Origin of the sequence: Larkinella fluvii (assembly GCF_051857545.1) — a bacterium.
Taxonomy (GTDB): domain Bacteria; phylum Bacteroidota; class Bacteroidia; order Cytophagales; family Spirosomataceae; genus Larkinella.
In genome coordinates this window covers 346030-402861 of sequence record NZ_JBPZHB010000007.1, presented here as the reverse complement: position 1 = coordinate 402861, position 56832 = coordinate 346030, and the positions used below count along the sequence as shown (strand labels likewise).

The following is a 56832-nucleotide window of genomic DNA, read 5'->3' as shown; positions in this document are numbered from 1 at the left end:
AACCAAAACGAGGAACAGAACCTGGTAGATTTGCTAAAACACCTCGATAATAAAAAAGCAAAATGATGATATACACACATTTATTCGCCTTTTTCGTTTTGGTTTTTTGCACTTCCTGTGTAGAACAAAAAAAAACAGACCTCCCAAAAGATACGATCAATTACACGATCAAAGACACAGTCACTTCCTACGGGCCTAACAGAATGGTTCGGAATGTAAAGCAAGATAGAAACGGAAACATTTTGTTTGCGGCATCACGGGGTGGTGTTTTTCGATATGATGGAAAATCGTTTACCAATATCGCCAGTAAAATAGGTCCGCGCAGATACTGGGATGTTCTGGAAGATCGACGCGGAAACCTTTGGTTCGCTACCAGTGATTCGGGAGTTTATCATTACAATGGGAAAATCTTTACGCATTTCACAATAAGGCAGGGACTTGTCAATAATAGGATTGGGAAAATTTATGAAGATAAAGCCGGTACTATTTGGTTCGGTACCGGTGGTGGAATAAGCCGTTTCGATCCCAGCCGGGCAGGTGGGAAATCTTTTCGAAATTTTACAATGAAAGACGGACTTTCCAACAATGATATCAATACTATTATGGAAGACAAAACCGGGAAAATATGGTTTGGCACAAGGGGCGAGGCTTGTTTTTATAATGGAAAAACATTTACGGTTTTCAGAAATAAAGACGGTAAAGCCTTCAACAACGTTTGGTCAATAATCGAAGATAAAAAAGGAAGCATTTGGCTCGGTAGCAATGATGGTCTTTGGCGCTATGATGGTAGAACTATTACTAAGGTATCGAATAGAGGTGCTTCAGCTATGATCGAAGATCAAAAAGGGAACATCTGGACTACCGGTGCAGTAAACCCTAATGGAGTCGGGACCTGGAAACTTTTACGTTATGATCAAAAGTCCTTGTACAATGAAAAGCCAACTGTAACCGAAATAATGTCAATAGAAGGACCGGGAATGCTTTGTGGGATTCTGGAAGCGAACGATGGAAGTATTTGGTTTGGCGCTTTGGGGTCTATAAGTGGCGTGTTTCGTTATGATGGAAAAACCATTACGGACTTTAGAAGGAAAGTGGATCAGAAATAATGTGTATGCCATCTCTTTAAACACCCGTTTTTTCGGCACCATTTATCTGACCAAATCGCTTTCATTATAAGTTGGAAATGGTCTCGAATTGCTATCTCACCAATCAATGTCTCCTTTTTGCCACTTCACCTGAGTTTGTGAGATTAAATTTTTAGATAACGAGCAATTCGGTGTCAGCCTGCTCCAACAACCTGGCGTACCAACTATTGACCACTTCCGCCGTCCTGACCCGCCGTCGATACCGGGCTGAATTGATCAGCCGCATCTTGGTGCTGTTGTACCAGGTGCCGCTGTATTGTTTTTTGACCACCGGCACCTTCCGACGGGAAAATAGAATGGCGGCCGCAATCCGGCGGGCGGCTTCGTTGATGCTGCTCACCGAGCGGCCCTGATACCCCGGAGCGCGGCCAAACTGACCCAGCCCCACATTTTGACGAAAGACTCGAGCGCTTCGAGGGGCGGTAACTTGTCGCCGTAGCGCACCTGGGACATATCTTTGAAGCGGCCGTATTCATTAAAGGAGATTTCCGCCACCAACTGCAGGGGTAATCGAAGTCAGAAAAGGAACGGGCGTAGTCCATGCCCTTTTCGACCCCGCCGTACAGAAAGAATTTCAGATCGGGGTGGGCGTTAGCCCACTGCCGGAAGTAATCCACGTAGGAAGTAAAATCGCCGGAAAGCATCGTATGTCAGATGGTTTCCGGCGAAATTGGGGTATTGGGGGGCTATACGACAGGACAGAATTAAAAGAGTAATTCCAAAAAGTCATTCAATCTTTCTTACATTGGATCATTAATTAAAATAGTTCCTGATTATACAACAGAGGAAATGTCTTTTCGAAGACTAAGTGACAAGCAAAACCAATTATACAACTACATAGACGAGCTACTATGGCGGGAATGGGATCCTATTGGAATCAATGATTGCTTTGAAGCAAGAGATGAATATTCGACTTATGCCGGCCAGATGTTTAGCTTGGTTGTACGTGGGGCAATTGCTGAGGAGTTAGCCCAAAAACTACTATCGATTGAGCAAGAGATGATGGGATTATCGGGCAACATGGCCAAGAATTTAGAACTGGCTAGAAAGCTGAAAAGAGCCTCTGAAGAGGTTGCTGATTAATATAATCTTCACTTATATAACAGGAATAATGGGTTCTAATCTTGTAGAATCTGCTTATCAAAAGGCCGTTCTAGGTATTGATCAAAACCTACTAATTGCAACGTATCCAGTTTGGTACAACTATGTAATGAACTTGCCTGTTCCACAGCGATTAACCTATGAAATTATTACATTTCATAACCAAGTCTTCAACGGGGGACTTCATCAATACTTTTTCAATTCTTATGGGCAGTTCGCTTTTGAAACGATTAACTGTTTACAAGTGATTAAGGCTTTTCCTCAGGCAGAGATCTTGAGCAGAGCGATTGAACGGTTAAGGTTAGAAGAGTCAAATAATAATCAGTTGATTAGTAAGATAGCTAATAGAGAATTGAGCTGTATAGTTGACTTTGAAGATGAGACTTTTGAGTACTTAAATAGATTAGACACTGAATATTATGCCTGTGAGAAAAACTTGGAGCAGTTATTAGACAGCTTTTCAGCCAGAAATATTTTATGAATCTGTATAATCTTTCTGGTTCATTTTATTTTTTATTAGAAGATTTGAATATTGAATATAATAATGGTAATTATACAACAGAATGAAGGCGCTAAAGCTTAATAACGATGCTTATGAAATCTTACTAATCGCGTTGAAGGATAACCCCAATTTCAACTTTATTTCTCAAAAGATTCACGCCCGCCCCGACAAAAGATATATTGATATACCGTTGACTGAGCATCAGCTTGAAACCTTAGGAGAAGGGTTAGTTGAAGTAATTAGAACTAGAGGAACAACCGATGGCCGAGTTAATAATTATGGATTGAAATTAGATTCTATTGTCCAAGAGATAATCAGCCAATTCTGGGGATAATCTCTTTTCATATGGTTAGTTGTCTAACGAGTCATAAAAAAATACAAAATCCTCACCTGACTTCTGATCGCAAATCGTCCAATTCCCGTTTGATCTTCAGGTTGTTATCTCTCAGAAAAATCCAGACCGTGTGCACGTTCTGTTTGCAGACCTGATCGAAATTGCCGAATACGCCCAGTTTGGCGATACCCATGAATGAGGTCAGGATGCCTTCGCCGTTTTTATACAGGGGCGGTTCGTCCGATGACTGAAAACTTTATTTATGAAAAAAGAGTGCTCAGGTTGATAAAATATAAGTTTTTTTCTGATGACCTCTTGCATTCAAGTATTTATTCACTTCAACTACATTAATCACTTTACTTGAAATGATATCTGACTCTCTAATTTGGTTGGTCTCAAAATCAAAGTATTGTGTACCTGTTGATCTATCTCATTCCAATTTTTCTAATATTTTTGCAACTTCCATATCAAGAGGGAATCCAGATTTTATCAGTGCTGTTTTAAGCTTGTTTAGTAGAACTTCATCAATAGGTTTTACTACCATTTGATTTTGGATTTACAATTCGGTACGAAATTAAAAAAAAATAATTTCTCTATTAAATTGGCAATTTTTGTGTTTTCTGATACAGATATTTCAATTTACTTATTCCGCCCACTTTTTTGTGACTAAATCCCCTCTAAATACCCGCTGCAAATACTCAAAATCTTTCTCTTCCGCATCCAAATTCCGAAACTCCGCCAATCCCCCCGCATGTACAAACGTATCCTTCTGATCTAAGTGAAACCGCGTGTCTTTCCAGATCCGCCGGTGTTCGTATTCATTCAGTCAACTGATCCAGTAATCCATGTTGCACCCAATCTTCGGGGAGTACCAGAGCCAGCTCCCGGCCAGCAGGCCAGTGCATCCAGATGCGGGGCGATCTTCAAGACTATTACCAACGCAAGTTGGGCGAGGGCAAGCACACGATGCTAGTCTTGGATGCAGCTCGTAACAAGATTCAACGTGTTTGCGCTGTGGTTTGTCGAGGTAAAAAATATGCCAAAAATTATGCGCCAGCTACTGCTTAATCCATAGAAATCGGTGCGATCGAATCAATGCCAAGTTCACGGGTGACTTCCTGCATAGAGCCTTTGGCATAGGAAAATTCGATGGTCATTCGCTTGAAGGCATCATCAAATACATGTCTTTTCTTCATGGGTACTTTTGGGTTTGTTCCAAAATGTGCCTAAAAATCGTCTCCAGTCAAATGTAGCAAGTCCATGAGCTACAGCAAAAATTTTAGCAGGTCATCGTGAGTACAATAATTTATGACCCATTGAAGTCAAATTTTAGGGCTTTACACCGTGTTTCTAGCTTCGAGGGCTTGTTCTGTAGCGAAACATAAAACATTTGGTATTCTAAATCAATTATGGTATTTACAGCAGACCGATTATGCGGAAAGCAACCTACACATAACGATTTCGACGATGAACTTATCCAGCATCTCCTCCCACATACCCTCAACCCAGCCTCAATGGGTAAAGCGTTTTGCCAAGTTTGGCCTGGTGGCCAAAGGAGTTGTTTACTGCCTGGTTGGTATACTGGCATTTATGGCTGCTTTTGAAATCGGCGGCAGTTCAGAACGTAATCTCAACAAACAGGGAGTTTTTCGATTTATACTGGATCAACCGTTTGGGCAGTTTTTGCTGGCACTGGTGGCTGCGGGTCTGGTCTGCTACGCCCTCTGGCGGCTCACGCAGGCTTTTCTCGATAACGAGCACAAGGGGAACGACGCCAAAGGCATCGGTCGTCGGTTTGGGTATGCCTTCAGCGGGTTGGTCTATGGATTCCTGGCGTATGGTTCTTTCCGGATGGTACTGGGTAGCCGGGGTAATCAGGGCGGGGACAATTCGCGGCAGACCCTTGTTTGGGAACTCCTGGAGAAACCGTATGGTCAATGGCTTGTTGGCCTGATTGGCCTCAGTATCATTGGTATCGGGTTGTACCAGATCTACCGGGCCATGTCTGGTAAATACCTGAAAAATGTCCGGACCTCTTCCATCAAAACGGAGCTAAAGGAGATGATCATCCGGTCCGGGAAAATTGGTTACATCGCGCGGGGAATTGTCTGGGGGCTGATCGGGTATTTGTTTATAAAAGCGGCTATGGAGTCCAATGCCCGCGAAGTCGGAGGCAGTAGCAGTGCTTTTGCCTTTCTGGAGAAAGCCAGTTACGGTTCGTTTCTGCTTGGGGCCGTAGCACTGGGCTTGTTTTGCTACGGTATATTCATGTTTGTACGCGCCCGGTACGAAGTGATCAACACGAATAGCTAAGTCTCTCTTTGGGGAAGGGAGCAGTGCGGTTCACCGGTTGAAAAACCGGCTCCACTTTACTGCGCTCTCGTGCTTTTAAAGCCAGGGCTGAGTGAAATGGAGCCGGTTCTGATCGGTGAACAGGTTATTTTTTCAGGAACTTAATGCTTTGACCCTGTTGACCTGTCGTGGCCTGTAGGATAAAGAACCCGGTCGGCAACTGATCAACCCCAAACACCGGATTGTCTTTTCGTTGGTCAGGATTGATGGTTTGGGTTTGGAGGACATGGCCTTGTAAGTCAGTAATCCGTAACTGGATTGGTGCCTGAGCGGGCCCAGCCAGTTGAACACGGAGTTGGTGACGTACGGGGTTTTCGAGGATTCGGACCGTCAGCTTTTGGCCAGATTCGCTTTCTCCAAGACGGGCATTCGGATTGGGGCTGCAGTAAGCCGGTAAATCAAACAAATAGCTAACCGTGACGCCATTTTGAGTGGCCTGAATCGGGATGGGTTTGGGGTCAAACCGTAAACCGGCTTCCACCATTCCCGTATTACTCGTGGAACCCGTTCTTGCGATACCCGGAGCCACGTAAGAAATGGTTGTTCCATCCCCGCCCGTCGTATTAAACGTAATGGCACCGGTGGCACAATCATAGGTGGGCTGCGTCAGCGACAGGCTACCTCCACCCGGAGAAGGCTGCCCGCCGTTGCAGTAAGCCGGTAAATCAAACAGATAGCTTACCGTAACACCACTTTGGTTGGCCTGAATGGGGATGGGCTTGGGGTCAAACCGTAAACCAGCTTCCACCGTTCCTGTAGCGCTCGTGACACTGGACCGGGCGATACCCGGTGCCACAAAGGTAATGGTTGTTCCATCTCCGCCCGTCGTGTTGAATGTGATGGCCCCGGTATTACAATCGTAGGTGGGCTGGGTCAGCGACAGGCTACCTCCTGGAGCGGGTTCTCCACCATTGCAATGGGCTTTGAGGTCAAACGTAAGGCTAACCGTGACGCCATTTTGAGTAGCCTGAATGGGGATGGGTTTGGGGTCAAACCGTAAACCGTCTTCTACAACCCCTGAGCTACTGGCCGGTGTAGCCCTGCTAATGCCTGGAGCCATAAACGTAATGGGACTACCATCACCCCCTACGGTATTGAAGGTAATGGCCCCGGTGTTGCAATCATAGGTCGGAGCCCTGAGCTGCAAAGCATTAACGGAAGCCGCCTGCCGACGGACCCAAAGGGCTACTTTTCCTCCGTCATCGACCCCGCCAAATGTCCGGGGTGATGTCGTAGTTCCTGCTATCAGGTAGGTTCCGTCGGGATTGACAATGACACGACGGGCTTCATCATTTCCCGGACCTCCCCCTAGTTCCTGCCATTCGATTTCCAAATTGGGAGAGTACTTCGTGATCCGGTAGTCCGAATCAGGTCCATTGGGATAGCGGTCTATTAATTTATCAACGGCAATACATCCTCCATCGGGTGTTGTAGCTACTGAAATGGAATATTGGCTGTTGTTATCATCCACATCAGGCAGTGGCACACCCTGGATTACATTGAGTTGTTCGTCGAGTTTAAAAATCGCTCTGGTTGTAATCCAACCGTAATTTCCGATGGCATAATAACCGCCATTCCGCGGAGAAAGTGCGCGCAGGACGCCGTTCTGGCGGCCTACACTTTGCCAGACAATCGTGCCGGTTTCATCAATTTTAAAATCGAATGAAAGTCCATAGGTCATATCCGGATTGCCAGTGATCTTTGGATCACTGGACGTAGCATGAATCAGATAACCTCCGCCCTCAGAGGCCCGAACCGCTTTAAATAAAAACGTTACTCCGCTTCCGCCTATCGTTTTATACCAGCTTAAAGTAAGATTTTGGTCAACTTTCGCTAACACAATGTCCAGACGCTGGGTAGGGCTATTCAGAGGGGTATCATAACCAATCAACAGAAAACCACCATCCGGAGCGGGAACCATATCGCCCAGATTACGCTGAATGGTGAATTTATTGGGCAGGTCTAGGGCGCTGTTATAATTTATGTAGCCAGCCGGGTTAAGACGAATAAATCCAATACTGATCGGAGCAAAATTCGATGAAAAATTTCCTGCTATCACAATGTTCCCATTTGGCTGGGTTTGGATTCCAGTGGGGAAAAAAAAGTTAGGCAGAGCGGTTGTCCAGGCGACTTTGCCGCTTGGATCCAGTTTGGTAACGAACGGTGTACTCGCATTGAAAAAAAAGGGGCTTGCCATGATGACACTACCACCGTCTGGCGTTCGGGCTATTTCGACAGAACTAAAAAGTTCGCCCCGGCTAAAATCCGGCGTATTGGTTTTATCGAAAACCGTTTGCCAGTAAACAGGCGGAATAGGGGACTGGGCCAACAGGGAGGAAATACTTCCCCACAGCGCGACGAAAAGTAATAAACCCTGGCGTGTCAGGGTTAAACAGTAGTTGTTTTTCATAAGAAATGAAAGGGAAATAGGGGATGTGAACTTGTTTAAACAGCCAGCTCCTGCACAATTAGAAGCGGTATGCGGCTTAAAGTTAAAAAAGAATACAACTATGTTAATATTAATTTTGTGTGTGGACATAAACTGACACATTTACGCTATAAACCGTATTGATAGATAGCATAACCGGATTTATAAGATGGTTTAAATTCGGATGATTTGTGAGGTGTTTTAATTACCTGAAGCCAGAATGGCTGGGGCGATCAGGCTGAATAATAAAGAGAAGTGGACGCGGATGTTTTGACGTCTGTTCTGATGGTCTGTTTAAATGTCAAAAAAGACGTTTATTTTGACGTTAAAACTGCCGTCGAAATGCCAGGTAATTCAGTAAGGCATGTGAGCCCGCTTCCGTTAGTTTTCAGGTAATTCACCAGGCCGAAGCGTTATTCGTTTCCACGCTTCAGGGCATAAAAAGCCGCTTCGAGCTTCCGGGTCGTCTCCTTCGATGGCGTAATCGACCCTTTAGATTGTCGCGTTTACCCCCGTCTTTCCAGCGGTAATGGTGATACATTTGTTGAAAAGAATTACCCTTTTCTACGACTCCGATGACACGCCAGCCAAAAGTTACCCCGTTCCGGTGGTTCGATAACCAGGCCGAAGAGGCCATGAATTTTTACGTTTCAATCTTTAAAAATTCCGAGATTCTGAGTCTCAACCGAATGGGTGCCGATGGCCTGGATTCATGAATTAGACAATGAACTGGTGTTTTCTTGTGGAATTGCGGCTAATCCTGTACTTTTGGACTCGATTTCGGTCCCGTAGCTCAGTTGGATAGAGCATCTGATTTCTAATCAGACGGTCTTTGGTTCGAATCCAAACGGGATCACCGGATGTCAAGTCACGTAGCCGCTCTTTTGGAAGGGTGGCTATTTTCTTTTATACACAATCTGATCAGGACGAATTTATCCGATTGAGCCATGAGCCCGGAGGAAGAGAAAGAATTTAATGACGCCTACCGGCAAATGGTCCATTGGCTTAACCTGCACCTGGAATCAAAGCGGGCGGATATGCTGGCTTTGGCCAAAACCAAAGGGAAGCAGGGCTATACCGCTACCCAATACGCCATTATGTCGTTTTCGGGATCGACAGGCCTCTTTCTGAAAGAAGTGTATGAAGGCAAGCACCCCGCTTCCGACGAAGAGTGAGTCAGTGTGATTTTTATCACTGAATAACCCGATAGATTTGGCGTCATTTGTTAAAAATACGGCCCCGGTATCGGTTAAAAACCGGCGGCCTTTTAAACACCATAACGATGATGAATCTTAAAAACTGGGGAGTCTTGCGGATTGTCCGTCTTTCTGTCGGCCTGCTTATTCTGTGGCGTTCTTTTGTCGATCATCAGCCGCTCATGGGTATCATCGGGGGCTTGCTGGTCATTCAGGCGATGCTGAATCTGGGTTGCGCGGGCGGTCAGTGTGGCATACCGGCAGCGCGAAAAAAAATCGATGAACCGGTAAAAGAAATTGATTATGAAGAAATACACTAATGGATGGAAAGGAGCCGGAGCCATCCTGGGTGCATTGGGCGGTTTTCTGTATTGGCATGAAGTGGGTTGTTTAACCGGTCACTGTCCGATTCAATCCCATTGGCAGACCATGACACTCTGGGGAGGAGCAATGGGTTTTTTGATGACTGATTTACTGCAGCAATTGCTGAAAAACGGGTTGAATCGGCCGGAAAAATCCGAAAAATGATCCGTTTGCTATTGGAGAAAACCGGCGTCCAAAGTACCCACTACTGCACCAGTTGCTCAAAAAGTTGTTGTAGCTTTTCTCCGGCATCGTCGCACAAACCGGTATGCGTCGGCGACGTTTGCACGATGGTGCTGCGGTTGGCGGTGAGCCAACGAAACCGGGACGCAATGGGTAATTGCCCGATGGCTCCGCCTTCCCGCCGACCGGCGCAAATGCGTTCAAAAGCACGCAGCCGTTCGTGGAGTTCCGGAATGTCGATCTCGCGGCAAAACGCACTCAGCCGTGCGACATTCAGCTCAAATACGGTTTTCAAAAAGCCCTGCGCCGGGCAATACAGAATGACGCCGACGTTGAGAAATTCTTCCCGTTCGACGCGCGGTACGACCCGGATGACGGCGTACTCAAACAAGTGTTTTGGCATGTTGCGCTTCCTTGACAAAAATTTCTGAATGGGCGAGCCGGGTTTCCAAAAACCGGGTGTAAACCTGCCGCTGCTCCTCTGCTGAATCGGTAGAGCCTTCCTGAACCAGCCACTCGTCGGGAACGAGCGCCACGATGGACGCGATGCGTTCGGGCGTTAAGATCCGGCGAAATTCCGCATCGACGGTTTCGAGTTCAGTTGCCTTCGACAGCAGCACGTGGTCTTTCACGGCCCCGAACGGTTTGACGGCCTGTTCGGCCCAGTTCTGCCCCGAATGGTGAAAATAAAGCGCGGCACCGTGATCGATCAGCCACAATTCCTTGTGCCAGATCAGCATATTGGTGTTGCGGGCGGTGCGGTCTACGTTGGTGATAAAGCAGTCGAGCCAGACGATTTGGGAAGCCAACCGGGCGTCGACGTCGTTTACAATGGCGTCGAAGGTGATGGCGCGGGAGAGGTAGTGAAGACCCAGATTCAGCCCTCCGCTGGCCCGCAGCAAATCCTGAATTTCCTCGTCCGGTTCAGTGCGGGCCATCACCGGGTCAAGCAGAGCGAACACAATTTCGGGAATCCGGAAACCGAGTGCGCGGGCGATTTCTCCGGCGATCAGTTCCGCGATTAGCGCTTTAACGCCCTGCCCGGCCCCCCGAAACTTCAACACGTATAGAAAATCATCGTCGGCTTCCACAATGGCGGGCAGCGAACCACCTTCGCGCAGGGGCGTCACATACCGGGTTACCTGGACGGTTCGGAGTTCAGGTTCGCGGTTGTTCATAGGCATCGTTCATAAACAGGTTTACCCGACAGAACCGGTCGATTCCGGTGTTCAGTGCGAGTTTGCGGGAAATTTAGGCCAATTTTTTGAGAAAACCGGGTCGAATTCCCGATTCGTTTGGTGTGGACTTCGGCAGGATAGCCGAAAAGCCTTACCTTTGCCGGAACGAACATTCTGCTCAATCCGCATGTCTGCCGAAACGACCGATCAATTACCAACCCTCGAAACGGCCCGCAAACTGGGTCTGCTTCCCGACGAATACGACCGTATTATTGCCATTTTGGGCCGTAAACCCAATTTTACAGAGTTGAGTATCTTCTCCGTCATGTGGTCGGAGCACTGCTCGTATAAAAACTCGATCATCTGGCTCAAAACCCTGCCCCGCGACACGACGGGCGATGCGCCGAGCCGGATGCTGGCCAAAGCGGGTGAAGAAAACGCCGGACTGGTCGACATTGGCGACGGGCTAGCCTGTAGTTTCAAGATCGAGTCGCACAACCACCCGTCGGCCATCGAACCGTATCAGGGCGCGGCAACAGGCGTCGGCGGTATTAACCGCGATATTTTCACGATGGGTGCGCGACCCATTGCCCAGTTGAACTCCCTGCGGTTTGGTAACCTGTCGCTGCCCAAAACCCGGCGCTTGCTGAAAGGCGTCGTCAAAGGCATCGGCGATTACGGCAACGCGTTCGGTATTCCGACGGTAGGCGGGGAAGTGTATTTCGATGATTGTTACAACGTCAATCCGCTGGTAAACGCGTTTTCGGCCGGGATTGTCGAAACCGATAAAGTGGCCAAGGCGACTTCGTATGGTGTCGGGAACCCGGTTTTTATCGTCGGTTCGGCCACGGGCAAAGACGGTATTCACGGCGCGACGTTCGCATCGGAAGATATTTCGGATAAATCGACTGAAAAACTCCCGGCGGTGCAGGTGGGCGATCCGTTCATGGAAAAACTGCTGCTCGAAGCCACGCTGGAGATTATTGCAACAGGCTATGTCGTTGGTATTCAGGACATGGGGGCGGCCGGTATCATCTGCTCGACCTCCGAAATGAGTGCCAAAGGCGAACATGGCATGTACATCGACCTGGACAAAGTGCCGACGCGCCAGCTCAACATGGAACCGTTCGAAATTTTGCTGTCGGAGTCGCAGGAGCGGATGCTGGTCGTGATTGAAAAAGGAAAAGAAGACGTCATCCGTCAGATTTTTGATAAATGGGATTTGAATTGCGAACAGATTGGGGTCGTCACCGATACCGGTCGTTTGCATTTTCACCGCTACGGCCAACTGGTTGCCGATGTACCGGCCGATGACCTGGTGCTGGGTGGTGGAGCGCCACAATACGAACGCGAATACCGCGAACCGGCTTATTTCCAGGAGTTTAAAAAGTTCTCCATCGATAGCATTCCGGATGTGGAAACCGGCGAAATCCGGACCGTAGCCGAACACCTGCTTTCGCACCCCAATATTTGCTCACGTCGTTGGGTTTATGAGCAATATGACTCGATGGTGGGAACCGCCAACCGCGGCACGAACGCGCCCTCGGATGCCGCCGTCGTCAGCGTCAAAGGCACCGATAAATCCATCGTCATTACGGTCGATTGCAACAGCCGCTACGTGAACGCCGACCCCGAAGAGGGTTGCGCCATTGCCGTGGCCGAAGCCGCCCGCAACATTGTTTGCTCGGGAGGTGAGCCGCTGGCCATCACGAACTGCCTGAATTTCGGAAATCCCTACGTGCCTGAAGTTTACTGGCAATTTGTGGGCGCTATCAAAGGCATGAAAAAGGCCTGCGAGCGGTTCAACACGCCGGTGACGGGTGGTAACGTCAGTTTCTATAACCAAAGCTCCGACGAAGGCCCGGTTTTCCCGACACCAACGATCGGCATGTTGGGCCTGATGGAAAGCCCGGACAACCGCATGACGCTCGGATTCCAGAAACCGGGTGATCTGATTTACCTGCTGGGTGAGTCGAAAAATGACGTCGGTTCTTCGGAATACCTGTATTCGTACCGGAATGTAAAAGGGTCTCCGGCCCCGGTTTTCGATCTGGAGGAAGAATTCACCCTGCAAGCGGTTGTAAAAGGAATTATTCTTGAAAAACTGATTGTGTCCGCGCACGACATTTCAGACGGCGGTTTGTTCGTCACGCTGGCAGAATCGGCCATGGCGGGGCAAACCGGTTTTACGATCCAGACCAACGGCAGTTTCCGGAAAGATGCCTTCCTGTTTGGTGAGAGCCAGAGCCGGGTGGTGGTGTCGGTTTCACCGGACAAACAGGCTCAATTCGAAGGATCACTGGAAAAATCGGGTGTCGCCATTACACGGTTAGGAACGGTTTCGGAAGGCGGTTTTGTAATCGACGGTGAGACGGTTTTAACAGTTGTCGAAGCGAAGGAGTTGTATGACAATGCGTTGGGTAAGAAGATGCAATAAAGAACCTTTGACAATATGGATGCTCTTCCGGTAGGAAAACCGATTTTAACGGCAGAAGAATATTTCAAGCTGGAAGAAGCCAGTGAAATTCGTCATGAGTTTTACAAAGGACAAATCTATGATATGGCGGGGAGCACACTCCGCCATAACTTGCTGGTTGATAGCGTAAAAGATTTATTGAAAAGTCATTTTCGCCCAAAAGGATGTCGGGTTTATTCCGAAACCGTCAAAGTAGAAGTAGTCAAAAATGAGTACTATCCGTATCCTGACATCGTTCTGACCTGTCATCCTTTCGATTTACAAAGCCAGTATATCATCCGACAGCCGAGCCTGATCGTTGAAGTTTTATCCAAATCATCGGTGGCTACCGATCGGGATTATAAATGGGAGGAATACCAGAAAATGCCATCCCTATTATATTACCTATTGATTAACCAGTATAAGCTGGGAGTTGAGTTATATGCCCGGGTGGAAAATACGGATCAGTGGACTTACCAGCGGTATGTCCAACCGGGAGATCTCGTGGTCTTTCCGCGCTTTAATTTTGAATTATCTGTCGGGGCCATCTACGAAGGCATCGATTTTACAGTGATCGACGAAGAACCTGCTCGGTCTTAAAAGACGGTTTTGCGCATTGGAGCGTTATTTTTGCATTTTATGCGCTACTTTATTCAACTTTCCTACCGCGGAACAACCTACCACGGCTGGCAATTTCAACCCAACGGCATTAGTGTTCAGGAGGTTTTGGAGCAGAAGCTGAGCCTGATTCTGAAAGAGCGCATTGCCATTGTGGGGAGCGGTCGGACGGATGCCGGGGTGCACGCCGAACAGCAGTTTGCGCATTTTGACATCGAAAAACCCATCGCCCTGACGGATTTGATGATCCATGCCCTGAACTGCATGTTGCCGCCCGACATTGCGATTCAGTCCATTTTTCCGGTCGATCCGACCGCTCACGCCCGGTTTTCGGCCACAACCCGCTATTACCAATACCGCATTCGAAAGCAGAAAAGTCCGTTCCTGGATTTCCTGGTCTACGTCTTTCGCCCGGAGCTGAATATCGACCTGATGAACGAAGCCGCCAATCTTGTTTTGCAACACACTGATTTTGAGAGTTTCAGCAAGGTACGAACGAACGTTTCGCACTTCCGCTGCGTGATTCACCGGGCAGAGTGGCTGATCGAGAATGATCAACTGGTTTTTCACATCAAGGCCAACCGGTTTCTCTACGGCATGGTCCGAACCCTGGTCGGAACCATGCTGGAAGTAGGGCAGGGGCGGATGACCGTTGCCGAATTTCAGGAGATTTTGCTGGCGAATGACCGCCGGAAAGCTGGTCGTTCGGCCCCGGCCAGCGGGCTGTTTCTGGTCGAAGTGGGCTATCCGGCGGAAGTATTTAGTAAGAAAATGATGAATGATGAACGATGAACGATGAATGTTTCTAAATTAGCCTTAATTCATCATCCATCGTTCATCATCGCACCGGCGACCCGGTCATCATCATTTAAGAACGTGATCAACGAATTTCAACAAATTATCCGGGCCTACCGAAAAACCGACTTCAGCCAGCGTAAAGCCGCCCTGGCGACTGTTGTGGGGCTGAGCGGTTCGGGCTATCGCCGACCGGGTGCCCGCATGTACATCACCGACGATGGGCAGTGGATCGGGGCCATCAGTGGCGGCTGTCTGGAGGGCGACGCTCTTCGGAAAGCCCGTGAGGTGATGCAGACCCGGCAAGCCCGTCTGGTGACCTACGATACGTCCGACCCGGAGGGTGAAAATTTCGGCATCGGGCTGGGTTGCAACGGGGTGCTGGACGTCCTGATTCAGTCCATCGACCCCAACGATTCGGAAAATCCGCTCGAAACCCTCGACCGCGTCATGCAGGAACGGCGGCCCTTGACCGTCGAAACTGCCTTGCCGGACGGGGCGGGTGTTTTTGTGGAGGAACTCAAACCGGACATTCAGTTGCTGGTTTTTGGGGGCGGCTACGATGCCGTTCCGCTCGTAAAACTGGCAAAACAGATTGGCTGGCGCGTGGTGATCACCGACGATTGTGTGGCGCACCTGCAACCCCGGCGGTTTGGCGAAGCCGACGACATGCTGGCGGTTCAACGACATGAAATCCGGCAGCAGATTCCGATCGACGCGTACTCTGCAGCGGTGTTGATTTCCCATAACTTCAAATACGACAAGGCGGTTTTACAGGAATTGCTGCAAACCGAGATTCCCTACATTGGTCTGCTGGGCCCCAAAAAACGGGGCGATGCCTTGCTGGACGACGTTCGTGAATTTGTCGCTCCGACGGATGAACAGCGGCTTTTCTGGCCCGTTGGTCTGGACGTCGGCGCCGATAATCCACAGGAAATTGCGCTGTCGATTTTGGCCGAAATTCAGGCGGTTTTCCGCAAGTCTTCCGCGCAACCGCTGAAATTCAAGAATGCACCTATCCACCAGCCGGTACAGTCCATCAGCAATTCGGTAGATCTCACTTAATTTTACTCCGATCCCTAAAGGGGCTTTAAGTATCGGCAAAAGCCTCTTTAGGGTTTGGGGCATTTCCTTATGAACATTGCCATCATCATATTAGCCGCCGGAACCTCCTCCCGGCTGAATCACCAGCCCAAGCAATTGATTGAGTGGGAAGGACGTACGCTGCTCCGGCGGGTGGTCGATACCGCCCTGGCAACAACGTTTCGGCCCGTCGTAGTAGTCGTTGGTGCGAATAAAAACCGCATCGCACCCGAATTGGAAGGGTTGCCCGTGACCATTATCGACAACCAGCACTGGCCGCAGGGCCTGTCGTCGTCGGTAAAAACCGGTCTGGCGGCCGTATATCTGACCCAGAAAGAGATCGACGCCGTGGTGTTTCTGCTCACCGATCAGCCCCACGTCGACAGGGGTTTATTGTTGCAACTGGTGCAGGTTTACGAGGAATCCGGGAAAGGCATCGTGGCATCCGGCTACGCCAACAGCCTCGGCGTTCCGGCGTTGTTCGACCGCAAATACATCAGTGAACTGCTCAGTCTGGAAGGAGATCAGGGCGCGAAATGGATCATCAAAAACCATCCGGACGACTGTGCCGAAGTACCCTTTGAACCGGGAAGCATCGACCTGGATACAAGCCAGGATGTCGAGCGGTTTTTAGGGTTGTGAGACAGCTTTTGCCAGAAGAAAACCGTCTTTGTCGCAATTGCCCCGCTTTAAAGCCGCACCAGCAACCCTCCACTTTCCATTGCACACCGTATTTTTGTGAATAACCTTACAAAAAGATGAGAAAACTAAAACTTCAGGTGCAAATGACCGTCGATGGGTTCATTGCGGGACCAACGGGCGAAATGGACTGGATGACGTTCGACTGGGACGATGAATTGAAAACGTATGTGGGGGCATTAACCGACCCGATTGACTGCATCGTACTGGGACGCAAACTGGCAGAGGGGTTCATTCCCTACTGGGGTTCTGTGGCCGAAAATCCTGACAATCCGGAGGTTTCGGCCGGCATAAAATTTACGGAAACCCCCAAAGTCGTGTTCACCAAAACCCTCGAAAAGTCCGAATGGGAAAATACCGTGTTAGCCAAAAACGACCTGGTTGACGAGATCAATGCCCTGAAAAATCAGGACGGCCAGGACATCATTGCCTATGGCGGAGCAACTTTTGTATCGGCGCTCATCCAACACGATCTGATTGACGAATACCATTTGTTGATCAATCCCGCGGCCATTGGGAACGGGATGCCGATTTTCAACAAAGTTAACGGCCTTCAAAATCTAAAACTGGTCAAATCGGTCGCTTTCGACTGTGGGATAGTTGTCCTTCACTACGAACCCAAACGCGGCTAGTACACGCGTCTTTGCTCTCTATTCTATTGTCTAACTTCCCTAAAAGTCAACCCGGTAATAGAAAACCGGCAGGAAGCCCAGTTGGTATTCCCGCTTGATGAATGTGCCGTCGGGTTGGGGGGCGTAGCTCAGGCTCAGGATGTTTTGAATGCCCAGCACATTGACGAAATCAACGGCGATGGTGTGCGTCAATCGGTTGCGGTTTAGCTTGTAGTCGACTTTCAAATCGAACCGTCGGTAGTCCGGAAACTGGAGCGTGTTGCGGTTGGCTGTCTGGTAAATGATGTCCTGAGCAGCTTTCGATTTGGCTTCGTCGACCGGTCCATACCAGCGTCCACCGATGGCCGTGAATTTGGCTCCCACACTCAATGTGTTTCGGCCCAGCGTAAATTCCTTTGCAAAAACCGCGTTGTACGCATATTTTCCGTTAAAATCCGTATTTCGCAACACGCCGTCGGAACCTTTGTATTTGGCATCGAAGAGTGAACCCGTTATCAGAAAATAGTAGCCGTCGCTGAAAAACTTCTCCAGGGTCAGTTCCGCCCCGTAGTTGCGGCCAGTGCCTTTATTAACCATACGACCCGGAAAAACACGGGAGAAACTCGCTCCGGTATTCAAAATAGAAAACGAGCTACTCTGCTCTTCAACCGGTACGTTGAACAGTTTCTGGTAATACGCTTCCACTTTTAACCGCAGGTTCCGACCCGGAAGCCAATCGTACGAAGTCACATAGTGCCAGCTTTTGGTTAGCCCCAGATCCCGGCTGAATTGTCCGCCCGAGGGAGAACTCTGTTGATCGAATCGATAAAAATAGATGTAAGTAGGTTGAATCTGACTGTGCAGTCCAACCGCAACGCTGAGTTTTTGGCGGTTTGGTAAATCCCAGGCCAGACCGGCGCGGGGTTCGATGGGTGAAAAACTGTTTTGGTTGAGTGAAAAATACAGGCTCGTCAAACCGGCGCTCAGGGTCAGCCGGTCGGCCAGATTGACGCGCCATTGCACGTAAGGCTGCACCAGCAGCGCCGACTGCCGTGAATTCCAGCGGATTTGCCAGGGCTCTAACTGGGTCGGCAGATTGGGCAAAATCGTGACGTTCCGGGCACTATCGACAAAGTTGAAGTGATATACATCGGCGTTCAAACCGACTTTCAGCGTGCTGCGCGGGCTAAATTTGTGGTTAACCGACGCAGCCAGGGAGGTTTTGGTGTCGGCAAAACGGTATTCCAGCACCTTGGCCTGGCTCGTTATTTTGTACCGGTCGTTTTCGACCACCGGCCGGCCGTCGGCGTCGTTCTCAAAGAACAGATAGTTGTGGTGCGTAAACTGCACATAACCCGATTGGGCCAGTGTAGCGCGCAGAAATGTCCGACGGTTGAGCGGTTTTTCGTAGGTCGCGCCCACAACGCCCATGCGGGAGGTGTAATATTGATCGCGGTCGTTTTGGCCGTAAATATTTCGGTCCGAAACTTTCTGTTCACTGATCAGCACGTCGATGGTGCTGGTGCCGCCGAATCCCCAAAAAGCCAGCCGGGCGTTGTTTTTGAGCGGGAAATTAAACCGGAACGAAGCATCCTGGTAGGTGGGAACGGCCTGGGTTCCAATGTCGATACCGGCTTTGTTGAACAGCCAGAGGTTGGCGTAGCGATAGGTCACAAAATAAGACGAGCCGGTTTTTTTGGAAAGCGGTCCTTCCAGCGCGGCTTCGGTACCGAGAAAACCAAACTGGAGCGTCCGCTGGTGTTTTTCGTTGTTGCCGTTGCGCAGGCGGAGGTCGAAAACACCGGCAATTCCGTTGCCAAATTCCGCCGGAAAGGCCCCCGTAAAAAAGTCGGAATTGGCCAGCATTTTGTTGCTGATGATGCTCACCGGTCCGCCCGTGGTTCCCGAAACCGCAAAGTGGTTCGGGTTCGGAATGCTGACGCCCTCGACTCGCCAGAGAACCCCGCCCGGTGAGTTTCCCCGGATAACAATGTCGTTGCGCGAATCATCAGCCCCCTGCACCCCGGCGAAATTAGACGCCATCCGGGCGGGTTCGCCCCGGCTTCCGGCGTAGCGGTCGGCCTCATCGACGGTAAATTGCCGGGCCGAAACCACCGCCATTTCGTTGCGGGCGTCGCCGGTTCGCTGCGCCTTGACGGTGACGCTGGCCAGTTCCGTAATGGCTTCTTCCAGATCGACGTCCAGAATGGTCTCACGCCCCGCATCGACAATGATGTTGTTTAGCAGAGCCTCTTTGTAACCAATTCGGGTAATTCGAATGGTTCGTCGGCCAACCGGGACATTCGGGATGCGGTAGTGCCCGGATGAATCCGTGAGGGCTCCGGCCGTGATCCCGGTAGAATTCGTAGTCAGAATCTGAATGGTAACGTCGGATAAGGGGTATTTGGATTCCTTGTCGGAAATTCGGCCCCGGACGGTTTGAGTGAGTGCAGATTGGGCGAAAGCAGAATGAAAGCAAAAAAAGAAAAGCAGACTGGAAATGTAGTTCATAGATCGGAAGAACTCTATTAATTTACAAGAGACAATAGCACAAAGAGAAGAACGAACCCAATAACCGTTCCCCGCCCGGTTCGGTTAAACCGTCGCCCTTCCCGCTGGCGTTCGGCTTTGGTCATGTGCTTGTAAAGCTTCATATTTTTGGTGAAAATCCGACCCAGGAAATAAAATCCGCCCGCCAGAACACCCATGCCCAACAGAATGACTAGTACAGCGGCAAACCCATGATTGGTACAAATTAACTGGCATGCTAAACCGCTGGCTGCAACGGCTAAAAAAAGACTCGTCAAAAACAGAAGAAAGTAAGCAATTTTGGTACCGGTATGGGGCTTTTCCCGAACGACCGGATCAGGGTTTTGATTCGAATTGAGAAGCTGATTGGGCGTAAGTTGCGGCAGTGTGTCTGTTTTACTTACTTCTGAATACGTAATGATACGCTCGCTGGCCACGCTGACCGATGGTTCCGGGTGAATTATGGTCCGGCCACTGATGCCACCCGCTATGCCGTACGCCATGAAGTTGATCAGAAACAAAACCGCGTAGCTGTGTTTCTGAAACCAGAACCGCTCTGTCGAAACCAGATCCGGCAAGCGAAGGGCGACATACTGGTTGAATTGAAACCGGACCAAAACCAGTCCGCCCAGCAGAAACGACAGGTACCAGCCCGGCTGGTCGGCCAGAAGCGAACTGCCCAGAAGCAGACCCAGAACGGCATTCGTACACTCCGACAGGACAATCAGCCCGGCGGCCACTTTGGGATGTCGGCTGGCGAAGAATGCCAGAGAGTTTAGGGTCATAGGGCCAGGGGGCGCGCGATTATGGTTCCAATTACCAATGAAAAAAGACAATTGGAGGATAGAGACAGCACGATCCGTCGATCAAGTTTGCAAATATTTCTTTATGATCCCGGTGAAAGTATGACAATTTACTAATCGGTCAAAAAAAACGGTGCGGTTTCCCGTCTGGAAAACCGCACCGTAGTCAGAACAAAAAAAGTAATCTTTACAAAAGCCGCTTGATAAGTTGGTCGACCGTGATGCCCTCGGCTTCGGCTTTGAAGTTCCGGACAATGCGGTGACGGATGATGGGGTAGGCAACGGCGCGAACGTCTTCGATGTCCGGCGAATACTTCCCGTTGAGAAGGGCGTTGCATTTGGCCGCCAGAATCAAAGCCTGCGACGCCCGTGGTCCGGCACCCCATTCCAGATACGTATTGGCATCGGGTGAACCCATTTCGGTATTCGGACGGGTTTTATGCACCAGTTTGACGGCGTATTCGACCACATTATCGACCACCGGAACCCGGCGCACCAGGTGTTGAAAGGCCAGCAGTTCGTCGCCCGATAAGACTTTTTGTACCTGGTACTTTGCGTCGTTGGTTGTCGACTTCACAATGTCCAATTCCGACTGGTACGATGGATAGTCCAGGAAAACGTTGAACATAAACCGGTCCAACTGCGCTTCGGGCAGCGGATAGGTCCCTTCCTGTTCGATCGGGTTTTGGGTGGCCAACACGAAAAACGGGCGTTCGAGGGGGTATTTCTGTCCGGCAATGGTCACAGAATATTCCTGCATGGCTTCCAGCAGAGCAGACTGCGTTTTGGGCGGAGTCCGGTTGATTTCATCCGCCAGAATGATGTTGGCAAAAACCGGCCCTTTGATGAATTTAAACCGCCGTTCCTGATCGAGCGTTTCGGAACCCAGAATGTCCGACGGCATTAAATCCGGGGTAAACTGAATCCGGTTGAAACTCAGGTCGAGCGCTCCGGCGATGGTCTGGATGAGCAACGTTTTGGCGAGACCCGGTACGCCCACCAACAGACAGTGTCCCTGGCAAAAAATAGCCGTCAGCAAAAGCCGCACGGTTTCTTCCTGACCGATGACTACTTTCGAAATCTCACTCTTTAATCGTTTATACGCTTCATTCAGCGCTTCAGCAGCCTCAACGTCAGAATTATATTGTACCACAGGATAGGAGTTAAGAGTTGGAAGTTAAGAGTTAAGAGTTAAGAGTTAAGAGTTGGGAGTTGGGAGTTGGGAGTTGGGAGTTAAGAGTTCGCTTTTAATTTTTAACTCTTAACTCTTAATTCTTAACTCTTCTAAGGTCCTTCGGTTTTTTGGGCACCTAGAATATTGCAGCTTCGGTATTCCGGGTCCACATTGATGTAGACATCGCTGACGGCTTTTCGGAACCAGGCGTCGATGGCGGTGTTCTTTTTGTTCACCATGACAATGTTGGCAATCTTCTCGAAATCGTCTTTCAAACTGGCCGTGTGTGGGGCCACCTTCCGTTTGTAATACAACAGTCGTACGGCACTTTTTCCATCTTCCAGCCGGTAATCCATCGGCGGGCTGACACTGCCGACTTTCATCGTATCCAGTGTCATGAACAGGGTGTAGTCCATGTTCTGGTCGTGGGGCATCAGCGTGCTGTTCGACTGCTGATCGCGAATGACGCCACCGGCATCAGCCGTCATTTTATCCTCGGAAAAGTCTTTAGCGGCTTTTTCGAATTTGATACTGTCGGCGACGATCAATGTCCGCAGGCTGTCTAGAAACCGGCGGGGTTCGGTCAGGTCGAGCCGGTTGTAGTCGGGCCGGAGCAGGATGTGACGGGCGTGGTATTCAGCCCCGCGCACTTCAATAAGCTGAATCAGGTGAAGACCAAACTCCGATTGAACAATGTCCGACATTTCGTTGGGTTTCAGCTTCATGGCCGCGCCCTCGAATTCGGCAACCATCGCCCCGCGTTTGGCAAAACCCAGGCTACCGCCTTTCTGGGCAGAACCGACGTCTTCGGAAAATTCGGTGGCTAGTTTGGCAAAATCTTCGCCTTTTTCAACGCGTTCCCGCAGGGCCAGCAGCCGCTTTTTCAATTCTTCGGTCTGTTCTTTGGTTACTTTGGCCAGACGCACAATGTGTCCGATTTCGACTTCAGCCGGGATATAGGGCAAGCTATCTTTGGGAATGCCGTTAAAAAACTTGCGGACCTCGTTAGGACTCACCTTCACATCGTCGGTGATTTTGGTCTGCATCCGTTGCCCCAGCATCTGTTCTTTCACTTCTGTCCGGAGTTCACTTTTCAGCGCTTCAATGCTTTTTCCGTAGGCTTCGACGAGGTTCTTTTCCGAACCGAATTGCTGAATCATGTACGACATCCGACCGTCCATCTGGTTTTCGATCAGCTTGTCGTCGACCGTAACGGAGTCGATTTCGGCTTTGGCCAGCAATACTTTCTGAACAACCAGGCTTTCCAGAAGCTGGCAATCGGCCGGGGCTTTCTGATTCTGTTGTGCGTATGACTGCCGGGCCTGTTCCAGATCCGACTTTAGCACGTAGTAATTATCGATTTTCGCAATGATCTTGTTTAAACTGACTCCTTTCCCCTGCGAATAGGAGGGAGACGATACGGAAACGAGTAGCGCCGTCAGTATAAAGGAGGAGAGAAGGATTGATTTCATTAAGAACTTCATTCAGGTTTATTATTCAATATTACGGATTTCGGCAGGATTTATTGATATGCCGAAACGGTGAATCTGTTAAATGATGTTAAGAAATAGCCTATTTGGCCAGCTTGCGTACCTCCTCTTCGTTCATTTGCACCGGATACTGTTGCTTGAGCCGGTCGAGCCACTGCTTTTCCAGAACTCCTTGGTAGTCGTTAATCACCGCTCCCCGCGCTTCGTCGAAGGTTTTCAACCGGGGCGGATCGATGTGGTCGATCTTGATGAGCGCCACTTTTCCGTCGCGCCGGATGGTGGTCGTTCCCGGTTGCCAGGCAACGGCGTCGAGGAAGGGGTTGGCCCCTTTGGCAAAAATCCCTTCCGTCAATTTAACAGCGCCCGGTTGTTTGGCATTCAGAATCTTCTCCACATCTTTTTTAGACGTCGAAAACAACTGAAAGGTCACGCGCCGGGCCTTCTCATTTTTACCCGGTCCGGTGGTGGGGCCGGGCCGGAATTTTCCGTAGTCCTTTTCCATGATCCGGACAATCGGAATGCGGTTGGCCGTCAGGAAATTTACCACGGTCCGAATCCGGCTTGCCGAAACCGTATCCCGCTCCGTGGCATCGGCTGATCCGGAAACCTCCACGAGGTAGTCGGAGTTTTTAATCATCAACACCAATAAATCAAACAGCGTTTCCCGCTGCTTGGTAGTCAGCGCACTTTGATTGACGCCGTAGTTCAGTTCTTCGACCGACCGCCGGAGCTGGTAGGGACTCTTCGCCAGCATTTCAGACGCCTGCTTGAGCATGTCGTCGTTTGGAACCTCCAGAATCGATGCCGCAGCCCGCTGGTCGTAGCGGTATTTTTCCTTGTGAGCGTCGTAATAAGCCCGTTGGCCAACCGAATCGACCAGTGATTTTTCCCAGACGTTGATTTCCATTGCCTGCGAAAGCAGCACGCCATCGCGGATGTCGTTCATCAGCGAGCGGAATTCGGGGTACTTCTTTTCCAGAGCGGCCTCTTCCTGTTCGATCACTTTATCATCGACAAACCGCCGGAACAACCGCTCCATCTGCACCCGCGCTGAAGAACTCGGGTCCTTGCGGGGCTGCTGACGGCGCACCACGGTTTCCAGAAATTCATTCGCGGTATAGGGTTGTTTGTTGACCAGCACAATCGGTTTTTTTTCAATGGCCGCGTCCAGCGTTGCCGGCAGTTTCCATTTGCCCGTCAGCAAACTGCTGTCGGCCATGGCGAGGGTTTTGGCCAGCACGTCGGGCGATTCGGTCACGGTATAGGTTTTCCGAAGCCGCTGCACCAGTGCCTGGCGCACTACTTCGGCCCGGGTGTCGGTTACCACTTTCTGCCGCAAGGCCCCCGCCATCGATTCAAACGATTCCAGGGGTTGCCGTTCAATCAACCGGACAATGTGCCAGCCGTAATTGGTTTGAAACGGTTTGGAATAACTGCCGGGTTGCGACAACCCGTAGGCGGCTTCCTCGAACGGTTGCACCATCTGGCCAACACCAAAGACGGGTAAAACACCGCCGGTGTTGCGGGATTCGCGGTCGTCGGAAAATTCTTTCACCAGCATGTCGAACGGTTCACCTTTCTCCAGCCGTCTGTAGGCTTCGTCGATGCGGGCTTTGGCGGCCCGCTGGCCTTCGTCACCTCCGCCGGATGTGGTCGCGCTGGGGCTGATCCGCACCAGGATGTGCGCGACATGAATCTTGCCCCGGTTGGCCCGCTTGTCCAGCACTTTCACGAGGTGATAACCCGACCGCGACCGCACCGGTGCCGAAACACTGCCGACGGGCGTGGCGTAAGCGGCCAGTTCGAGGGGATAAACGACCTGAAAAGCCGTCAGGTAACCCAGATTCCCGCCGTTCATCGCGGCTGTGGGATCTTTGGAGTATTGCCGGGCCGCCGTTGAAAAATCGGTACCAGCCAGTAGCTGTTTCCGAACATCGAGGGCCTGATTATAGGCGGCCAGCGTGTCGGCCGGGGCCGCATCCTCGGCCACGGCAAACAGGATGTGCGAAACGTTGACTTCTTCCTTTAAATGCTGGTAGGCTTCCGCCGTCAGGTGTTCAATGACTTCTTTATCATTGAGATACGATTGCGCCAGTTGCTTCCGGTAGGTGGTAATTTCTTCCCGGAAACCTTCCGTGGTGTCGCGCCCTTCCTGTTCGGCGGCCATCACTTTCAGTTTCAGGTTGGTAAATAGATCGATGTATTCACGCAGATCCGTCCTTCGGGCCGAATCGCCATTGATTTGATTTTTGGTAAACGACTGAAAAAACTCGTCGGTGGTGAATGACTTGTTGCCCAGTTTCAGAATAACCGGTTCGGGTGCTTTGGTAACGACGGGTGCCGAGGATTTGCAGCCTGCCAGCAGACAGAGCAACACGATACCGGGCACTTTTTGTGAAATACGGTTTGAAGTCAAAACAGGTATGAATTAGAATCGGTTATCTACTTTTTTAACGACTGGAAGCGGGCTTTATTTTTATTCTTTTGAGCCGAATGTCATAGTCGACCTGGTATTCAAACGAATCGCGCAGGTGTCGTCCCGAAAACCGGGCCGGTACGTGCATTGCCGTCTCCTTCTTTTGGCGGTCGTTGCTGCTGTCCCGCAACTCGACGCTGCTTTGCCCCAGAATGTCGTCTTTATCCAGCCGGTCGGTCAACTGAACACCCATTCCGGCGGCTGCCAGGGCTGTAGTAACGTATTTCAGGGGTGTCAGCAGTTCGGCGCCGATCTCGAAAAAGCCGACCGGCACCTGAATCCAGCCGTTGATGTCGCGAACGCGTTTGATCCATTGCTGGGCCTGGCTGTAATCATCGACTTCGATCAGCAAAAGGGACGCAACGACCTTGCCGCCTTTCGGCATGGACACTTGCACAGGAGCCTGATTTTCAAAGGATAAAACCGCTCCTTTCTGAACCTTTTCTACACCCCAGGCGCTGGAAGCCACACCCACCAGGCGGTTTTTACTATCGAATGCCGTGAGCGACCACGTCATCATCAGCTCGTCTTTCCGGGTTAGCGTCTCTTCCAGATTGACCGCTTTAAGCTGACTCAGTTTCATTTCCGCCGTGAGCGGTTTTTGACTGGAGCAGGCAGAAACAAACAGGATACCAAATAAATACAGAAATTTCATACGAGGTTGATCAGGCAATTTCTTCAATGACCGACGCGCCTTCCGAGCCGTCGCCGTTGGTCCATCGCCAGCGTTCGTGCAGACGGATGCGACCGTCGGGTAGTATTTCAGGTGTGGAACGACAGACACCCGTCCGGAAGTCACCGTCCGTATTCAAATGCTGATACACCATGTCTAGTTCCCCGTCGGTCAGCACTTTCGCGACGAGAAACCCTTTTACCACCGAACCGCCCCGGTATTCGGCCCAGACCACCTCGCCATCCTGGTGATACCAGAACGTCGTCGCGGCACTCACTTCCCCGTTGTCGGTATTGGCAACCGAACCAAAGATCTTCTTGTCGTACTGCATCAGTCAATGGTTGGTTCCTGCTGGCTTAGACAATGAAAAGTGCCTAACCCCCAAACGATTTCGGTCGCGTCGATGCCCACTACGTTCCGGGTTGGGAAACAAGAGGTAAGAATATCGAGAGCCGTCTGGTCTTTCTCGCACCGGAAGGTTGGCACAATCACCGAGCCGTTGGAAATGTAAAAATTGGCGTAAGAAGCCGGCAACCGCTGTCCTTCGCTAATGACCGGGTCGGGCATGGGCAAATCGATGATATTCAGTTGCTTGCCGTTGAGCAAGCGCATGGCTTTCACCTCCTGATGAATTTCCTGCAGGAACGGGTAATTCTCATCGTTGGGGTTGTTTTCGGTCGCCACCACCACGGTGTCCTCGTTGACAAACCGGACGGTATCGTCGATGTGTCCGTCCGTATCGTCGCCGACAATGCCTTCTTCCACCCACAGCACTTGCTGAACCCCGTAATAATCGCACAGATACTGTTCAATCTGGGCCTGGGTCAGGTGCGAATTCCGGTTTTGATTCAGCAGACACGCCCGGCTGGTCAGAACCGTGCCTTTGCCGTTGAACTCGACCGCGCCCCCTTCCATGACAATGCCCGGATTGACATAGGGCAAGTGCCGGTAGTGGGCAATTTCGACCGGAATAAGCCCGTCCCGTTCGTACGGCGGATACTTTCCACCCCAGGCGTTGTATTCCCAGTTGACGATAATTTTTTCTTTCGAGACGGGATTGATCAGGAAGGCCGGGCCGTGGTCGCGGCACCAGGAATCGTTGGTCGGGTGGGGCAGGAGCGTCACTTTTTCCAGATCGATTCCCGCCATTAACAGCCGCATTTTGGCCGTTTGAATGACGGTTTCGTTGTGGGCGTTGATGCAAACCTGCTCACTTTCGCTGATGGCCCGAATAAACTCCAGGTAAGCCGGAAACATCAATTCCTGCCGTTCGTTCGACCATGACGCTTCGGTATGCGGCCAACTGAGCCAGGTTGCGACGTGCGGATGCCATTCGGCCGGGAAGAAAAAACCGTTCTGAGCCGGAATAAAATGGAGATTTGACGAATGATGTTCGGATTGTATATTCATGTAATTTTTGCTATCACACCACAAAACTACAAAATTATGTCGGCTTACGGGTTGCGAATCTTTCTGATGATGGGTTTGTGCGGGATCGTTTCGTTGGCATCGGCTCAGGAGCGTTTGCTCAGCGATTCGGAGTTGAACGGACTGAAAACCTGGTTTCCGGTGAACAAACCCGCTGATGTACCCGGTATGAAAATACCTGACTCATTCAGGGCAACCGGTTTTGAAACGATTGCACAACTGGTGGATAGTATAGCCCGTCGGGAATCCGTTCAGGCCGTGCGGATTACTGCCGAAGTTTTGCAAAAGGGCCATGGTGAACGACTGTCCGAACTGAAAGACTTGCGGGTTATGTATCTGGAAGTTGATTCCGCAACGGCATCTCGGGGTTTATGGGAAGCTGTTAGCCAACTCAAAAAACTACAGCGACTGACAATCGTTCAGGTTTATTCGCCCGCAACGGGCCGGGTTTCGACCCTGACGCTCCCCGCTTTGTTGCAGCAGTTAACGCAGTTGGAGCGGCTGGAATTACATCTGTGGCGGTCGGATCTGACGCAAACTTTTTCAACGCTGGCCGCTATGCCTACTCTTCGAAAACTCATTTTTTCGGGAAACGGAGATACGACGCCTTTTCCTTCGGAACTGGCGCGTGTCGGGCAGTTGACATCGTTGACCATTCAAAGCGGGAAAAACCTGGTTCAAATTCCGGAATCGCTGGGTGAATTGAAAAAGCTCAAAGAGTTGAATTTTAATTATCTCCAGGTTGATCCAGACGTTGATTGGTCCATTCTTTCCAGATTAAGCGAACTGGAAACATTACGAATGTCTTACACCAATCTGAGTGCCCTGCCTGATCTTCGGAATTTGAAAAAACTGAAGTCTGTTGATGTTCAGGGTAATCCACGGTTAACGATCCCGGAGGGTACTCTGGAAGGGGTACTAACGCTTGAAAATCTAAACCTTTCGAACTGTAAATTAAAGCAACTTCCTCCGGCCCTTTACAAGCTCAGTGGTCTCAAAGAGTTGAACTTGTCTAATAATGCCCTGGGCGAGTTGTCGGCGGAACTGGCTAATTTAAAGCGACTGGAAGTATTGCAGGCTAGTGGGTGTCAATTGCGAAAACTACCGGCATCGTTGGGGGAGTTAACCAGCCTGAGGGTGCTGAATCTAGCTGGAAACCAGCTCGATACGCTGAGTTTTTCGCTGGAAAAATTAACCGGAATTACCGCTTTGTCCATCTACAACAACCAGTTACGGTTTTTACCCGTATCCATCGGGCGCTTAACGGCCCTGGACCGTCTGGATTTGTCGAACAATAAACTTATCCAGCTTCCAGAAAGCATCGGTGACTTATCGAACCTGACCGAATTGATCTTGATGATCAATCAGTTAACGAGTTTGCCTGCCGGAATTGGAAAATTAAGCAAACTCCAGCAACTGATGGCATCCGAGAATCAATTGCGGCAACTTCCCTCCGAAATGGGAAAACTTCATCGACTAAAGAGACTTGTGCTGGCTTCAAACAAACTGACACAACTTATGGAAACGATAGCCGAACTGGATTCTCTGGAGGGAATTGTGCTGAATGATAACCGGTTTTCCACTGTGCCTGGTGTGTTGTTCCGGCTTCCTACTTTGCAGGAATTGAATCTACTGAATAATGAACTGACGTCGGTTTCTTCGGAAATAGGCAAGTTAACCCAATTGACGTACCTGGGATTATCCGATAATCGCTTGTCCGGACTGCCCTCAGAACTGGGGAAATTGACAAAACTTCAAATCCTTCTGCTCGCTAATAATCCACTGGAGGTGTTACCGGAGAGTCTTTCACAGTGTCGGAATCTCATCACGCTTTTAGCCACCAACACAAAGTTAAAAACATTGCCTCAGGACATCGTTCGCCTTGATAAATTGCAAACTCTTGATCTTTCCGCCAACGAACTGACCATTCTACCCGCTGCACTGGGTAACCTTTCCGAACTAAGATCCCTGCGGCTAGGAAAAACCCGGCTGCTGGCCCTGCCGGAATCCATCGGCCGATTGACGCACTTGACATCATTGCAGATCGGGGAAATGCAGGACATTTCAACCACCGATAATGCCGGTTTACGACAGTTGCCCGACAGCATTGTTTATTGTCAGGAACTCACTGACTTACAGCTCATGAATCAGTCGGAATTGGATGGTGATGATACTTTTGAGAAGATTCGTAAGCTGCCAAAATTGGTGTATCTGACCTTGTCTCATTGCAACCTGGAACGGATTCCGGAAATAGACTGGAAACGTTTTCGCATACACCAGCTTTTTCTCACGCACAATCGCCTGACCGAACTACCGGTCGAAATTCTGGATAGCCCTGATTTGCAGCGTATTCACCTAATTGAAAACCTCCTGCCGCAACCTTTGAATACCAACTTTGGCAGTAGAGATGTGCTGCAACTGGCGTTTGTTGAGGCCGGTTTGCTGAAATTGGAAAAAATGACCAAGCCCAACCGTGGCATTGCCTATTCGTACGCACAGAGAGCTTTTCAGAAGGCCAGTCAGCGCAACTGGACAGAAGCCTTTGCCAATTTTGAAAAGGCCATCGATTACGCTTCCGATACCCTGCGGATTGTGCTGTATGTGCAGCGAGCCGACATGCATGTTTTTCGGAAAGAATACGCCGAAGCCATCGCCGATTACGATCAAAGTATTTCGCTGGCGGATCGATTGACGAAAGGCGTTCCTTCGCAACAGCCGTTTCAGAAGCAGCAGTTTGTTCAACCCGCCGTGGGGGCTTTGCGTGGTCGGGCCAATGCGAAGGCGAGATTGGGGCAGGTAGACGCGGCCAGGGCGGATATTGAACAGGCAGTACAGAGATTGGGGGGCATCACAGGAAATCCGGAACTGAAAGGAAACTTATTAATTGAGCAGGGGCGGTATTTAACGCTGAAAAATAAACTGCCGGAAGCGAATCAGAGTTACCGGAAAGCACTGGAGGAATACGAAAAAATGCCGTACGCCAATACTGGCATCAAGCTAACGGTAGTCGAACTACAGATTATTGTGGAGCAGCCGGATCAGGCGCGTACGGCGTTACAGAAAATTGACAAACGAGAATTTCAGGGCGGTAATGCCCTCCTGGAAAAATACCTGGAAAACAGCATTCAGGTGTTGAAGGGAGAAAAACCGGCTGCGGCTATTTTGGATGATTTGAAAACGTACGTAACCAGCCACTCCGAGCGAATCATGGGGTGGAGCTTCGAATTATACGAAAACTGGCTGTCGAGGGCCGATTTGCCGGCGGAAAAGCGAACGGTTTTGCAGCAAATGACGCAGCTTGTGAAGGAGCGGCTTCCGAAACTGGACTGAGCTAAAACACCTTGCTCCAGGCAAAACGAACGAGCAGCAGCCCGACGAATCCAACCAGAATGTAGGTAAAGGGAATATAAGTAACGGCGTAGATGCGGGTTCGGTCGATGATCCAGAGAATGCCGATGAGGGCCGCAATGAGCGTCATGAAGCCCGACAGTTTGCCAAAACCGGGAATGTAGGCAAAAGGTAATTTGCGCTTGATGAGCATCAGCGTGGCTACCATCGTCAGCACCGGCAACACCTGCGTGACCAGGTTCATCCGCCAGATGCTTTGCCGTTCGAAGAGGAACAGATAGACGTTTAATGTAAAGGCGAAAATGCCGGGAATGCAGGCTAGGTACACCAGCGTCGCGTACACAAACCGCCACCGCCAAATCTCCTCCGCCTTCTCGCCCGACCACATATTGACGACAAATGCCAGTGCCGGAATGGCCAGCAGAAAAACCGTCAGAAGGGCTGGGTTGGCAGAAACGGCGTCGAAGAAATCCTGTAGTGTCATGATTATAAAATTATTTCGCGGAGTTGAGCGGAGAAAGAAGGAGTTAAACGGAGTTATTAATTCTCTCCGCTTAGCTCCCTTTTTTCTCCGCTCATCTCCGCGAAACAACTCTTGTTACAACGTCAGCAGATAACCAATCGTAAAGTTTGCATCCCAGTCGAAGACGAACTGGTCGCAGTTGGTACCGTCGGCGATGGCTTTGTAGATGTTGACACCGGCTTTGGTTTTGGCTTCACCGGATGTATACGCCGATGGAGCGTTCAAAACCGTATAACGCTCCTTGCCGTTCCGAACTTGCTTGGCCAGCTCGAAAGGAACCCCGCCAATGATAAAACAGGTCTTGCGATTGGCCGCCGGAATTTTTTCAGAAAGTGCTTTCACCTCGTTGTACACTTTGGTATCATCATCGCCATTCTGGAAATATTTGGCACCGTAGCTTTCCAGCGCAGCGGTTTTGCCACCCTCTTTCCACGAAATCTTGGTGTTTCCGGAGCCAATGTCAACCACAAAACCATTGCTTTCAAAATCTTTCGGCAAAACCGACCGCAACGCCAGACGACCTTCCTGTTCGGCGGTTACGGTATTGACCACGTAGTTGAGTGACTTTAACGCCTTGATGATTTTCTGGGTATTGTCGGCTTTCACTGCTCCCGAGCTGACGACAAAGTGAATGTCACGGCCAGCTACCCCGAAGTTCAGCATCTGGGAAATGTATTTTTTCAACCCTTCGCGAACGTCCTGGTCGGTGGCCATATTTTCCAGCACCAGGCTATTCCCAAATTCGGATTTCTCCAGTTTCCAAGCTTTCTGCGCGTCAACCGTAATGATGAACGAGTTAAAACCGCTGGCCCCCAATTCCACGACGCCTTTCAACTTGCCGTTTTGCGGGGCCGGTGGGGTGTAGTTGAACGTTGGACGCGAACCGGCTTCGTCGGTCGCTTCCGTGTCGGCGGGTTTGGCGCTTTCTTCAGACGTCGCTTCCGAAGAGGTCGACGGCATCGACGGCGAGTCAGATGTTTGTTGTGCGGTTTCTTTCGGGGCTAGTTTTTTCAGTAAATCGACTCCACCGATGTATTTAAAACCAAAATAGATGCCGGCCAGAATCAGGGCCGTGATGAGAAGCCTTCCGGCTACGGTTAAGCGTTGCATGGTTTGATCAATTGTGTGAATTAGTGATTTTGTGAATTGTTTATTGAGTGGATTGTGATTGAGCGATTGAGTGAAAGGAAGGTCATTGATTTTTCACTCAATCGCTCAATCACAACTCACTCATTAATCCAGGAGACTCCGGTAACCGTCATCTTTCGGCGGGTTGACCTGCCGACTGGCGGGTGTGGCTGGGGGGGCTTCGTCCAACTTGATGATTTTGAATTCACCGTGGTTGTAGGCTTCCAGCAAAGCCTGGCCTTTGTCCGAAAGAATGCCGTTCTGAATGTCGACCGAGTTGATGAAGTCCATCGACATATCCATCGCCCGCTTCATTTCGCCGAGCTTTTTGCTCATGTCGTCCTGAATATATTCCATCGACTCGTCGAAGTAAAACTTCTTGTCGGGGTCGCCTTTGAAGATGCTAATGGCCGTCCGCAAAGCGCTGGAGCTTTCCTTCACGATCTGGTATTCCGCTTCTTTCAGTTTGACCTTGATCTCGGTTTCCTTGATGATGTAGTCGGCGCTTTTATTCACTTTCTCCATGAATTCCAGCACCGTCCGCATGTTGCGCTGAAGCGGTTGCAATTTCTCGTTCATTTCCTGCAAACCGGCGCCTTCAATGGTGGCGAGTTGGGCGGCTTCCCGCATACCGGGCCGGTCGGTCATGGCATTGGCTTTGTTGGCTTCGGCAAACTTCTGCTTGATCACCTCGTTGTTCTCGGTAATTTTCCGGTTCAGTTTCACCAGTTGTCCCGCCAGTGTGTCAATCTGTCCCTGCATGCTGCGTCGTTTGTCTTTCAGATCGTTGACGTAAATCTTCATGATCGCAATCGGATCGAGCTGAATCACGAGACCTGTCAATTTCCGCATCAGCGTTTTATACAGGAAGAAAACCGCAGTCCGCACATCCTTACTCGTAAAGAGGAAGATCAGGAAGCCCAGAACCGCCAGCAGACCCGCCAGATACAGCGTATTTTCGGTAACCTTGATCAGAAATTCAACGATCCGGTTGAAGTATACTAATCCCATGGCACCGATGGCGGCCAGAAAAAACAGCCCCGCGATGCCTTCCGGGCGGCTCCAGAACGAACGCTTGTCGCCGTCCTCGGTTCGGCCACCCACTTGTGAAAAATCAGGAGTTGATGCCATTGTTAAGTGTAAGGTTTATTGTTTAACGTTTATTTGGTTTACGGTTTTCAGTTCACGGTGGCTGACGCGTCTGCTAACATGCGTCAGCCACCGTAAACTGAAAACCGTAAACCGTCATTTTATATATTCCCCGAGTTTGAGCAAATCCCGCTTGATCTGACCGACGAAGACGGCCAGCGTCGCTTCGTAATTGCTTTTGTTCTGGGTGATTTTCTGCCGTTGTTCATTTAACTCCCCGCCGATTTTGGCCAGTCGTTCCGTATTGGCGTCCATTTTTCGCTGAAGCTCCAGCATCTGTTTGGCCAGTTGTTCGTTTTCCGATTGCAGTTGTTTTTGTTCGTTGGACAAACCGCCGACTTTTTCGGTCAGGGCTTCCTCCACGGTTTTCGAAAACGCCTGCTGGTCGTTGTTCAAGGCCGTCAGATACTGGTTGGCCGAACTGACCAGACCGGCCACGTTGGCCGAACCGCCCATTGCCTTGAAACTGGCCCAGGCCGCCTGATACTGCTGGTCTTCACTCAGATTGAGATTCGACAGGTTTTTCAGCGTTTCCCGAAACTCGAAATAATCGGGCCCCGGCTGGTTGGCTTTCGACAGCACAGCCGCAAAATGATCGACAAACTTCGTGTCGACGGCACCCTCGGGCACCGCTGCTGCAGGAACCGGGCCAGCCGGTGTTATCGGCACGGAAACCGGATTGGGCGGGTTTTGTGGAAAGGCCGTTATCGGCTTACCCGTCGTCGGTTCTTCTTTGATAAAGAGATTCAGGAGTTTTTTTCCGAAGCCCTCCAGCCCGGAACTCGTTTCTTGTTCTGCCATCTTGTGTTAGGTTAAAACGTATCGTTCTTGCCGATGAAAGACGGAACAATATTAGATGGGCGCAAGATGATAAAATAACCGTTTTAAGCCAAACGGTTTACTGATGGCCTGTAAGGATAAAAACCGGGCCGAACTTCATGTATCGACCCGGTTTTACGGTTTTAGTCGTAAGACAGAATAGAATCAGGCCTTCTTTCGATTTACAGTCGTTTTCTTTGGACTTCCGGCTGCTTTCTTCCGGCTTCCGGCACCATTCGCCATCGTTGCCCGGCCCAGAAATATTTCGTCGCCTTTCAGATTGATGGTCGTATAAAACTGGTACCCATCCTGAACGTATCGCACCAGTACCTGTTCGCGCTGGTCGGGTTTTCCGTAGGGTTGGGTTGCCGCTACCAGAATCTGATTCCCATTAACGATGGCTCTGACAAACGGCACGTTGTTGGTTTTTAGCTGATTGGCGGTGTATTTATACCAGGTTTTTCCGCCGTCGACCGAGCATTCGGTTTGGTCGTTCAGGTATTTTTCTCGCCCATTGAATAGGTCACCGTGGTGTTTGAACAACCGCCAGAGACCATGGATGTAGTGTTCGTAACAGGCATACACCCGATCATTGCCCAGGCCCTGCTGATTTACATCCGCCGGGGTTGGCTGGTCGGGTTTCAGTTCCGTTGCATCATCCCAGAACATGACTCCGTAGGCACCCGTAAACCAGTAAAAAACCGCAATTCCTTCGGCCACGGCTGGGGGAGCCGCGTTTTTCGCTTTCTCACTATTGGGGAATTCACTGCTTTGGGTGTTGAAAAGCCACTGCCAGGCAATGCGTTTCTTGGGCGAAAGCCGGGCGTTTACCTCCTGTTCGTGTAACAAAGCGCCGAGCCAGTGGCGGGCACCGTCGTCACTGTGCGGGATGGAATAATCGAAATCCGGGAACATGTAATACGTGCCCGGCATCTGAAAATCAATGTAGTCGGCGAAGGTTTTGCCAACAATCTCGTCGGGCATCCCGCGTTGGCGTGAGGTGGCCGTATGCCGGGCGGGCATCGCCCAGAGCCATTCCGGGGAGCCCTTGTATTCGCGGGCGCGGGAATACCCGTAGCCGTTGAGTGGAACCGGAGCAATGGAGCCGATTTCGGTGTAGGGACTGATCCACTCCCGAAGCGACTTCATCATAAAAACATAGAGATTGACCTGTTCCTGGCGGTTCAGGACATTGCCAACGCCTTCATTTTCAATGTCAAAAAAGATTTTTCCGTAGGTGTTTAATTTGTTGTTCGGGTTACAATCGCCAAAATTTTCGCATTCTCCATTGAGTTCCTGCATGGCGGTATACACACTATTCTTAAATCCCTGGTCGCCCCACGGACGCTTGTACCAGGTTTCCGGTGCTTTGTCACCCGCCCTCGCCCATTCGATGTTAAAAGGCGCACCGGCCATGTAGCCTTGCCCAATGGTCAACGCCCGCTGAGACGGTTTCAGGCGGCTGGTCCAGCCTGGCGGTTTGGGATTCCATTCACTGCGGTATTCGTCCGGCGACATCCGGGTTTTGTCGACAGACGAAAAGCCCCGGCGGAACAGCTTTGACCAATCCTGATCGACATGCAGGTTGCGTCCGGCACCGCTGAACGTCACGGATTTGGTGGCGGGGAGTGTGAAATCACCAACGACATCCGGATTCCAGTAACCTTTGCGGGTGGTGGGGGTAAAGGATTGCCGGGGGGTTGGGTTCAAGGCGGTTTGGGCGGGCAAAGCACCCTGATGGGGCACGATAACCGGCTCAGGGCCACTGGTATACTGATTGTACCATAAACCGAACCCGGCCAGGGCAACTCCTAAAGAAATCAGAAAAAGCTTCATACGGTTGGTCATTCGTCCAAATAGCGTTTCGTGATGGGTTGGTACGAATCGATTCGGCGGTCACGGAAATAGGGCCAGGTCGTACGGTATTTGTCGGTTAAACTTAAATCAATTTCCTGAACGTGAGTGACTTCTCCCTCATGAGGAGCCAGATACAGCAGGGTGCCGTGGGGATTGGCCACAAACGACCCACCCCAGAATTTCTGGCCCCCTTCCTGCCCGACCCGGTTCACCGAAACCACATGAACGCCGTTGGCAATGGCGTGGCTGCGCTGAATGGTTTGCCAGGCGCTGTATTGTTCTTCATCCACTTTGGGATCGGTTTCTTCCGTATCCCAGCCGATGGCAGTGGGGTAAAACAGGATTTCGGCACCCATCAGAGACGTAATGCGGGCAGGTTCCGGATACCACTGGTCCCAGCAAATCAGGACACCGATTTTGGCATATTTCGTTTCAAACACCTTATAGCCCAGATCGCCGGGGGTGAAGTAAAACTTTTCGTAATAACCGGGGTCGTCGGGAATGTGCATTTTGCGGTATTTGCCCAGATAGGTGCCATCGGCATCCAGCACGGCGGTCGTATTGTGGTACAAACCGGCGGCCCGTTTTTCAAATAACGACGCAATGACAACGGTATTGGTTTCGCGCGCAATTTCCCCCAGCCGTTCGGTGGTGGGGCCGGGGATGGCTTCGGCCAGACTGAAATTGTGGTGATCTTCCACGTCGCAGAAATACAGCGAGCGGAACAATTCCTGCAAACACACAATTTGGGCGCCTTTGGCGGCAGCTTCCCGAATCCCGGCAATGGCTTTTTCGAGATTAGCGTCCAGGTCGGCCGAGCAGGACATCTGCACCAGGCCAATGTTTACTTTTTTTGACATGTGATGTTTCAATGGGATTAACGTTCCGGGCCGGTTCTTCGCGTAGAAGGCCCGGTGCCACGTTTCAGTTCTTTCAGGTCAAAATCGAACGGTAGTTCGTTCATGCAGTTGAAATGACCCTTCGGACACTGATCGTAACCTATTTTAGAACAAGGACGACAGGGCAACAGTTTGTTTTCGAGCGAAACAAAATTGGTTTTGTAGGGGTACATGCCCAGTTGTGGCGTGGTGTTGCCCCAGATCGCGTAGATTTTTTTTCGGAAGGCAGCCGCGATGTGCATCAGACCCGTATCGTGGCTAAAAACCAGTGATGATTGTTGGAGAATGGAAGCCGACTGGTTCAGGTTGTATTTTCCGCAGGCGTTGTAAATCAGTTTGTCACCCAAAGCCTGAAGCACTTCTTCGCCAGCCGCAGCGTCTTCTTTCCCCCCCAGCAAGACCATCGGATAATTGATTTTTCGGCACAATTCAATCATACGCGCTACGGGAAGCTTCTTGGTCGCGTGCTGACCGCCAATGGCGTAGGCAACAAATCCCCGGCGGTGGGTGATGGGTAACCATTCCGGTTCCACGATGTCCTTGTAAGGAATGAAGTAATCCAGCCCTTTTCCGTCGTTGACCACCCCAAACGACTCCGTCGTTTTCAAATACCGATCGACAATGTGGAGGGGCGGCATGGTGTTCACTTTGAACTGGACATAGAGCCATTTCTCCCAGTTCAGTTTGTCGAAACTGCGCGACGGAACGGCCAGCCGCAGTTTGATGATGCGGGTGCGCAGGTTATTGTGTAAGTCGATGATGTAATCGTACCGCTCGGTTCGCAGTTGGCGAATGAGGTCGTTCAGATTTCCATCCAGGTAAATTCCCTTGTCGACATAGGGATTGGATTCGATGAGGGATTGAAAGGATCGCTTGGTGCAATAATGGATTTCGGCACCCGGAACCTGTTGTTTCAGGCAACGTATAACCGGCGTCGTCAGCACGATGTCGCCGATGGACGAAAACCGGATAATCAGAAACTTGGCAGGGGTGGTATGCATTGCCGCCAAATTTACGATATGGCCGGGAGATTTTTGAAGGAAAGGTGCAAAACCTGTGCATATGGCAAGCTACTGATCCCAGAAACGCGGTTTGTTGGGTGTTCGGTAGATGCTGTTTTCGCAGGCAAGGCAGGGCGCCAGGTTATCGAGCAGGATATTCTTTCCGTTTGGAATGCCGACGGCATCTTTCGACCGATCGACTTTCAAGGCCATTACGCTGACCCCGGCAGCCCCGAAATACCCGTAAACGACCTCGCCCGGATGGCTGGTGCACTTGATATTTCCGCCAACGGCTGCCGGAGCCGCATCAAATAAACCACCCGTGTTGTTGACCAGTTTTTTGACACTGTTAAAAAACTGGTAAGCTCCCGGACTGATCGATTGCTGCTCCACTTCCACGTAATACATACCGCGCGACGTAAACGGTACACTCATAATGTATTGACGGCTAATGGCTTTTCCGTTAATGGCCGCATCGGAGCTGATGTTGATGCAGTTGCTGTAGCACTGATTAATGTCCCAACAATCCGTGCAGCAGGGGCGCAACCCGATGTAATACCCATCCGAATTGATGTTGGGACTTAACAGACAAGCCGCCGTAAACTCGTAATTCTTCCACACCCACCGGTAGTAATCGCCGGGTGTTTCCGGGTCTTTGGTATCCAGATAAACCGCCCAGGTGTTCCGCTTGTCGTTTTCGAAGGATGCCGTATTATACTGGTATTCGTAACTCAGTTGGCTGATCGGCGGGGCGGTTTTTAATACTTCCAGAGACGATTCATATTGTTTCCCGTCGGTGGTTCGGATGGCGATTTTGTACGAGCGGCCCACGGTGCCCCGGATTCCGCTTGCCGTAGTTTGGTAATAGCCCGGACTGACTTCCCGAAGCACCTCCTGATTCCCGAAATTGTCGGATAGCGTTACCGTGGCACCACTGACCAGCAGGTTCAAACCCGAATACGTGTAGTCGGCGGTTTGCGTGAGGTTGACGGCATAAGGCCCCGGCTGGTCGGTGATCAATCCTTCCACCACCAGGGCTCGCCCGATGGATTGTGTATCCGGCTGATAGGGACTGATGCACGAGCTAACCAGACCCAAAATCAAGAAGACGAAGGGGGCAGAGCAAAACCGCAGTAAAAGAAAATCGGTGAGAATCAGGCTTTTCATAACGAATCAAAACTTGAAATTGTAGGTCAGCGATGGGAAGGCCGATCCGAACACCGACAGTTTATAGCCATCTGACAACGACGCTGAATTGACCTTGAAGAACACTGAATAGGCATTCTTGCGGGCGTAAACGTTGTAGATCGAAAAGACCCAGCTTCGTTCCCACCGCCGTATTTTGGCTGGATTCTGGTTAAACTCGATGGCAAAATCCAGGCGGTGGTAATCGGGAATCCGTTGCTGGTTCCGGTTTATATAAATGGGAACGACGATGCCGTTGACGCGGGCCCGGGCGTAGGGCTGGGTCACGGGGCGGCCGGTGCTGTAGGTAAAATTGAACGACACATTCACCCGGCTGTTGGGCCGAAAGGTCGTCATCGCATTCAACGTGTGCGGTTTGTCGAAGTTGGTCGGGTATTCGTTGCCATTGTTCACCCGTTCTTCCGGGAAAGGCCCGTTGATGGTGTATAAAGACCGGGAGTAGGTATAACTGACCCAGCCGATCCAGTGACCTTTGTTTTTGCGGAGCTGCGTTTCAAGTCCGTAGGCCTTGCCGGTCCCCTGCAACAACTCGGTTTCGGGGGTCGGATTCAGCAGCAATTCCGCCCCATCCTTGAAATCAATGGCGTTTTGCAACGTTTTGTAATACACTTCCGCCGACGCTTCAAACGCATTTCCAGCGGTGTTTCTGAAATAGCCCACCGACCATTGATCGGCAATTTGGGGCTTGACAAACGAATCGCTCAACTTCCAGCGCGAGACGGGCAGAGCGGCTGTTGTGTTGGTAATCAGATGGATGTATTGCCGCAGGCGGTTGTAACCCGCTTTAATGGACTGACCTTCGGCCACGGTCCAGCGTAATGCCAGACGAGGTTCGATACCGCCTGCCTGGTGGTAAATCTGTCCTTTGGCGTGGGCGGTGGAAGACGATGTCGTTTCGGGTTCGCGGGGAACACCCTCCTCATAAACGGGGACGCTGGCCGGTCCCCGATTCAGCAGTTGGGAATAGCGAATACCGCCCAGAATGGAAAAAGCTTCATTCACTTTCCATTCATCCTGGGCATAAACCGCCAGTTCATACGCTCGTTCGATGGGCATCGCTTTCGGCAGCACGTTCGATTGAAAACCGGGGACGAGCTTGTTAGGCTGGAGGTAATAATCGATCAGGCTGATGCCACCCTGCAACTGGTGATTACTCGTGGCGGCATAACTCAGGTCGGCTTTCACTTGGCGGTGCAAAATTTCCGAGGTAAGCCGAAAGGCGTTGGCCGGGTCGGGAGCCGACGTTTCGGGGCGGTATTGGCTGTATATGGCGGTCGTGGTCAGATTGAAACGGTCGTTGATGAAGTAGTTCCATTTCAGCGTTCCATTCACGGTTCGGTATTCAAAAACCGTGGAAGAGGCATTGACTTCTACGGTCGAAAGCGAATCGGACGCCAGTTTAAATTCGTCGCGACTCGCGTACCCCGTGAACGTAACAGTGTGTTTTTCATTGGGTTGGAATTTTAATTTGGTCGTCAGGTCGTAGAAATTCGCTTTCGTTTCCCGAATACTGCGGGGCATGAGCTTAAACAGAAAATCATTGAACGATGCTCGCCCGGCCAGCAGAAAGGACAGTTTTTTATTGAAGAGCGGTCCCTCAATGCCCAGGCGGCTGGCAACGATCCCGATCCCGCCATTTACCGTGAGTTTGTCGATCTCCGGTTCTTTCACCCGAATGTCGAGCACGGATGCCGCCCGCCCGCCCATACTCGGCGCAATACCGCCCCGGTTGAGCGTAACGTCGCGGACAATGTCAGGGTTAAAAACTGAGAAAAAACCCATCAAATGGCTCGAATTGAAGATGGGCGCGTCGTCCATCAGCACCAGATTCTGGTCGGTGCTGCCCCCCCGAACGTTGATGCCGGGAGCGCCTTCGCCCACGGTGGTGACGCCTGGCAGCAGCAGCAGACTCCGCACCACGTCGGCTTCCCCCATAAAAGCCGGAATGCGCTTGATGGTTTTGATGGACATCTGCGTGACGCCCAGTTCCACTTTCTTTACATTCCGGTCGGGCGCTTCGGTCGTAACGGTTACTTCCTCCAGATCCTTGGAATCGTCTTCCAGCAGAATTTCGGTCAAAACCGTTTTGTTCAGGACAATGGTGTGCGTTTGTGGCCGAAAACCGATGTGGGTAAATTTGACGTTATAGGTGCCGTCGGGAAGGGGTATGACAAAAAAACCGTCGCGACTCGTGTTGACGCCCCGGCGGTTTTCGGTAATAAAAACCGTGACGCCCTGAATGGGCTTTTTGGTGATGGCGTCGCGAACGTAGCCCGTGAGGGAATGATTGGATTGGTCGATTTTGGGCTGGGCTGCCGCAACAGAAAGGATAAGCCAACTGCACACAATGGTGAAGTAGAAAAATCGCATGTAGGTCAGGTTGTAAAATTGGTTTCGTGTTGTAAAGATCAAATATTGAATAGTAAATAACGAATAAACTTAGGATTAAAATTACATTCGTTATTTGATCGATACCGAAACCGGCTACTGACGCCTTCTTTTCCGTAGATGCGCTTCTATTTCATTTAAACTGAGGGTATTAAACGTCATGCTTTTGGTCAAACCGCCTTTGCGGGCAACCGCCACACCATAGTGCATGTCGTGAAAACCGGGCATTTCGTGTGCATCGGGATTAATACTCAGCATAACGCCCTGATTGACGGCATACCGAATCCAGCGCCAGTCGAGATCGAGCCGCCAGGGGCTGGCGTTGATTTCGATCACGACCCCGTGTTGGGCGCAGGCATCGATGACGGCTTTGTAATCAATGGGGTAGCCCGCCCGGGCCAGCAACAAACGACCCGTCGGATGTCCTAAAATGGTCGTGTAGGGATTCTGAATGGCGTTGATCAGCCGGGCCGTCGCTTTTTCGCTGGTCATCGACAGATTGGAATGCACCGATGCCACGACGTAATCGAACGTGGCCAGCAGGTCGTCGCTGTAATCCAGCGAACCGTCACCCAGAATATCGGATTCAATGCCTTTCAGAATCTTGAACGATCCGCCAAACTGAGCATTGAGCCGGTCGATTTCTTCGTGCTGTTGCTGCACACGGTATGGTTCCAGCCCTTTGGCATACGTGGCCGATTGGGAGTGGTCGGCGATGCCGAAATACGAAAATCCCAGCTCCCGGCAATAGGTCGCCATTTGTTCGAGCGAGTGTTTGCCGTCGGAATAGGTGCTGTGGTTGTGCAGAATGCCGCGCAGTGCGTCCCAGGTCACGAGGTCGTCGGGCGAATGGGTTTGCGCCCAGTCGAACTCAAAACCGCCTTCGCGCATTTCCGGTACGATGAAAGGCAGTCCGGCCCGTTCATACACCGCTTCTTCGGCTTCGCCCGGAAACGCCCGGCTGGTTTGTAATAGTGTTCGGCCCGATGCGCCGGTTGTCGTCAGGTGTCTTTCGGCCGCCGAATGCGTGAATAACTGGCTTTCAAACCGATCGGCCGGCGTGGTAATGATCTCGACCTGAACATCATAACCACTCGCTTGCCCCCGCCAGATGAAAGGCGAAGAGTCGATTTCATTCTGTTCGAGGTAGGAGAGGGAGTTCAGAAATTCAAAGGCAGCGATCGGATCGGTGGTACTGGCAACATATTGAACGGTATCGACTTCCTCGCTTTTCCGCCGGATTTGCCCGGCCACTTCCACGCGGCTGAACTCCTTTTCAAATACATCCAGCAGCATATTCGACAAGGCTTCGGCTTTGTCCATGCGGAGTTTGCCGGACTGGTTTTCCAGAAAGGCCAGCGATTCGAGAATGGCCTGCTGTGTTTTTTCGCCGAATCCTTTGATTTTGGCGATTTCACCGCTCTCGCAGGCCAGCCGCAAATCCCGGATGGTATCGATTCCGAAGTCGCGCCAGATGACTCGGATTTTTTTGGCACCGATGCCTTTGATCCGAAACATTTCCAGCACACCTTCGGGGGTTTGGGCCAGCAGATCGTCAAGGTCCTGAAGCCGTCCGGTTTCGATAATCTGCAACACTTTTCCGGCTACGGATTTACCAACGCCCGGCAACTTGAGCAGTTCTGGAAACGACATCTTGGTGAGGTCTTCACTGATTTTGTCGAGGTTGAAAGCGGCTGCCTGAAACGACCGGGTTTTGAACGCATCCACATCGTGAAGCTCCATGAGCTTGGCCGTCAGTTCCAGGATATCGATAATTTCGGTGTTGGTCATGGTGTCGGGGAAAGGGCGATTTTTTGTTACCAATCTTTCAGGAGCGGTTTCTTATAGTCCCGCTGCAAAAGAAAGTTGGCCTAACATATGGATTATGGATTGAATCTCACTAACTTAATTCTCCCAACACTCGTAGACCCCTTCATGGACACACGCGACCCTCATCTTTGGAAGCAGGCTAAAGCCCGTGCCGGCTTTAAAATGCATCTGCGGACTTATCTGTTTGTCAACGTTGTTCTTTGGCTGATCTGGCTGGTTATCTTTTTGGTTTTTCAGGAGAAATGGGGCACGTATCCGTGGCCCCTCTGGACCACACTGGGCTGGGGAATCGGCTTAATCTCTCATTATTTCAGCGTTTACCACGGTTTTAACGAAAAAAATCTGGCCGAACGCGAATATGAAAAACTCAAACGGACCCACGGTCTTTAGTTTGTTAAACCGCTACCGGTGCTTTGATGGCCGGATACGGATCGTAGTTCTCCAGCTTGAAGTCTTCGTATTTGAAATCGAAGATCGACTTCACCGCCGGATTCAGCTTCATCACCGGTAACTCGCGTGGTTCGCGGGAAAGCTGCACCTTTACCTGATCCAGGTGGTTGAGATACAGGTGGGTATCACCGCCCGTCCAGATAAACTCGTGCGCTTCATAGCCGCACTCCTGCGCAATCATCATGGTGAGCAGCGCGTAGGAGGCAATATTAAACGGAACACCGAGAAATACATCGGCACTGCGTTGATACAATTGACAGGATAGCTGATTTTCAGCGACATAGAATTGAAACAACGCATGACAGGGCGGCAACGCCATGTTGGGAACGTCCGCCGGATTCCAGGCTGAGACGATCATCCGGCGCGAGTCGGGACGGTATTTCAGTTGCTTCAGAACATCCTGTAATTGATCGATGAGCTGACCGTTCGGGGCTTCCCAGCTTCGCCATTGTTTGCCGTACACCGGACCCAGTTCGCCATTTTCATCGGCCCATTCGTCCCAGATCTTCACCCCGTGTTCGGTCAGGTACCCGATGTTCGTATCGCCCTTGATGAACCACAGTAATTCGTGAATAACCGACTTCAGATGTATTTTTTTCGTCGTAACGAGCGGAAAGCCTTCCTGTAAATCAAACCGCATCTGGTGTCCAAAAACGCTGAGTGTGCCCGTTCCGGTTCGGTCGGTTTTACGGGTGCCGTTGGCTAGAATATGTTGGAGCAGGTCGTGGTATTGTTTCATAATGCCAAAATAAAAAAAGGCTTTCGGGTTAAAAAGCCTTTCGGGAGATAAAAGATTCCGGACAAAAGAGGTGAGACAAGAGAAAAAAGACAAAACGTTCATGGTCTGACTACTAACGTCCGGTTTTTCTCACATCTCTTGTCTTACTTCTCTTGTCTATTTTTATTTCTCAATCGTCAGCGAATATGTGATGCTGGCCGTCGGACGAAGCTGGGCTGTAGCCGAACAGTATTTGTCCATGGACAGGTCGATGGCCCGGCGCGCCTTGTCTTCGTCCAGATCGCCCTTCAGAATGTAGTGCAAATGGATGGACTGAAAAGGAGCGGGCGTCACATCGGCGGGTCGTTGACCTTCGACGGTAATGCGGAAGTCCTCGATCACCTGGCGCTGTTTTTTCAGAATTAGAATGACGTCGATGGCGCTACAACCGGCCAGCCCCATCAACAGCATTTCCATTGGCCGTGCGCCGGCGTTGTGACCGCCAATGTCAACGGCACCATCGATGTGGATGGGAACGTCAGAAACCCCGGTTGCTTCGAAGTGGAAAGCGTCGTCGACACGATTCAGCTCCACTTTCATGGTTTTTACTTTCGGAGAAACGGTATTGGATTGCTCACTTAGCATGGTTTTTTCGTTAGTGGTATACGGACTCGTTACAAAATTGCTTGTTTCTCATAAATTACGTAATTTCACTCGAATAAATTCCTGACAATCATGTCGGACCGACTCTTTGATTTAAAAAACGACCGGCGGTTCAGCGTTTACTTATACCGCGCCGGGTTCGGTTTTTGGCTGCTTTACATTGTGATGGGAGCCCGTTTCATGCACGATCTGGTGGCGTATCGGACGGATTGTGCGGTGTTCTCTTTCTTTCTGATGGTGTTGGCCCTGTCAGCCTCGATGTATTATGATTACTACCATCATCCCGCTGAGTTTGAGCAGAAAAAGAAGTGGCTGATTGCGATGTATCTGGTTCTGGCCGGGTTGATCTACGTTTTCATTTTGCGGAAAGAACCGCTCAATCTGGCGGAATTGTTGCCCCGATTTTAGGATTTCATCACCTTCGTAATTTCGTTCAACCGTTCCATTTTGTGCTGAAAATCACCTTTCAGGCGGTTTCGGATGGCTTGCAGGTTGTCGAGGGTTTCCTGTAGAGAGTCCGGCAATATGTCCTCCAGCACTTCCCGAAACCGTTTGGCAAATGTCGGCGATTTACCGTTGGTCGAAATGGCAATTTTCAAATCTCCTTTTTTGACGACCGAACTCAGGTAAAAATCGCACAGATCGGGCGTATCGGCTACATTGACGAGGATCCGGCGGTTTTTGCAATCGGTTTGTATTTGAACATTAACGGCTTTATCGTTTGTCGCTACGATGACTAAATCGTTGTTGTCCAGATACTTGATGGCATAGGAATCGTAGATCAGGTGGAGATTGGCGTGTTGTTCCGCGAGAACCACAATTTCCTGCCGGATTTCGGGCGAAACCAGCGTAACCGGGGCATAGGGCGCATTGGAGAGCAGCGCCGTTACTTTTTCCAGCCCCACATAACCGCCACCCACCACCAGCGTTTGCAGGTTTTCAATTTTTACGAAAATAGGGAAGAGGTTGTTCATGGATGAGGAAAGAAAGCAAAAAATACCATCACAACCCACTTTTACATTTAATATTTATCATTTTACATTTAATATTAAAAGATAATTTAAAACGTAAAATGTTAAATACTAAATGTAAAAGTAATTGGATTAGTTGCTGGCAATAGCCTGCTGTAAATCAGCCAACTGCAACTCCCGCAGCCGGGCTACTTCACCAACGACGATGATGGCCGGAGAGCTAATTTTTGAGGTAGCTACTTGCTCCAAGATGGTCGAAACCGTTCCGGTAACCACCTGTTCTTCCGTGAGCGAACCGTTTTGGATGATGGCAACCGGCAACCCGGCTTTGCCACAGTCGCCAAAAACCGTCATGATTTCGGCCAGCTTATGCATACCCATCAGAATGACGACAGTCGCTGTCGACTGGGCGGCAAGGTGCAGATCCTGAGAGAGTTGTCCGGTTTTGGTAGTGCCGGTAACCACCCAGAAACTCTCGCTGACACCCCGCGTGGTGAGCGGAATGCCCGCCAGTGCCGGCACGGCATAACTGCTCGATAGACCCGGTATGACTTCGGTTTCAATCCCCAATTGCCGAGCGTATTCCATCTCCTCGTACCCGCGTCCAAAAATGAACGAATCACCCCCTTTCAGCCGAACAACATGGCCGTAATTCTGGGCATAATGCACGATCAGCGGGTTGATTTCTTCCTGCGTACAAGAGTATTCGTTCAAGCGTTTGCCAACGTACACTTTCAGCGCATTCGGCTTGCAATAGTCCAGTAAATCGGGATGTACCAGCGCATCATACATGACCACATCGGCCTGTTGCAATGCCTTCACTCCCTTTAAAGTTATCAAATCCGGATCACCGGGACCCGCACCTACCAACGTTAATTTCATTAGAAATAAGTTAAGAGTTAAGAGTTAAGAGTTAAAAGTTAAAAGTTGTCTGCGTCAGCCAACTCTTAATTCTTAACTCTTAACTCTTAACTCATCATTCTTAGCTGTCTTTCGCAATGACCAGTTCCCGCAATTCCGGCAGGCCGTCCTGTTCAATTTGGCGTTCGCGGTACGCTTTCACGTTCTCGATGAAGGACTCGGCCTGGGCAATAAACGATTGCGCGAATTCTTCCGTCGGTTCGTTTTTGTTGATGCTGAACACCAGGGCTTTGAAGCCACCTTCTTCGGTATGGAAACCGGGTTCGCCGATGAAGTTTTTGTCGAAATCGCTTACGACACCGTGCTGGGTATTGGTGTTGATGTCTTTTGTCATCAAACTGCCTTTGGCCCCGGTAATGAACACGTTGTACGCGTGGTAGATGGCGTCGGCCCAGCGGCTTTCCCGGAAGGCTTCGTTGGCCCAGCCCAGCTTTTCGGCGGCTTCGGTCAGGGTGGTGGCCACGAGGTCGATCATGACACTCGCGCACTCGCCGATTCCGATTTCGGTCACAAACTGCTCGGTGTGATCCCAGTCCGTATAGTCTTCCTGTGACAGGGTTTTCAGGTCAGCCAGCGGTTTCAAGAGGGTGTAAAAATAGTTTTTACCCTGACGAGCGTAATAGTCGCTGTAGTATTCTCCCTCGAACCCGTTGGTTTCGTAATCGTTCAGCAAAATCCGGAGTCCGTCGGGGCCGCGTTTGGTTGGGATTTTGACGACTTTATCGCCAAACAGCCCTTCACCTTTGCCATTAAAACCTCCGCCGAGCAACACCTGTAAGGCTGGAATGACGTAAGCACCGTTTTTTACGGAACTACTGTGAAAACCGATGTTGGCGACCGAGTGCTGTCCGCAACCGTTCATACAACCCGAAATCTTGATTTTGATGTCGCTGTTGTAAATCAGATCGGGAAATTCGGCGGTCATCATTTTTTCCAGCACCCGTGTAATCCCGTAGCTGCTCGAAATAGCGAGGTTGCAGGTATCGGTCCCGGGGCAGGTGGTAATGTCAGCGGTTGAGTCGAAACCGGGTGCTGCCAGTCCGAGCGTGTCGAGTCCTGCGTAGAGTGCGGGCAGGTTTTCCGGACTCACAAACCGCAGCAGATACCCCTGATTGACGGTCACGCGGATGTCGTCACCGGCGTATTGTTTCACCAGCGACGCCAGGGCCCGGGCTTTGTCGGAGTGCATATCACCCAGCAAAACGCGCAACTGAACGGCATACCAGCCTTTTTGTTTCTGCTCGAAAACGTTGGTTTTCAACCATGCCTGATACGGCGCGTCGGTTGATAATTCCGCCGGATTGATCTGGGATGACGGTTCGCCAGGGGTGAACGTAAAACCCAGATCGGTATTGATCGCATACGTTTTGTTCTTCAACGCCAACCGTTCTTCTTCCACCCGGCGTAGAAATTCTTCCAGGCCAATGTCCTGCAACAGGAATTTCATCCGGGCTTTGTGCCGCCGGGTCCGTTCGCCGTAGCGGTCGAAAACGCGGATACAGCCTTCAATAAACGGGATAATTTTGTCTTCTTCCAGGAATTCAAACGCGGTTTCGGCCATGTAAGGCTGCGCGCCCAAACCGCCACCAACCATCACCTTAAAGCCCCGTTTGCCTTCTTCATTGATGCGAGGAACCAGACCGACGTCGTGCATGTAGCCATAGGCGGCATCTTTCTCGCTCGATGACAGGGCAATCTTGAATTTCCGACCCATTTCCTGGCAAATCGGGTTGCGAAGAAGATAGTCGAAAATAGAGTAGGCGTAGGGCGTAATATCAAACGGTTCTTCCGGATCGATGCCCGCTTTGGCCGAACCGGTCACGTTCCGGACGGTATTCCCACAGGCTTCCCGCAGCGTAATTTTAGCATCTTCCAGGTCCGACCAGAGTTGGGGCGTGTCGGCCAGTTTGACAAAGTGCAACTGAATATCCTGCCGTGTGGTAGCGTGCAGGTTTCCGGTAGCGTATTTGTCGGAAATATCGGCAATTCGAATCAACTGATCCGCCGTAATGCGTCCGTAGGGCAATTTGATCCGGATCATTTGCACACCCGGCTGGCGTTGGCCATACACCCCGCGTCCCAAACGGAATTTTCGGAAGTTTTCTTCGGCCATGTCGCCGGAAGCAAAACTGCCAATTTTTTCCTGTAGAACCAGAATATCGCGTTTTGCGGCTGCGCTGACGTTATCGGTGAATTGAACTGACATGATCTATTGCTTTAGTGAGATAGTCGATAGAATTAAAAGACTAATATTCTGAATAAAAGGCCGGAAGTTTTTCCGGCACTTTTAGCTATGGTTTACATACAAATGTACTCATTTATGAGTTCCGTTACCGGCAAGAGCAGACCTACTTTTTATTATTGGTCATTACCTGCGGTTATACGCAAACTGATCATTCCATCAACAGTTTACACATTGCTTATTCCACTTCACCTTGCAACATCAGCGCGCCCACGGTTACGTTCGAGGTTTCATCGATCAGGATCGCACCACCGTTGACCCGGTTTTTGCCGTATGGATCAAAACTGACCGGTTTCGCCGTTTTCAAAATAACGCGGGCGATGTCGTTCAATTTCAGGCTCTCGGCATCCGTAAATTCTTCGTAGGTGTTGACGTTCAACTGATACACAATTTCACGCACGGCGCAGCGGGTCCGGAACGTACCGTGCTGGAGCGTGTATTTACTACCGACCTTCAGCGGTTTGGCATCCATCCAGCACAGGAGGGCTTCGACATTCTGACTCACAATCGGCAAGTTGTCGGACTTCACGATGAGATTGCCGCGACTCACATCCACATCGTCGGCCAGATGCAGAACGACCGACATGGGCGCAAAGGCTTCGTCGTAATGGGTTTCGGCAATTTCGATGGCGTCGATGGTCGACGTTTCGCCGGTTGGCAAAACCGTTACGGCATCGCCTTTTCTGAAAATACCACTGGTAATTTTGCCGGCGTAACCACGGTAATCGTGTAACTCGGCCGTTTGGGGCCGGATGACATACTGAACGGGAAACCGGGCATCGGTCAGATTTTCATCCTGATCAAGCACGACGGTTTCCAGATGGCTCAGCAACGGTTCGCCTTCGTACCACGGCATGTTGACCGACTTATCGACCACATTATCACCATTTAAGGCACTCAGCGGAATGTAAGTCACTTCGCCAACATTCAGTTTTTGGGCCAGTTCGTTATAGTGAATGCAGATATTGGAGAAGACATCCTGGGAATATCCCACCAGATCCATTTTGTTGATGGCCACCACGAGGTGCGGAATACCGAGCATAGACGCAATCAGCGAGTGACGGCGTGTCTGTTCCACGACGCCGTGACGGGCATCGACCAGGACCACCGCCAGTTGGCAGTTGGAAGCCCCTGTCACCATGTTGCGGGTATACTGAATATGCCCCGGCGCATCGACGATGATGAACTTGCGTTTCGTGGTCTGGAAATACCGGTAAGCCACATCGATGGTGATGCCCTGTTCCCGTTCCGAACGCAAACCGTCGGTCAGTAAAGCCAGGTCAATTTCACCGTCATCCCGGCTTTTGCTGGCGCGTTCGATGGCTTCCATCTGGTCGGCCAGAATGGATTTTGAATCGTATAACAGGCGGCCGATCAGCGTGCTTTTGCCGTCGTCGACACTACCTGCGGTAATAAATCGGAGTAAGTCCATTTAAAAAAGGTATTTTTTTAGAAAATCATCGGGCGTACAGATCGCTACATCGCTTACTAAAAAATGCTTCGGATTGCGGGTAACAAGGTCTGTAAGTTCAGGAATGTTTTTTGCACTTTCATAAAGAACGGCATCCTCGAAATCGGTAAAACCCGACTTCATGGCTGATGCTATATGTTGATTAGATATGGTGGAAATGCCGATGTAGCTACACAGTACCTCAAACTGATGAACAATATCTGTATGAGGTACCTTATAATAATTCCGAAGTATGTAATAGACCGTTACTAATGTGAGGGGACTTACAAATGCCAGGATTTTTTCCCGCTCTGCTAAATCGAAAACCCTGGCGGAAGAATTCCAGAAGGGATCCCTTTTGGCAAGTAAATCGATTACAACATTGGTATCAATAAATACAATGGGTTTCATTAAAGGTGTTTTCTTACGATGGCATCTTCCCGTGCATTGGAACTATCGTTCGCTAAAACCGGGAAGGCCCCCAACAAAGACGCCGTTTTGGGTGACAAAGAATGCGGAGTCTGCAAAGTTGCCTCCGATGGGTGCAGAAAAGGATCGTCTTTGATCTCTATAAATGAGAGATTTTTAAGCAATTCCATCACAAAGGAAGCTTTTTCGTCGGGGACCTCTATCAGAACCTGCATATCTGTAAGTCATTAAAAATACCCACCCTTCTTCCGGTCTTCCATGGCTGCTTCCGACACCTGATCGTCGATTCGGGTTTCGCCCCGTTCGCTGATGCGGGTGGCCTGAATTTCGGCAATGGCGGCTTCCAGCGTATCGGCATCCGATTCAACGGCTGCGGTGCAGGAAATGTCGCCAACGGTCCGGAAACGAACCCGCCGGGTCACAATCTGATCGCTTTCCTCGGGTTGAATCACGCCTTTGGCCGTTGCCAGTAATTTGCCGTCGCGCAGAATCAACTCGCGTTCGTGGGCAAAATAAATGCTGGGCAGGTCGATGTTTTCGCGCTTGATGTAGTTCCAGACGTCGAGTTCAGTCCAATTCGAGATCGGGAACACCCGGACGTTTTCGCCTTTGTGAATCTTGCCGTTGTAGATGTTCCACAATTCCGGGCGCTGAAGTTTGGGGTCCCAGGAACCAAATTCGTCACGGACCGAAAAGACGCGTTCTTTGGCGCGGGCTTTTTCTTCGTCGCGCCGGGCACCACCAATGCAGGCATCGAACTCAAATTCTTCGATGGTGTCGAGCAGGGTAAACGTTTGCAGGGCATTCCGGCTGGCGTTGCGGCCCGTCGGTTCTTTCAGTTTCTTTTCCCGGATGGTATCTTCCACATACCGGACAATCAACTTTTCGCCCAGGCTTTCGGCCAGCCAGTCCCGGAAATCGGTGGCTTCCTGAAAGTTGTGGCCCGTATCGATGTGAACCAGCGGAAACGGAAATTTGCCGGGACGAAAAGCCTTTAGCGCCAGATGCACCAGCGTGATGGAATCTTTTCCACCCGAGAACAACAGCGCGGGCCGTTCAAACTGACCGGCTACTTCACGCATAATCTGAATCGCTTCCGATTCGAGTTGATCGAGATAATCTAATTTCATTTCAATTGAGTGATTGAGCGAATGGGCGATTGAGTGAAGGCATTTCGCTAATTCACTCAATCACTCAATCACTCATTTAGCATGTAAACCACATTCCTTTTTCGAATTATCTTCCCACCACCAGCGACCGGCCCGGAAGTCTTCGCCTTCCTGAATGGCCCGGGTGCAGGGCTGGCAACCGATCGACACAAAACCGCGGTCGTGAAGCGGGTTGTACGGCACATTGTGCTGGCGCACATACGCTTTCACTTCGTCAAACGACCAGTTCATCAGCGGATGAAATTTGATCAACTGATGCGCATCATCCGCTTCCAGTTGGGTCATGGTCTGGCGGTTTTGCGACTGTTCGGCGCGAATACCGGTCACCCAGATTTTATTGCCTTTCAGTGCCCGGTTGAGCGGTTCTACTTTCCGGATAAAACAGCATTCTTTCCGGTTTTCGACCGATTCATAGAAACTGAACGGGCCTTTTTCGTTCAGCAGTTTCTCCACCGATTCGCCTTTCGGGAAGTAGGCTTCAATTTTGGTATCGTACCGGCTGTTGGTTTTCTGCCAGACCTGATACGTTTCATTGAACATCCGGCCGGTATCCAGCGAAAAAATCCGGATTGGAAGGTTGTTGGCCAGGATCATGTCCGTAATCACCTGGTCTTCGTAGCCCAGGCTGGATGAAAAAACCACCTGGCCGGGAAATAATTCGGCCAGCGTTTGCAGGCTTTCAACTTCGCTCTTGCCCGCCAGGCGTTCCGCCAGGCTGTCGATTGTATAGGAAGGTTCCGCGATCATATTTTACCGACGGATTGCGCGGGTCACCCCGTTTGGTCCGCAAAATTTATAGTAAGCTATAGTTATCCTACTTCAAAGTGATGGGTTTGCCTCCTTCTTTGGCCGAACGACGGGCCGCATCCAGAATTTCCATCACAATCATGTTCACTTGCAACGATGACAAATCATCGACGGATTTAGTTTCACCGCGCACCACTTGGGCCAGATAGTCGAACGGGTCGGTAACCGGCGCATCGGTTTTAGCCGCTTCCGCCGTTTGTTCGGTTTTGTCTTCCTTCAACCGAATTCGCATTCGCGTACCGTCGAGCGTAAACACATACCCGGTTTCGCCGTACACTTCCATGTCCTTGCGACTGAACGGCCAGTTCCACGACGCCTGAATAACGACCTGGGTTTTGGGATAGGTCAGCACAATGGTCGCATCGTCGTCCACTTTTGGGTACACATCCGGTTTGATCTGTAAGGTAAAGGCACTCACCGAAGTAGGCCGTTCACCTTTCAGCAGCCAGGTCGCCAGATTGGCTCCGTAGCATCCAAAATCGAACAAGGCCCCGGCGCCGTTGGTAACCGGATCGGTGAGCCAGGCCACAAATTCCTTGTTCATCCGGCTGGGGCCATCGTGGCCGTCGTGGACGACAATCCGGCGGATCGGGCCGATGGCGCCGTCTTTTACAGCAATCTGGTAGGCTTTGTGGTTGCTGCCATACCAGGTGGTTTCGTAGTTGGTCAACAGATGGATCTTGTACTTTTTGGCTAAGGCTTCCATCTGCCGGGCCTGATCGATGCTGACCGCCAGCGGTTTTTCCACCATCACGTGAATGCCGCGGGGCGCACAGAGCTTTACGACGTTGAGGTGGTTGCTAATCTCATTGAAGGCCGTTACCGCATCCGGTTTGGTTTTGTCCAGCATTTCTTCCACCGTTGAATAGACCAGGCTCATCGGTAAACCGTAGCGTTGCATATACCGCTCCGCCACTTCCCGGTTGGGTTCGGCAATGCCAACGACTTCGATATCCGGGTCGCCGGTTTTCTTTGCCCGGTTCAGAATCCAGCCGACGTGCGAATGCACCAGACCGACCACCCCAACGCGGAGCGGTTTTTTGGCGGTTTGGGCGCTACTTTGTGAGCTTAAAGTCATCACAAACAGAAAGAAGACTAGTGTAATTCGCATGTTATTCTCCGGCTTCTTCAAGAATCAATTCATATAAACTTTCACTAGCCCAGAAATCAGTTTTCTTAATCTTGTCAAGCAATGGTCTAACGGCAGGAATTACTCCAAATCGTTTAGCACGGAGTAGTAAGCCCAACGTGCCTACGTATTTTTGAGAGATTGCTTCTGCATACCGTCTGGCTTTGTTGTCATCAATCAGAACGTAACATTCACCAATTTCAGAAGCCAATGCTAAAACACTGGCTTCTCCGGCATCCATAATGGCATTTAATTTTTCCTGTTGTATTTTGTTGTGTGTATCCTGAACTATGATCCAAACCGGTAATAGAATACCAAACTCTCGTGCAACAACGGGAGTCGTGTAAACTTTGTCGAAGCACTTGTTGAGAATTTCTATTTCCCCGATTTTATCCAGCAAAATAATAGAAGATGTATCGGAAACAACCAATACTTCAGACATTGGCAATTTCCCGTCTAAGATCCTCCACAGAATAATTAAAGACACTAAACCCAAACCGCCCCATAATCTCCATAAAAGACCGTTTGCTGATCCCGACAATATCAGCTGCCTGTCCCAGTGTTATTTTGCCTTTTTCGTGCAATTGACCAGCCAAAAGCATTTTAGCCTCAAACTCCTCTATATCAAGATTGTCGGGCAAATTAATGGTCAGTGTTTTCATGTTAGTAGCGATTTGAACTCATAACTGGAATCCAGACTACAAAATTCATTGCGCTGCCGATTGCAGCACTTCCGCCGACTTCCGAACCGCCTGTTCAAAATCTTCAACCAGATCATCGGCGTCTTCCAGTCCGACCGATACCCGAATCAACCCTTCGGTGATGCCCAAGGCGGCTTTCTCGTCCGGTTTTAGTTTGGAATGCGTCGTCGTAAACGGATTCGTCACAATCGTCCGCGTATCCCCTAAGTTAGAAGAAAGCGAGGCAATTTTCAAGGATTCAAACAGGGCTTTTACGCGCTCAAAACCGCCTTCTACCTCAAACGTGACAATGGCACCACCGGCTTCCATCTGCCGTTTCGCCAGTTCATACTGCGGATGGGAGGGCAGGAACGGATATTTTACGGCGTGAACATCCGCGTGTTGCTCCAGGGCCTGTGCCAGTTTCAGGGCGTTGGCACAATGACGATCCATGCGAAGTTCCAGCGTTTCCAGGCTTTTCGACAGCGTCCAGGCGTTGAACGGGGACATCGACGGGCCGGTATGCCGCGCAAAAAACCGGATCGGTGCCATCAACTCTTCCGAGCCGACGATAACGCCACCCAGCACACGTCCCTGGCCATCCATGTATTTCGTGGCGGAATGAACCGAGAGGTCGGCACCGAGATCGAGGGGTGCTTGCAGAATCGGCGTGGCAAAACAGTTGTCGACGTTCAGGATAAAACCGTATTTCTTTTTCAAACGAACCAGCATCTCCAGATCGACCAGTTCCAGACCCGGGTTCGAGGGCGTTTCCAGGTATACCATTTTGGTGTTGGGCTGGATGGCCGCTTCCCAGTCCGCTTCCGACGCGTCGGCGTCTACGTAGGTATACGTGATGCCCCACTTCACCAGAATCTGCGAAATGATCTGGTGTGCCGACCCGAACAACGCCCGGCAGGCTACGATGTGATCCCCCGATTTCAGCAAAGCCGCCATACTCGCAAAAACCGCAGCCATACCGGTTGCCGTCGCAATGCCGGCTTCGGCGTTCTCAAGCATACACACCTTGTCGACAAATTCCGTCACGTTCGGGTTGGAGAAGCGGGAGTAAATGTTCCCTTCTTCGGTTTCCTCAAACAGGGCTTTTCCCTGCTCCGCGCTCTCAAACGTGAAACTGGAAGTCAAAAACAAAGGCGTCGAATGTTCGCGGTACTGCGATTTCTTCGTCTGGATCCGAATGGCTTTCGTTTGTCTTTTCATGAATGGAAATTGACAAGAGAGATGAGACAAGAGAATAAAGAAAGTGGCAGCCGTTGATTTGCATCTTTTCTCTCTTGTCTACCCTCTTTTTTCTCAAAATAAAACTGTAATAATATTCCGCAAACTTACGATTATTACGACAACGCCGACCATAATCATCATGGCTTTTATCGGCAAGCGGGTCGAAAGGATGGCGGCAATGGGGGCGGCAATCATAC

Annotated in this window: 56 protein-coding genes and 1 tRNA gene (1 of these 57 only partly in view); 19 read left to right on the top strand and 38 right to left on the bottom strand. The window is 50.5% G+C overall.

What is annotated here, in order from left to right; genetic code table 11:
- Window positions 1–62 precede the first annotated feature (62 nt).
- A complete protein-coding gene (locus tag ACS5NO_RS20630; RefSeq protein WP_439416883.1) occupies window positions 63–1106 on the top strand; it encodes a ligand-binding sensor domain-containing protein in 1044 nt (347 codons plus the stop codon).
- A 151-nt stretch (window positions 1107–1257) separates the two neighbouring features.
- On the opposite strand, the gene ACS5NO_RS20625 is transcribed toward ACS5NO_RS20630, so the two are convergent.
- Window positions 1258–1533 (bottom strand): hypothetical protein, encoded by a 276-nt coding sequence (locus ACS5NO_RS20625; RefSeq protein ID WP_439416882.1) that lies wholly within the window; start codon window positions 1531–1533, stop codon window positions 1258–1260.
- A 401-nt stretch (window positions 1534–1934) separates the two neighbouring features.
- Between ACS5NO_RS20625 and ACS5NO_RS20620 the strand changes: the two genes are divergently transcribed.
- The 3 genes from ACS5NO_RS20620 (at window position 1935) to ACS5NO_RS20610 (ending at window position 3082) form a co-directional block, all read left to right on the top strand.
- Window positions 1935–2228, top strand: coding sequence for a hypothetical protein (locus ACS5NO_RS20620; protein ID WP_439416881.1), 294 nt, complete (start codon window positions 1935–1937; stop codon window positions 2226–2228).
- 28 nt (window positions 2229–2256) lie between these two features.
- Window positions 2257–2727, top strand: coding sequence for a DMP19 family protein (locus ACS5NO_RS20615; protein WP_439416880.1), 471 nt, complete (start codon window positions 2257–2259; stop codon window positions 2725–2727).
- An 82-nt stretch (window positions 2728–2809) separates the two neighbouring features.
- The gene (locus ACS5NO_RS20610; protein ID WP_439416879.1) at window positions 2810–3082 is read left to right on the top strand and encodes a hypothetical protein; all 273 of its coding nucleotides are present in this window, start codon (window positions 2810–2812) and stop codon (window positions 3080–3082) included.
- 52 nt (window positions 3083–3134) lie between these two features.
- Here ACS5NO_RS20610 and ACS5NO_RS20605 read toward each other — a convergent pair whose 3' ends face one another.
- Both ACS5NO_RS20605 and ACS5NO_RS20600 read right to left on the bottom strand, forming a co-directional pair.
- The gene (locus ACS5NO_RS20605; protein ID WP_439416878.1) at window positions 3135–3275 is read right to left on the bottom strand and encodes a hypothetical protein; all 141 of its coding nucleotides are present in this window, start codon (window positions 3273–3275) and stop codon (window positions 3135–3137) included.
- An 871-nt stretch (window positions 3276–4146) separates the two neighbouring features.
- A complete protein-coding gene (locus ACS5NO_RS20600; RefSeq protein ID WP_439416877.1) occupies window positions 4147–4278 on the bottom strand; it encodes a hypothetical protein in 132 nt (43 codons plus the stop codon).
- Between the two features lie 271 nt (window positions 4279–4549).
- Between ACS5NO_RS20600 and ACS5NO_RS20595 the strand changes: the two genes are divergently transcribed.
- The gene (locus ACS5NO_RS20595) at window positions 4550–5395 is read left to right on the top strand and encodes a DUF1206 domain-containing protein (RefSeq protein WP_439416876.1); all 846 of its coding nucleotides are present in this window, start codon (window positions 4550–4552) and stop codon (window positions 5393–5395) included.
- A 124-nt stretch (window positions 5396–5519) separates the two neighbouring features.
- Here ACS5NO_RS20595 and ACS5NO_RS20590 read toward each other — a convergent pair whose 3' ends face one another.
- A complete protein-coding gene (locus ACS5NO_RS20590) occupies window positions 5520–7844 on the bottom strand; it encodes a T9SS type A sorting domain-containing protein (RefSeq protein ID WP_439416875.1) in 2325 nt (774 codons plus the stop codon).
- A 593-nt stretch (window positions 7845–8437) separates the two neighbouring features.
- Between ACS5NO_RS20590 and ACS5NO_RS20585 the strand changes: the two genes are divergently transcribed.
- The 5 genes from ACS5NO_RS20585 (at window position 8438) to ACS5NO_RS20565 (ending at window position 9586) form a co-directional block, all read left to right on the top strand.
- Window positions 8438–8578 (top strand): VOC family protein, encoded by a 141-nt coding sequence (locus tag ACS5NO_RS20585; protein ID WP_222930338.1) that lies wholly within the window; start codon window positions 8438–8440, stop codon window positions 8576–8578.
- Window positions 8579–8644: 66 nt separating this feature from the next.
- Window positions 8645–8718, top strand: a tRNA-Arg gene (locus ACS5NO_RS20580).
- 91 nt (window positions 8719–8809) lie between these two features.
- Complete coding sequence (locus ACS5NO_RS20575) at window positions 8810–9037, top strand: hypothetical protein (protein ID WP_114409535.1); 228 nt, start codon at window positions 8810–8812, stop codon at window positions 9035–9037.
- Window positions 9038–9144: 107 nt separating this feature from the next.
- A complete protein-coding gene (locus ACS5NO_RS20570) occupies window positions 9145–9378 on the top strand; it encodes a hypothetical protein (RefSeq protein ID WP_439416874.1) in 234 nt (77 codons plus the stop codon).
- Window positions 9362–9586: a hypothetical protein gene (locus ACS5NO_RS20565; RefSeq protein WP_114409533.1), complete on the top strand. Its 225-nt coding sequence runs from the start codon at window positions 9362–9364 to the stop codon at window positions 9584–9586. Before ACS5NO_RS20570 ends, ACS5NO_RS20565 begins: the two co-directional genes overlap by 17 nt.
- A gap of 40 nt (window positions 9587–9626) precedes the next feature.
- Here the strand turns inward: ACS5NO_RS20565 and ACS5NO_RS20560 are convergent, their stop codons facing one another.
- Together ACS5NO_RS20560 and ACS5NO_RS20555 are read right to left on the bottom strand one after the other, a co-directional pair.
- Entirely contained in the window at window positions 9627–10007 is a 381-nt protein-coding gene (locus ACS5NO_RS20560) for a DUF3037 domain-containing protein (protein WP_114409532.1), read from the bottom strand.
- On the bottom strand, window positions 9988–10782 hold the full coding sequence (locus tag ACS5NO_RS20555) for a HipA family kinase (RefSeq protein WP_439416873.1): 795 nt from the start codon (window positions 10780–10782) through the stop codon (window positions 9988–9990). Before ACS5NO_RS20555 ends, ACS5NO_RS20560 begins: the two co-directional genes overlap by 20 nt.
- A gap of 187 nt (window positions 10783–10969) precedes the next feature.
- Between ACS5NO_RS20555 and purL the strand changes: the two genes are divergently transcribed.
- The 6 genes from purL (at window position 10970) to ACS5NO_RS20525 (ending at window position 17064) form a co-directional block, all read left to right on the top strand.
- On the top strand, window positions 10970–13219 hold the full coding sequence (gene purL, locus ACS5NO_RS20550) for a phosphoribosylformylglycinamidine synthase subunit PurL (RefSeq protein WP_439416872.1): 2250 nt from the start codon (window positions 10970–10972) through the stop codon (window positions 13217–13219).
- Between the two features lie 15 nt (window positions 13220–13234).
- Entirely contained in the window at window positions 13235–13837 is a 603-nt protein-coding gene (locus ACS5NO_RS20545) for a Uma2 family endonuclease (RefSeq protein WP_439416871.1), read from the top strand.
- 39 nt (window positions 13838–13876) lie between these two features.
- A complete protein-coding gene (gene truA, locus ACS5NO_RS20540) occupies window positions 13877–14647 on the top strand; it encodes a tRNA pseudouridine(38-40) synthase TruA (RefSeq protein WP_439416870.1) in 771 nt (256 codons plus the stop codon).
- Between the two features lie 3 nt (window positions 14648–14650).
- The gene (locus tag ACS5NO_RS20535; RefSeq protein ID WP_439416869.1) at window positions 14651–15715 is read left to right on the top strand and encodes an XdhC family protein; all 1065 of its coding nucleotides are present in this window, start codon (window positions 14651–14653) and stop codon (window positions 15713–15715) included.
- Window positions 15716–15784: 69 nt separating this feature from the next.
- Window positions 15785–16375, top strand: a complete 591-nt coding sequence (locus ACS5NO_RS20530; protein ID WP_439416868.1) for a nucleotidyltransferase family protein — start codon at window positions 15785–15787, stop codon at window positions 16373–16375.
- 116 nt (window positions 16376–16491) lie between these two features.
- Window positions 16492–17064 (top strand): dihydrofolate reductase family protein, encoded by a 573-nt coding sequence (locus tag ACS5NO_RS20525; protein ID WP_439416867.1) that lies wholly within the window; start codon window positions 16492–16494, stop codon window positions 17062–17064.
- A 39-nt stretch (window positions 17065–17103) separates the two neighbouring features.
- Here the strand turns inward: ACS5NO_RS20525 and ACS5NO_RS20520 are convergent, their stop codons facing one another.
- From ACS5NO_RS20520 to ACS5NO_RS20485, 8 genes are all read right to left on the bottom strand, one after another.
- Window positions 17104–19554, bottom strand: a complete 2451-nt coding sequence (locus ACS5NO_RS20520) for a carboxypeptidase regulatory-like domain-containing protein (protein ID WP_439416866.1) — start codon at window positions 19552–19554, stop codon at window positions 17104–17106.
- Window positions 19555–19571: 17 nt separating this feature from the next.
- The gene (locus ACS5NO_RS20515; protein ID WP_439416865.1) at window positions 19572–20357 is read right to left on the bottom strand and encodes a hypothetical protein; all 786 of its coding nucleotides are present in this window, start codon (window positions 20355–20357) and stop codon (window positions 19572–19574) included.
- Between the two features lie 205 nt (window positions 20358–20562).
- Complete coding sequence (locus ACS5NO_RS20510) at window positions 20563–21528, bottom strand: AAA family ATPase (RefSeq protein WP_114409524.1); 966 nt, start codon at window positions 21526–21528, stop codon at window positions 20563–20565.
- Between the two features lie 131 nt (window positions 21529–21659).
- The gene (locus tag ACS5NO_RS20505) at window positions 21660–23021 is read right to left on the bottom strand and encodes a peptidylprolyl isomerase (protein WP_114409523.1); all 1362 of its coding nucleotides are present in this window, start codon (window positions 23019–23021) and stop codon (window positions 21660–21662) included.
- A gap of 100 nt (window positions 23022–23121) precedes the next feature.
- Window positions 23122–25455, bottom strand: a complete 2334-nt coding sequence (locus ACS5NO_RS20500) for a peptidylprolyl isomerase (protein WP_439416864.1) — start codon at window positions 25453–25455, stop codon at window positions 23122–23124.
- A gap of 34 nt (window positions 25456–25489) precedes the next feature.
- Window positions 25490–26170, bottom strand: coding sequence for a hypothetical protein (locus tag ACS5NO_RS20495; protein WP_439416863.1), 681 nt, complete (start codon window positions 26168–26170; stop codon window positions 25490–25492).
- A 10-nt stretch (window positions 26171–26180) separates the two neighbouring features.
- Window positions 26181–26519 carry an avidin-fold protein gene (locus ACS5NO_RS20490; RefSeq protein ID WP_439416862.1) on the bottom strand — a complete coding sequence of 113 codons (339 nt, stop codon included), beginning with the start codon at window positions 26517–26519 and terminating at the stop codon, window positions 26181–26183.
- Window positions 26519–27598, bottom strand: coding sequence for an agmatine deiminase family protein (locus tag ACS5NO_RS20485; RefSeq protein ID WP_439416861.1), 1080 nt, complete (start codon window positions 27596–27598; stop codon window positions 26519–26521). The genes ACS5NO_RS20490 and ACS5NO_RS20485 overlap by 1 nt, the downstream gene beginning before the upstream one ends.
- A gap of 36 nt (window positions 27599–27634) precedes the next feature.
- On the opposite strand from ACS5NO_RS20485, the gene ACS5NO_RS20480 reads away from it, so the two are divergent.
- Entirely contained in the window at window positions 27635–30946 is a 3312-nt protein-coding gene (locus tag ACS5NO_RS20480) for a leucine-rich repeat domain-containing protein (protein WP_439416860.1), read from the top strand.
- 1 nt (window position 30947) lies between these two features.
- Here ACS5NO_RS20480 and ACS5NO_RS20475 read toward each other — a convergent pair whose 3' ends face one another.
- The 10 genes from ACS5NO_RS20475 to ACS5NO_RS20430 form a co-directional block, all read right to left on the bottom strand.
- A complete protein-coding gene (locus ACS5NO_RS20475; protein ID WP_439416859.1) occupies window positions 30948–31448 on the bottom strand; it encodes a hypothetical protein in 501 nt (166 codons plus the stop codon).
- Between the two features lie 114 nt (window positions 31449–31562).
- Window positions 31563–32597, bottom strand: a complete 1035-nt coding sequence (locus ACS5NO_RS20470; protein WP_439416858.1) for a hypothetical protein — start codon at window positions 32595–32597, stop codon at window positions 31563–31565.
- Window positions 32598–32720: 123 nt separating this feature from the next.
- Window positions 32721–33746, bottom strand: coding sequence for a hypothetical protein (locus tag ACS5NO_RS20465; protein WP_439416857.1), 1026 nt, complete (start codon window positions 33744–33746; stop codon window positions 32721–32723).
- A gap of 114 nt (window positions 33747–33860) precedes the next feature.
- Window positions 33861–34565 carry a vacuolar protein sorting family 37 protein gene (locus tag ACS5NO_RS20460; protein ID WP_439416856.1) on the bottom strand — a complete coding sequence of 235 codons (705 nt, stop codon included), beginning with the start codon at window positions 34563–34565 and terminating at the stop codon, window positions 33861–33863.
- Between the two features lie 183 nt (window positions 34566–34748).
- Window positions 34749–36419, bottom strand: coding sequence for a hypothetical protein (locus ACS5NO_RS20455; RefSeq protein WP_439416855.1), 1671 nt, complete (start codon window positions 36417–36419; stop codon window positions 34749–34751).
- An 8-nt stretch (window positions 36420–36427) separates the two neighbouring features.
- Window positions 36428–37300: a carbon-nitrogen hydrolase gene (locus ACS5NO_RS20450; RefSeq protein WP_439416854.1), complete on the bottom strand. Its 873-nt coding sequence runs from the start codon at window positions 37298–37300 to the stop codon at window positions 36428–36430.
- Between the two features lie 17 nt (window positions 37301–37317).
- A complete protein-coding gene (locus ACS5NO_RS20445) occupies window positions 37318–38340 on the bottom strand; it encodes a glycosyltransferase family 9 protein (protein ID WP_439416853.1) in 1023 nt (340 codons plus the stop codon).
- Window positions 38341–38409: 69 nt separating this feature from the next.
- Window positions 38410–39507, bottom strand: a complete 1098-nt coding sequence (locus ACS5NO_RS20440) for a DUF4249 domain-containing protein (protein ID WP_439416852.1) — start codon at window positions 39505–39507, stop codon at window positions 38410–38412.
- A gap of 6 nt (window positions 39508–39513) precedes the next feature.
- Window positions 39514–41916 carry a TonB-dependent receptor gene (locus ACS5NO_RS20435; RefSeq protein ID WP_439416851.1) on the bottom strand — a complete coding sequence of 801 codons (2403 nt, stop codon included), beginning with the start codon at window positions 41914–41916 and terminating at the stop codon, window positions 39514–39516.
- 114 nt (window positions 41917–42030) lie between these two features.
- Window positions 42031–43725: a helix-hairpin-helix domain-containing protein gene (locus ACS5NO_RS20430; protein WP_439416850.1), complete on the bottom strand. Its 1695-nt coding sequence runs from the start codon at window positions 43723–43725 to the stop codon at window positions 42031–42033.
- Window positions 43726–43869: 144 nt separating this feature from the next.
- Between ACS5NO_RS20430 and ACS5NO_RS20425 the strand changes: the two genes are divergently transcribed.
- Window positions 43870–44154 (top strand): 2TM domain-containing protein, encoded by a 285-nt coding sequence (locus ACS5NO_RS20425; RefSeq protein ID WP_439416849.1) that lies wholly within the window; start codon window positions 43870–43872, stop codon window positions 44152–44154.
- 4 nt (window positions 44155–44158) lie between these two features.
- Here ACS5NO_RS20425 and ACS5NO_RS20420 read toward each other — a convergent pair whose 3' ends face one another.
- Together ACS5NO_RS20420 and ACS5NO_RS20415 are read right to left on the bottom strand one after the other, a co-directional pair.
- A complete protein-coding gene (locus ACS5NO_RS20420; protein WP_439416848.1) occupies window positions 44159–44953 on the bottom strand; it encodes a thymidylate synthase in 795 nt (264 codons plus the stop codon).
- A gap of 162 nt (window positions 44954–45115) precedes the next feature.
- Window positions 45116–45577, bottom strand: coding sequence for an OsmC family protein (locus tag ACS5NO_RS20415; RefSeq protein ID WP_439416847.1), 462 nt, complete (start codon window positions 45575–45577; stop codon window positions 45116–45118).
- A gap of 90 nt (window positions 45578–45667) precedes the next feature.
- Between ACS5NO_RS20415 and ACS5NO_RS20410 the strand changes: the two genes are divergently transcribed.
- Window positions 45668–46003 (top strand): hypothetical protein, encoded by a 336-nt coding sequence (locus tag ACS5NO_RS20410; RefSeq protein WP_114409507.1) that lies wholly within the window; start codon window positions 45668–45670, stop codon window positions 46001–46003.
- Here the strand turns inward: ACS5NO_RS20410 and ACS5NO_RS20405 are convergent.
- From ACS5NO_RS20405 to ACS5NO_RS20350, 12 genes are all read right to left on the bottom strand, one after another.
- Window positions 46000–46569 carry a precorrin-2 dehydrogenase/sirohydrochlorin ferrochelatase family protein gene (locus ACS5NO_RS20405; protein ID WP_439416846.1) on the bottom strand — a complete coding sequence of 190 codons (570 nt, stop codon included), beginning with the start codon at window positions 46567–46569 and terminating at the stop codon, window positions 46000–46002. The genes ACS5NO_RS20410 and ACS5NO_RS20405 overlap by 4 nt on opposite strands.
- 129 nt (window positions 46570–46698) lie before the next feature.
- Window positions 46699–47448 carry a uroporphyrinogen-III C-methyltransferase gene (cobA, locus tag ACS5NO_RS20400; RefSeq protein ID WP_439416845.1) on the bottom strand — a complete coding sequence of 250 codons (750 nt, stop codon included), beginning with the start codon at window positions 47446–47448 and terminating at the stop codon, window positions 46699–46701.
- A 100-nt stretch (window positions 47449–47548) separates the two neighbouring features.
- Window positions 47549–49693, bottom strand: a complete 2145-nt coding sequence (locus tag ACS5NO_RS20395; RefSeq protein WP_439416844.1) for a ferredoxin-like domain-containing protein — start codon at window positions 49691–49693, stop codon at window positions 47549–47551.
- 214 nt (window positions 49694–49907) lie between these two features.
- Entirely contained in the window at window positions 49908–51161 is a 1254-nt protein-coding gene (locus tag ACS5NO_RS20390; RefSeq protein ID WP_439416843.1) for a sulfate adenylyltransferase subunit 1, read from the bottom strand.
- On the bottom strand, window positions 51162–51590 hold the full coding sequence (locus tag ACS5NO_RS20385; protein WP_439416842.1) for a type II toxin-antitoxin system VapC family toxin: 429 nt from the start codon (window positions 51588–51590) through the stop codon (window positions 51162–51164).
- A 245-nt stretch (window positions 51591–51835) separates the two neighbouring features.
- The gene (gene cysD, locus ACS5NO_RS20380; RefSeq protein ID WP_439416841.1) at window positions 51836–52738 is read right to left on the bottom strand and encodes a sulfate adenylyltransferase subunit CysD; all 903 of its coding nucleotides are present in this window, start codon (window positions 52736–52738) and stop codon (window positions 51836–51838) included.
- Between the two features lie 72 nt (window positions 52739–52810).
- Window positions 52811–53524: a phosphoadenylyl-sulfate reductase gene (locus tag ACS5NO_RS20375; protein WP_150881258.1), complete on the bottom strand. Its 714-nt coding sequence runs from the start codon at window positions 53522–53524 to the stop codon at window positions 52811–52813.
- A gap of 67 nt (window positions 53525–53591) precedes the next feature.
- A complete protein-coding gene (locus ACS5NO_RS20370; protein WP_439416840.1) occupies window positions 53592–54695 on the bottom strand; it encodes a Gfo/Idh/MocA family protein in 1104 nt (367 codons plus the stop codon).
- Window position 54696: 1 nt separating this feature from the next.
- Window positions 54697–55155 carry a PIN domain-containing protein gene (locus tag ACS5NO_RS20365; RefSeq protein WP_439416839.1) on the bottom strand — a complete coding sequence of 153 codons (459 nt, stop codon included), beginning with the start codon at window positions 55153–55155 and terminating at the stop codon, window positions 54697–54699.
- Window positions 55148–55375, bottom strand: coding sequence for a UPF0175 family protein (locus ACS5NO_RS20360; RefSeq protein WP_439416838.1), 228 nt, complete (start codon window positions 55373–55375; stop codon window positions 55148–55150). The genes ACS5NO_RS20365 and ACS5NO_RS20360 overlap by 8 nt, the downstream gene beginning before the upstream one ends.
- 45 nt (window positions 55376–55420) lie before the next feature.
- A complete protein-coding gene (locus ACS5NO_RS20355) occupies window positions 55421–56614 on the bottom strand; it encodes a trans-sulfuration enzyme family protein (protein WP_439416837.1) in 1194 nt (397 codons plus the stop codon).
- Window positions 56615–56707: 93 nt separating this feature from the next.
- A protein-coding gene (locus ACS5NO_RS20350) for a sulfite exporter TauE/SafE family protein (protein ID WP_439416836.1) crosses the window boundary here: on the bottom strand, window positions 56708–56832 show its 3' portion. It continues 934 nt past the right edge of the window; the window shows 125 of its 1059 coding nt (coding positions 935–1059); its start codon lies off the right edge, out of view — the gene reads right to left on this strand; the stop codon is at window positions 56708–56710.

Bases quoted from the DNA above. Each gene is read 5' to 3' on its own strand.
- ACS5NO_RS20370 (WP_439416840.1), bottom strand. From the start codon at position 54,695: ATGCGAATTACACTAGTCTTCTTTCTGTTTGTGATGACTTTAAGCTCA.
- ACS5NO_RS20525 (WP_439416867.1), top strand. From the start codon at position 16,492: ATGAGAAAACTAAAACTTCAGGTGCAAATGACCGTCGATGGGTTCATT.
- ACS5NO_RS20410 (WP_114409507.1), top strand. From the start codon at position 45,668: ATGTCGGACCGACTCTTTGATTTAAAAAACGACCGGCGGTTCAGCGTT.
- ACS5NO_RS20420 (WP_439416848.1), bottom strand. From the start codon at position 44,953: ATGAAACAATACCACGACCTGCTCCAACATATTCTAGCCAACGGCACC.
- ACS5NO_RS20385 (WP_439416842.1), bottom strand. From the start codon at position 51,590: ATGAAACCCATTGTATTTATTGATACCAATGTTGTAATCGATTTACTT.
- ACS5NO_RS20460 (WP_439416856.1), bottom strand. From the start codon at position 34,565: ATGGCAGAACAAGAAACGAGTTCCGGGCTGGAGGGCTTCGGAAAAAAA.
- ACS5NO_RS20415 (WP_439416847.1), bottom strand. From the start codon at position 45,577: ATGCTAAGTGAGCAATCCAATACCGTTTCTCCGAAAGTAAAAACCATG.
- ACS5NO_RS20425 (WP_439416849.1), top strand. From the start codon at position 43,870: ATGGACACACGCGACCCTCATCTTTGGAAGCAGGCTAAAGCCCGTGCC.
- ACS5NO_RS20605 (WP_439416878.1), bottom strand. From the start codon at position 3,275: ATGGGTATCGCCAAACTGGGCGTATTCGGCAATTTCGATCAGGTCTGC.
- ACS5NO_RS20570 (WP_439416874.1), top strand. From the start codon at position 9,145: ATGATGAATCTTAAAAACTGGGGAGTCTTGCGGATTGTCCGTCTTTCT.
- ACS5NO_RS20545 (WP_439416871.1), top strand. From the start codon at position 13,235: ATGGATGCTCTTCCGGTAGGAAAACCGATTTTAACGGCAGAAGAATAT.
- ACS5NO_RS20445 (WP_439416853.1), bottom strand. From the start codon at position 38,340: ATGCATACCACCCCTGCCAAGTTTCTGATTATCCGGTTTTCGTCCATC.
- ACS5NO_RS20565 (WP_114409533.1), top strand. From the start codon at position 9,362: ATGAAGAAATACACTAATGGATGGAAAGGAGCCGGAGCCATCCTGGGT.
- ACS5NO_RS20465 (WP_439416857.1), bottom strand. From the start codon at position 33,746: ATGGCATCAACTCCTGATTTTTCACAAGTGGGTGGCCGAACCGAGGAC.
- ACS5NO_RS20355 (WP_439416837.1), bottom strand. From the start codon at position 56,614: ATGAAAAGACAAACGAAAGCCATTCGGATCCAGACGAAGAAATCGCAG.
- ACS5NO_RS20610 (WP_439416879.1), top strand. From the start codon at position 2,810: ATGAAGGCGCTAAAGCTTAATAACGATGCTTATGAAATCTTACTAATC.
- cobA (WP_439416845.1), bottom strand. From the start codon at position 47,448: ATGAAATTAACGTTGGTAGGTGCGGGTCCCGGTGATCCGGATTTGATA.
- ACS5NO_RS20520 (WP_439416866.1), bottom strand. From the start codon at position 19,554: ATGAACTACATTTCCAGTCTGCTTTTCTTTTTTTGCTTTCATTCTGCT.
- ACS5NO_RS20490 (WP_439416862.1), bottom strand. From the start codon at position 26,519: ATGCAGTACGACAAGAAGATCTTTGGTTCGGTTGCCAATACCGACAAC.
- purL (WP_439416872.1), top strand. From the start codon at position 10,970: ATGTCTGCCGAAACGACCGATCAATTACCAACCCTCGAAACGGCCCGC.
- ACS5NO_RS20365 (WP_439416839.1), bottom strand. From the start codon at position 55,155: ATGTCTGAAGTATTGGTTGTTTCCGATACATCTTCTATTATTTTGCTG.
- truA (WP_439416870.1), top strand. From the start codon at position 13,877: ATGCGCTACTTTATTCAACTTTCCTACCGCGGAACAACCTACCACGGC.
- ACS5NO_RS20470 (WP_439416858.1), bottom strand. From the start codon at position 32,597: ATGCAACGCTTAACCGTAGCCGGAAGGCTTCTCATCACGGCCCTGATT.
- ACS5NO_RS20360 (WP_439416838.1), bottom strand. From the start codon at position 55,375: ATGAAAACACTGACCATTAATTTGCCCGACAATCTTGATATAGAGGAG.
- ACS5NO_RS20375 (WP_150881258.1), bottom strand. From the start codon at position 53,524: ATGATCGCGGAACCTTCCTATACAATCGACAGCCTGGCGGAACGCCTG.
- ACS5NO_RS20455 (WP_439416855.1), bottom strand. From the start codon at position 36,419: ATGAAGCTTTTTCTGATTTCTTTAGGAGTTGCCCTGGCCGGGTTCGGT.
- ACS5NO_RS20405 (WP_439416846.1), bottom strand. From the start codon at position 46,569: ATGAACAACCTCTTCCCTATTTTCGTAAAAATTGAAAACCTGCAAACG.
- ACS5NO_RS20555 (WP_439416873.1), bottom strand. From the start codon at position 10,782: ATGAACAACCGCGAACCTGAACTCCGAACCGTCCAGGTAACCCGGTAT.
- ACS5NO_RS20600 (WP_439416877.1), bottom strand. From the start codon at position 4,278: ATGAAGAAAAGACATGTATTTGATGATGCCTTCAAGCGAATGACCATC.
- ACS5NO_RS20535 (WP_439416869.1), top strand. From the start codon at position 14,651: ATGAATGTTTCTAAATTAGCCTTAATTCATCATCCATCGTTCATCATC.
- ACS5NO_RS20620 (WP_439416881.1), top strand. From the start codon at position 1,935: ATGTCTTTTCGAAGACTAAGTGACAAGCAAAACCAATTATACAACTAC.
- ACS5NO_RS20630 (WP_439416883.1), top strand. From the start codon at position 63: ATGATGATATACACACATTTATTCGCCTTTTTCGTTTTGGTTTTTTGC.
- ACS5NO_RS20575 (WP_114409535.1), top strand. From the start codon at position 8,810: ATGAGCCCGGAGGAAGAGAAAGAATTTAATGACGCCTACCGGCAAATG.
- ACS5NO_RS20560 (WP_114409532.1), bottom strand. From the start codon at position 10,007: ATGCCAAAACACTTGTTTGAGTACGCCGTCATCCGGGTCGTACCGCGC.
- ACS5NO_RS20450 (WP_439416854.1), bottom strand. From the start codon at position 37,300: ATGTCAAAAAAAGTAAACATTGGCCTGGTGCAGATGTCCTGCTCGGCC.
- ACS5NO_RS20495 (WP_439416863.1), bottom strand. From the start codon at position 26,170: ATGAAATTTCTGTATTTATTTGGTATCCTGTTTGTTTCTGCCTGCTCC.
- ACS5NO_RS20585 (WP_222930338.1), top strand. From the start codon at position 8,438: ATGACACGCCAGCCAAAAGTTACCCCGTTCCGGTGGTTCGATAACCAG.
- ACS5NO_RS20440 (WP_439416852.1), bottom strand. From the start codon at position 39,507: ATGAAAAGCCTGATTCTCACCGATTTTCTTTTACTGCGGTTTTGCTCT.
- ACS5NO_RS20395 (WP_439416844.1), bottom strand. From the start codon at position 49,693: ATGTCAGTTCAATTCACCGATAACGTCAGCGCAGCCGCAAAACGCGAT.
- ACS5NO_RS20615 (WP_439416880.1), top strand. From the start codon at position 2,257: ATGGGTTCTAATCTTGTAGAATCTGCTTATCAAAAGGCCGTTCTAGGT.
- ACS5NO_RS20515 (WP_439416865.1), bottom strand. From the start codon at position 20,357: ATGACCCTAAACTCTCTGGCATTCTTCGCCAGCCGACATCCCAAAGTG.
- ACS5NO_RS20390 (WP_439416843.1), bottom strand. From the start codon at position 51,161: ATGGACTTACTCCGATTTATTACCGCAGGTAGTGTCGACGACGGCAAA.
- ACS5NO_RS20485 (WP_439416861.1), bottom strand. From the start codon at position 27,598: ATGAATATACAATCCGAACATCATTCGTCAAATCTCCATTTTATTCCG.
- ACS5NO_RS20530 (WP_439416868.1), top strand. From the start codon at position 15,785: ATGAACATTGCCATCATCATATTAGCCGCCGGAACCTCCTCCCGGCTG.
- ACS5NO_RS20505 (WP_114409523.1), bottom strand. From the start codon at position 23,021: ATGAAATCAATCCTTCTCTCCTCCTTTATACTGACGGCGCTACTCGTT.
- ACS5NO_RS20475 (WP_439416859.1), bottom strand. From the start codon at position 31,448: ATGACACTACAGGATTTCTTCGACGCCGTTTCTGCCAACCCAGCCCTT.
- ACS5NO_RS20480 (WP_439416860.1), top strand. From the start codon at position 27,635: ATGTCGGCTTACGGGTTGCGAATCTTTCTGATGATGGGTTTGTGCGGG.
- cysD (WP_439416841.1), bottom strand. From the start codon at position 52,738: ATGAAATTAGATTATCTCGATCAACTCGAATCGGAAGCGATTCAGATT.
- ACS5NO_RS20595 (WP_439416876.1), top strand. From the start codon at position 4,550: ATGAACTTATCCAGCATCTCCTCCCACATACCCTCAACCCAGCCTCAA.
- ACS5NO_RS20435 (WP_439416851.1), bottom strand. From the start codon at position 41,916: ATGCGATTTTTCTACTTCACCATTGTGTGCAGTTGGCTTATCCTTTCT.
- ACS5NO_RS20590 (WP_439416875.1), bottom strand. From the start codon at position 7,844: ATGAAAAACAACTACTGTTTAACCCTGACACGCCAGGGTTTATTACTT.
- ACS5NO_RS20430 (WP_439416850.1), bottom strand. From the start codon at position 43,725: ATGACCAACACCGAAATTATCGATATCCTGGAACTGACGGCCAAGCTC.